The organism is Borrelia hispanica CRI (assembly GCF_000500065.1).
GTDB classification, from domain to species: Bacteria; Spirochaetota; Spirochaetia; order Borreliales; family Borreliaceae; genus Borrelia; species Borrelia hispanica.
The window spans coordinates 1-44,559 of the sequence record NZ_AYOU01000079.1 but is presented as its reverse complement, the minus strand read 5'-3'; the positions used below and the strand labels follow the sequence as shown (position 1 = coordinate 44,559).

The window sequence follows — 44,559 nt, the reverse complement described above, 5'->3', positions numbered from 1 at the left end:
AAAGTTTTTTATTTCTTGAAAATCTCTTTCTAATTCTGATAAAATTTTTCATTATATTGATATGAATTTCTCATAATATTTTTTATTTTGTTCTCAAAATCTTCTAAAAATCCTTTTACTTTATCAAAATATTTTTCTTGTTTATATTTTGTAAAATATTTATTTTTAAAGTAATAATATCCTCTACTATCTCTAAAGTCATATTTATTATATTTAATTAATTCTTTTCTTTTATTATTTTGATCCAATAAAGTGCATCATCCACATCATAATCGGCTAAAAAGGTTTACCTTCTACTCTTCATCTTCATTCATTCTCGTATGCCATTACTTTAGCTGTTATAATACCATTATTGAAAAAATTTTCGATAAGCTTTGATCACACAACAGCAACACTTCTAACAGCAATACTTTCTTCATCAGAAAATCTTCTCTTGATTATTATTCTAGCCTCATATATTGTAAGATCAACGTACTGTGAAGATTCACTAAATTCATCAAAATTATCTTAATAGTCCCTCATTAGAACACAATATAGATTATTCCTCTATATATGCATCATCATACAATTCTAAAGTTTCTTTATCAATACTATAGAACATCTTACAACTAATAAAAATTAAAAGCAAACTTAAAATTAAAAATTTGTTTCTGAATTTCATTATTATACCTCCTTTATGAAAATTTCACTTAGATCTTTCAATCTAACACAATTTTTATAAAATTGTACACACAAATATAAAGAACAACAATTAACCAAAATTATTGTCATCAAATTATCTAAAATTTAAAAATAATCAATCATACTCAATTAAATAACTTTACCAGTAACATACAATACGGATTAAAATTTTATTTTCAAAATAAACCAAATTCCAATAATTATTAATGATATATTTGACAAATAAAGATTTTTTCCTAGCTAATAAACAATAAAAATATATCCGAAGACAATTATTGACAAAATTTAATTGTAACTAAACCTATATTAATTATAAACACTTAGCATATGTTTCATTACATCATAAACTTGTTACCAAATTTTCATTATCCAAACTATTTTTAACAAAAAAATAATTCTAAGTCTTAATCGTATATTGTTCAAAATTAATACTCAAAATATCATTTATATTAAGAATTCATATCTTTGGTGTCTCTTACCTTCATAGTTTTATAAGAAATACTAACTAAAACGTATTTCTTAATTAAATCTTTAATATTGAGTAAATATTAATTAGAATACCTATTTGAATACAAAATATATTCTCATCAGCACCACAACTTTATATTTTTTCTTTTTTTTATACATCACCATACAAATTAATAATATAAACTTCGTAAAATTAATATCATTAGTACACTAAATATAGGACTACAAGTCCCTTTGATTTTACATGTAAATATAAAGTACTTCATCAATATCTTGGACATATTATCCCTCTCCTATAATTAATAATTTAATATAAGTAATGGTATCTGGACCTAAATTATTCATTCCTAACCAAATAGTAACTTATTAATACCTTCTAATTTTTTGTCATAAATCTAAGAAAATAATAATTATTTAAATAATCTAATCAATAGATTTATTAAAACAAAAGCATTGAGGAAACTTAAAAACATATTAATCTTATTAAGAAATTTAGGAAAAAAAGAATTACAAAATAAATTCGATTTTACTAAACACTAATATAGATATTAATTAAAAATTATCGTTAGAGATAATCCTTTATCAAGCTCTATTTTATGATATGAGATAAAATAGAGTTAAGTTTGTTGATAACTTAATAGTCTATTGGCATTTTCTCACAATTTTTATGAATCTTAGACTATTAATAATAATAAAATAAAAATCAACTAAAACCTAATTCAGCCTAGCTATATGATAAACAACATAAAGTTCATCAATAGAATTTGATAATTCCTTTCCTCTCCTATAAAAAAATAACTTTCTGGCATTTCCTTTAACATCCCTAATATCTCCCTGATTTAAAAAAATAGATTCAAAAACAGAAATCATAATTTGAACCAATAAAATATTACTACTATCATTTTTTTTCATACACAATTTGATACTTCGAACAAAATTTTTAGAAATTTCCGCTAATTTTTTTGAAGAACATTGAGACACTATAAAAGAAAACATATCAGCATACATACTTACAGCAGTATCAATAACATTTTCATAAGCATTAATTATCAATTGAACAACATTAACAACTTGCTCCATTTTTACTTCGTTACTATCAAAGACAGAATTAACTTTATACTCAAAAATTTTCTTAAGTTGTTCAATTGCATCTATCCTCATCTGAGGATTATGTATTTTAAAATAATTTAAAATATTCTCAAGTTTATCAACAATATTATCAACCTTCATTCTGATTATAACATCTCTAGATTCCTTGGTTAATTTTGCACTATCACAATTACCAGGACCATTTACACAATACACATAATTTTTAAGAAAACTATAAATTGTATGATACTCCTGCACAAGAAGACATAATGATCTTGCATATTTAACAGACTTCGTAATAAAAGTCTTAAGTTTAATAATATCATCTTTACTTAACCTATCAACATCATTTCTAATATTAGCATTATCAATACCAGAACTACCCTCTATAGCAGGACCATTCCTCACATCAAAACCATTAGCTACAATAAAATCATTCTTAGCTCTAGAACCATTTCTTGCATTACCATTTACATCCTTGACAGTTTTAGTTCCGTCAACTGCATTTTTACATGATACTATAGATATTAACATCAATAATATAAATACATCATTATACCTGGTCATTTTTCTCCTCCTTTTTAAAATCAAAAGCTTGTGTACAACATTTTACTTCCAAATTAGCAATAATCAAGAATATACTACTAATTAAAACCCATAAAAAAAATAAATACCGAAATTATATACAAATAGAACATCAACTATATAGACATATTTATCTTGAAATTAAATTTAATCATAATACACTAAGACTTGTGTTCTAAATTCAAGACAAATGCAAAATAAATAACTATAAAACAATAATTTAAAAAATTCAAAATTATAAATAATATAAAACTTAGTTACAAAATTAAACTATCAATTTTTCAATTCTCCAAAACATCATGAATATGAGATTCTCTTAATGACGCAGAACTTATTTTTACAAATTTAGCATCTCTCTTTAATTCTAATATTGTCTCAACTCCCAAATATCCCATCCCAGACATTAAACCCCCCTTTAATTGAAAGATAATGTCTTTTACCTTACCAACATAAGGAACCATCCCCTCAATACCTTCAGGAACCAATTTCCCAGGCGAATCTTTACTTTCAAATTGAAAATACCTAGATTTAGAACCCCTAGCCATAGCAGCAAGAGATCCCATACCAACATAAATCTTAAATTTCTTGCCATTATACATTATTTCCTCTGAGGGAGATTCATGAGCTCCAGCAAAAAGATTCCCTATCATCACACTATCAGCTCCCGCAGCAATTGCTTTAACTATATCTCCTGAAAATCTAATACCACCATCTGCTATGATGCAAATATTTGTATCTTTACAAGCCTCAAAAACATCATTAATTGCCGTCAACTGTGGAACACCAACCCCTGCAACTATTCTTGTTGTACATATACTCCCCGGACCTATTCCCACTTTTAAACAATCTGCACCTGCATCAATTAAATCAAGAGCTGCTTCCTTAGTCACTATATTACCTGCAATAACATCTAAATTTGGATATTTACTTTTAATTTTCCTTACAATCTCAATTACCCTAGTAGAATGTCCATGTGCAGAATCAACAACAATAACATCAACATCTGCCTTAACCAATTCTTCAACACGCTCTAGAGTATCAACATCAGTAGAAACAGCTGCACCAACTCTCAATCTATCATTAATATCTTTACATGCATTTGGAAAATACTCTTGATGTTCAACATGATCTATATCCTTGCAAGTTATTAATCCCCGCAAACTATTTGACTCATCAACAATAAGTAACTTTTCTATCTTATGCTTAAATAAAATCTCTTTCGCTTCTGCCAACGTAATATCTTCTTTTGCAGTAATTAATTTTTTAGTCATTGCATTAATTACAGGAGTATCATCATCTGAAATATATCTAATGTCTCTACTGGTTACTAAACCTAATATTTTACCTACATGATCTGTAACTGGCAATGCAGAAATATTATGTTTACCAATCAACCTTTTGGCCTCTTTAATACTAGTATCCTCATTAATTGTAATAAGATTCCTTATAATTCCATTACGATGATAAGATTTTACTATTTCCACCTCTTTCCTTTGAATTTCAATAGTAATATTCTTATGTATAATACCCATCCCACCTTCCTTCGCCACTGCTATTGCCATTCTACTTTCTGTAACTGTATCCATAGCTGAGCTTAAAAAAGGTATATTTAAATATATATTTCTTGTCAATCTTGTCTTCAAATTAACATCACTAGGTAATATAGATGATTTCCTAGGAATTAAAGAAACATCATCAAAAGTTAAAGCTTCTTTTACTATTTTATCCATCAATTATTTCTCCCTCATTTATTAATTCACTTATTATTCCCATTCTATCGTCGCTGGGGGCTTAGAAGAAATATCATAACACACTCTATTTATACCTCTAATTTCATTAATTATTCTTGATGAAACTTTTCTTAAAAAACTATAAGGTAATTCAACCCAACTAGCTGTCATAAAATCTAGAGTATTAACACATCGAATGACAGCTGTATATTCATATGTTCTGTTATCTCCCATAACACCTACAGATCTTACAGGCAATAACACCACAAATGCTTGTCTTACTTTATAATATAAATTATTTACCAAAAGCTCTTCTATCAAGATATGATCAGCTCCCTGCAAAATATCTATCTTATCTTTTGTTACTTTCCCTATTATTCTTATTGCCAATCCTGGCCCTGGAAACGGATGCCTATAGAGAACTTTCTCTTCAAGACCCAATTGCACTCCCAATTGAATTACCTCATCTTTAAAAAAATTTCTCAATGGTTCTAACAAACTTAGGTTAATTTTATCCGGAAGTCCTCCTACATTATGATGTGACTTAATATTTGAAGAGCAAACATTATTCTTAACTTCAGATTCAATAACATCGGAATAAATAGTTCCTTGGGCTAAATATTTTATATCATCCTCTTCTAATGCCACCTTTTCAAAAATTTCTACAAATGTCTTCCCTATAATTTTTCTCTTCTCTTCAGGATCATCTACATCCCTTAAATTATTTAAAAACAACAAAGAAGAATCAATATGTTTTATATTCAAACTGTACTTCTTATTAAATTCCAATATTTCATTAACTTCATTCTTCCTTAAAAAGCCAGTATCAACAAATACACATATCAAATTATCCTTTATTGCCTTATTAATCAGTAAGGCACATACCAAAGAATCTATTCCACCTGAAAGTCCTAAAATTACCTTACGATCACCTACCTCACATCTTATATCTTTTACTAAATCTTCTATACTATTACTTAAATCCCAATTTGTCTCTGCTTTACAAATTTTAAAAACAAAATTTATAAATATTTGATTACCAACATCACAACTACTTACTTCTGGATGAAACTGTACACCATAAATTCTCCTCTCCAAATTAAATACAGCTCCAACACAAATATTAGTATAAGCAATTTGTTTAAAACCCTCCGGTATTTCTTCTATATTATCTCCATGACTCATCATCACTTCAAATTTACTTGGAAGCTCCAAAAATAAATCAGCTTTATTATCCTCAACAAATAATTCAGTATGTCCAAATTCCTGCTTATCACACTTAGAAATTACACCTCCAAATAACTTAATAATTAATTGCATCCCATAACATATCCCCAAAATAGGAATACCCAAATCAAAAATCCCAATATCAACACTAGGTGCTTCATCCAAATATACAGAAGCAGGACCTCCACTTAAAATTAAACCTACAGGATTCATATCCTTAATTTCTTTTGCAGAAAGGGAATATGTAACTATTACTGTATATACACCCATCTCTCTAATTTTTCTTGCAATAAGTTGGCTATACTGAGAGCCAAAATCCAAGATAATTACTGCATTATTACCCAATATAAATTCCTTTAATAATCATTTTGCATACAATTTTCATAAAAATAATTTTATTACATTAACAAAAAATCAAGTATTACTATTTATGCTACTTTTAACAAAAAAATAAATATTTATCATTGTAGGCAACAATTCTGCAGAATTGTTGCCTACAATTTTACACACATCAAAACATATATCAAACCTCAAGCGAAAATATTTTCTCATTTAGTAAAAAATTTATTGCAATCCTGTCTTAATTTTTTGAACAGCATTATCTAATAAATTTGAAAAACTTCCTATATTACCTTTAACTTCAAAATAAAACTCATTATTATCTTTATGCTTATTCTTATCAGTAAATTTCTTTAAAGAACTGTCATATTGGTTATATGTTCTAGGATATATCTTATGAATACTGTCCTTAAGACCCTTATAAACATAATTTACGGTTAAATTTAAATTATCGTTACTGGTAGTAGTATTAGTATTTTTTATGCTATCTTTGAAAGCAACAAGTCCTTTATAATCAAAAATAAAAAGTTTATCACCAACCAAACTCTTTTTTAACAATGATTTAGTAAGATCAATCACAAAAGCAAATTTAATATCCAAAGAGTCCAAATTATCTTTCTTTAAAGATTCATTAAGTTCTTTTAAAGATTTAATACCCAATTTTTCTACATCTCTTGAATTCACTAATACACTAATTTTTCCAATATGTGAAGATTCACTTTTCTGTGAACTAGTGTTAGAAAAATGACTTCTCTCTTCAAAACCCCCTGGAATTGACCTACTATAAGAATTGGATGTAGATTTATGCTCATTATCCACAAACTTAAATACCAAATCAAAATTAATAGGAAATTCTTCCATATAATAATACTTTTTATCACCCACCATCACTGAAGCATAATCTTGCACAAGCCCAGATTTTGGCTTTATAAATAAATTATGACCGCAACTAAATATAACAAATAAACAAATCAAAATAACATTTTTTATAATAATTCTCACAATAAACCTCCCATCTGAATTAAAAAACTAAGAACATATCATCAATAATAATACAAACTAACAAAAATTTCATAATCAAATGCAAAACTTACTCCCTTAATTTAAATAAGGTATAAAATAGCTTACTAAATTATCTTTACTGCTGGAATATTGCAAATCGTATCTTAATATAATTTACAACACTCCAACATTAAATTACTTAATATCACAAATTCAAGTCAAATTCACAAAATTCGTATGGGACTTAAAAAAAATCTAAATAGATTAGATAAATCTAAAGCAAATTCCTAATCTTTACCAACAACACCACTAAGTTTTTTTGCAAAACATGAACTTAAAGTCTCGGCTTTTACTTGAATTTTTTGATTTTTAATCTGATTTTCCTGCTCCATATGCACCATCCAATCATCAAGACTTTTATCTGAACCATATTGTCTTTGAAATTCTCGAAACTCCCTATCTAACTGTATAGTAGTATAGTCAACTTGAGCAATAAATTCTTCAATATCCATCTCTTCGGCCTTTAAGTTTTTCTTTTTAGGAAATTTAATTCCTTTAACTTCTTTCATATAATCAAACCTTCAACACGTAAGAATAAAACAAATGATTAATTTACTAAAACATCATACATAAATATTATACATCTTAATACAAAATATATAAATCATAAAACTAATTTGCTTTCACACTAAAAATTTCAAAATACATATACAAATATTTTTAACATAAAAACAAAACTAAGGTGATAAAATTTTAATAGAATTGATATTATCTACAATAACTTTAATATCATCATAATCATTAAAATAAGCACTTATAACAAATAAATAATCATCCAGTGAAGGCTCAATTTCTCCTTTCAAATCACTCTTTACTTCCGCATACTCTACCCTTACATCATCACTCTTAAATTCTACTACTTCTACAACATCTAAAACATCAGAATCAAAGATAAACTCATTGGAAGATTCAAATTTCCTTATGCTATTTAAATTATTACTTATTATATCAAGCATATTTTTAATTTCATCTTCATCTAAAACAAAAATTTTATCTAACTTATCAACCTTACTATCTAAAGCTTTTTCCAAAAATTCTAATGCCTCTTTTTGTCCCTCATTTAAATTGGTTTTAAATATCACTTTATAAACTTTTAATAGATCTTTTTGAGACATTGTTGACAATATATCACCATGATCAGACATTTTCTCAACAACAATTTTCTCAGTTATACGATCTACAATGCCTTGCATAGAAGAAAATGTATTATTGTCCAATAAATAATCATCTAATTTCTCAACTTCCAAAACATTTTCTATTACAAATTGTTGTCCATTTGCAGATCCCTCTAAAACCTCTTCTTTAATTATTTCATAATCATTTTCTTGAGCAACATTCCCTTTCTGCATTTGTTCCTGAGAATCATTAAAATGTTTCCAAATATCACCGTCTTGCTGAATTTTATTTTGCTCAGAATTATCATCATGAAGCACCTCATCCAAACCATCCTCAGAAAATCGGATATTCAGATTATTTTTCTCGTCTACACTACAACTAGTAAAAGCAATGACCGAGCAAATAATAATACTCATAAGATTTATCATCACACTCATAAATAACAGCTTTCTATTTTACTACAAAATTCTAATTTTTAAAACCTCAACACTAATCAACTTTTATAATCACTAGTATTAATGATATAGCATTTAGCATATAAAACTCAAAATAAAAATCTGTCACCCATAATTGAATTTATAAGATTACAAAAAACCACATTTAAACATAAAAATAAAATGTAAAAATGCTATTTCTCTAAAATCATCATAAATCACAATTAATTAAAATATCTTTTGCAAAACAGGTCAATATTCCAAGCTTCTTAAGCTCTATAATTATCAATTCAGGAAAATCAGAAATGCTTTTTGTACCATCAATTATCAAATAAGTTTTAAATCCCAAATTATGAGCGTCAATAAGGGTTTCCTTTACACAAAAATCCAATGCCAAGCCAACTATAAACACCACACAAATTTTATTGTTCTTAAGATGTTTTAAAAGCCCCGTAGGATTCTTTTTATTACAATCATCATAAAATCCACTATAACTATCATAATTTTGATCCTGTCCTTTTAAAAAAACAGCTTTGATTTTTTCAACGTCTAAATCTTCTGGAAATGCTGCTCCCCATGTATTTTGAACACAATGTTTAGGCCAACCATCAACATTAGTCTCACTTAAAAAACTTATATGATTCTCAGGATGCCAATCCTTAGTTGCAACAACATGCTTAAAACAATTTTGAAGTTTATTTACTAAAGGAATAATATCCCTACCATCAGGAACAGGAAGTGCTCCTGATTGCAAAAAATCATTCTGAATATCTACAAGTATTAATGCAGAATTATTCAAAACTAAATGAAAGAATGTGCTTTTCATTAAATAAGTATATCATATAATTAAAATTTAAATTTTGTTATCAAAGTTAATTATTTAAATATCGTAAAATATATTTATAATAAAATTTTTTATTTACTAATTAAGCCCAACTCTATTAACTATTTCCTTAAATATTGCCATCATTTTCTCTTTATCTTCTATAACAATATCTATTCCCTTTTGAATATCTGCATCATTATTCATTTTATCAAAAATCTTATAAAAATCTTTTGCTGTAATTTCATCTCCATTAAGTATACTCTGCATTACCTCATACACATTATACATCACAACAATTACAACCTCCCTCATTTTGTTCATATATTGCACAATCTGCTTATTTAATTCGCTCAAATCCTCAAGTGTTGCTTTAGTTTCAAAATTTTCTTTATCTTTCTTCACACCCTTGCCATAAGGCAAACTATGATTAAAATTTAAATAATAATAACTACCGCGGCTGTCATATCCGATAATCTATCTACAAATCGTTTATAAGCTTCTTTATATTTATGATGTTCATTATAATCATAAGATTCAGTATACCTTAATCCTTTATAAACATAATATATTTGATGTGTCGCAAATGCCAACCAATATATCCAAATACTATTATAACTAAAAGCTAAATAAACATATCTAATTGGATAACTAAGATTAAATGGATTAGAGTGATAAGGAAAAATCTCAGAAAAAACTAAATTGGGAAAATACTTACTATCACCAAAGTCATTATAAGGTTTAGAATCAAAATCGTCCTTACCATAATATGCAAAAAAAAGCGATCTTAGGCTTTTAAATTGTTCCCAAGCCTCGTTCCGTGTTTTTGACTCTTCATATGCACATGCCAACGGATCATCCATATAAAAATTAAATTTATTCTTATATTTCCCGTCTTGTTCATAATATTTTTTTACACGTTTTTTTACACCTGTCTCTTTTGGTTGAACAACTTCTTCTGCTGCAGGAACTTCTGGTTCAATAACACTGTCTACTGCTGCAGGAGCTGCTGGTTGAAGAACACCCACCCCAAATCTTCTGGTTCATTTCTTGTATCTAAAACACCTTCTTCTAAACTACCCGACGGTCTAGAGACTACCTCAGAAGAGCCACCTAATGGTAAAGTAGTAGTACCCGATAAAGATGATGATGTTTCACCTATAATAACTTTTGGTTTTGGATTATATTTTAATTTTGATAATGTCCGAATATCACTTTCTGTAAAACGTGATTGCCTGCAACCAAAAAATAATACACTCAATACAAAATATATTGCACATAGCCCCATACCTACTTTCATCATAAATTCTCCCTTTTTATGCATCATATAATCAATATCATTAAATATCAAATATTAAACTCAAATATCAATTGTACTTCTCTTATATTTGACATATCACTTGGATTAAAAATCACAATACATAAATAGAGAAAATCCAAAACTTATCAAGAAACAAATTCATTTAATGATAGTTATGATATATAACAAGGTATAATAACTGTTTTTAAACATTTTAAAACAGTTATTATTATTATTACATTACTCACTACAATAATACATAATGCTAAAGATAAAGCCTAAATATAACCTGAAGTGTTTTTATAACTGTGATATACATTTAAAATCATCAAACCTCTTTAAAACTTACTTTACTTCAAAGGATCCCTTAACAAAATTAGCAAACATCTCCAAAATATCCTTCCGTTTTTCCTTAATACTAAAATAATTTTCTAACACATCAAAAAATTTTCTATCCTGTAAAAACATAATATAAAAGTAAAAATCAAATAACTCCACAGCATCCTCACTAACAAAAATAGCAGCATCAAACAATATATATCTTGCATCTTCAATCATTTCTTTTTGCATAGCACTAAAACTATTATATAGACTGGGAAAACTCTGAACATCACGATCACACAAAATAAAGACAGAAAGTTTAAGTTGAAAATCCTTATACATATCAAAGTTAAAAGATTGACCAAATACTTTTTTCAAAAATACTGGATAACTATTTCTCAATTTTAAAAAATTATCTTCCAATACCTTTTTAACTATTCTTAAAGATTCTGTTATCCTATTTTTTGTCTCTATTGAAGCTTCTATCTCTCCTATATTTTCAATGAGACTGATTCTCTTCATAATATAGTTCATACTTTCAAGATATCCCAAATGCATTTTTACAAGGTTTTTAACTTCTGCAATAGACCAATCATTTAATAAAGCATCAAATTCATCATCACTATATGTCTTATAACCTTGAATCTTAGCAATTTCAGGATCAGTTACTACGGATTTTATATAATCAAACCCTTTCTGCATATCATCAGAAAGGGTTAAATAATGACTCTTTGGATGCTCAGTTTCTAAAATACTTGATGCATCAATTTTAATATTAATAAAATCATCAATATAAGAACTATTATAACTGACAATCTTATTATATAGCTCATCAAAAACAGACGCACTAAATACTTTTTTTAGAGCTAATTTATAAGCCTTATTTTTAAGATCAAATCTAATTTGCACGCTTCTTTTTAAATCCCCATCACTAACCTTACTAATAGCAAGTTCGGCTTCTCGCAAGGCATTAAAAGTTGCAAGCAAATGGTTCACAATTGCAATAATTTTATCTGCTCCAAAATTATTTAATAACTCATAAAACTCAACATAGTCATATGTCTTACACTTACCCTGCGCATCTACAATATCAGAATCACACAATACTTCTTTTATATAAGAAATCAACATTTTGCCATCTTCTGACACCCCAAATAAATCAAGGAACTCATGAAGTTCAGTATCTATAGCATCAATACCACCCTCTTCATACTTCTCTAACAATCTATTTCCTTTGTCTAATGTTTGATCAATCAAAGAATTTATAACAAGTGAAGCACCATCAAAATCAGAAACATCTTCAGATGTTAAGTTACAATTCATTATCAATACTAATAATAACAATAAAGCATAACATACTCGCCTAATCACTAAATATCTCCTCTTACAATTTAAATATATTTTTTTATATTTTTTACTTAATAGTTGTTACCTATACCTAAATTCTTGTTAAATTAACAATATTATAAATATGGTACAAACCATATTATAACAGAAATTATATTAATAACCACTATTAATATCTATAAATTAACAAAATAGTTTAATAATAATTAAACTATTTACTTATAAAGTAAGTACATTTTTTGACAAATTACAAATAATGTATAATATAAAAATAAAGCCTCAAGAATACCTTGAAAGCTTTATTTAATCATTCTGATTTATTAAATGGAACTATTAAAGCTCTCAATTAAAAAAATTCACTATTAATATTGTCATAAAAGTCTCTAAACTCATATTCAAAGTCATATACGTCATCATAATTTTTCTCTAAAGGATCATCAAATTCAAAAGTAGCCTCATTAACACCATGAAAGAATTTTTTCAAACTAACATGATATTCTTCTACTAGCTCATCTCTCTCTTTTGAAATTTCGTTTTTTCTATCAAGGTCTTTCTTAATGTTATTAATATACTCTTCAATATCATTTTTCAACTTATCAATTCGCAATTTATGCCATACTATATTTAAAAAATAATTATCATCTCTTCCAAAGATAAGATAAAATTTATAATCATCTGTATATGTTTTATAACCCTTATCTGCAGCAATATTAGCATTAAATACTATGTTTCTTATAAATTCAACTGCTACTTTTTCTGCATAAGACAATTTATTATACTTAGAAACAAATTTGTTAAGAGTAGAATAATATTCATTAACATCCAAAAAATATGTATCATTCAAAGGAAAATGAAACTTAGGACCATTAACATCATCATCTGAAGGAAATGGAATATTGTTATAAATTTCAACAGCAGTAGGCTTGTTAAATATTTGTTTTAAATACTCTGGATAACCGCTGTTTTTTTGAGAAAATGTATCTTTCAATTTTTGCTTCCATGTTCTCAAACTTGTAACTAGTCTATCTTTTAAGTCTGTACTAGCATCCATACTTTCTATATTATCAAGATAATCAATTTGAAATTCAGCATCTTTTGCCTTTCTCAGGTATCCCGAATGCATTCTCACAACTCTTTTAACTTGATTATTACTCCAACTACTAAATAAAATATCAAACTCATCATTACTATATGTCTTAAAATTTTGACCTCTAGCAATATCAGAAGAAGTTAATATGTCTCTTATCTCTTGAATTCCTTTTTGGTCATCATCAATAAATGTAGAATAACGCTCTCTCAAATCTGTAAAATCTTTAAAATCTAATGCATCGACTTCAATCAGTTCAAATTCTTCATAATAAAAATTGTTATACTCAAGAGAAACTCTAATACTCGAAAAATCAGGACTAGCAAATACTTTCTTAAGATAACTTTCATAATCTCTCTTTATAAACATAAATCTACTCAATAAACCTTGCTTAAGAATATCGTTCCTAAAACCATCAATCAATATCCGTGATGCTTTTAATGGAGTAAAAATTTTCATTAAGATTGATCTAATAATTGCAACTCGTTCTGCTCCCCAACGATCCAACAAATCATGAAACTCAGAAATTGCATATGTCTTATAAACACCTTGGTCATGCGTAATAGTAGGATCACATAATACTTTTTTTAGATAAACAAATACATCTCTATCTTTTTTTGGTACGCTAAGTCTAGCAAGCAAACTATCAAGCTCAACATCCATATCACCAATATCTACACCCATACCCATTTCTTCAACATCCTCTCTTACAGCTGGTGTATCATATTCCACAACTGGAATAAAAGGCTTATTTAAAAACCTATCAACTTCATGCAACGAACCACCAACAACAGATTTACCAAAAGAACTTCTCAATCCCTTGTCATCTTTAGCAATATGCGAAGATTTTAAATTACAACTTATTATTAATACCAATGATACTAATAAAATATAAATCTTTTCCCTAAACACAAATATCTCCTTTTACATTTATATCAATATTAATTAATTTTTATTACTAACTATAAATAATTATCCAGACTTTTTCAATTCACAAGACTTTTTCAATTCACAAGCCTTTTTCAATTCTTCAGCCTTTTTAAGATTATAAATTTCCCCAACTTTATTCATAATTTTCTCAAATTCATTCTTATAATCATGTTGATACAAATTACTATCAATAAAGTTAAAAAAATTTTTACTATCTTTTGTTAATCTCAAAAACAATTGTTTTAAATATGTAGGATAATTAAGTACAAACTTATCAAAATCATCACTTATTATTGATAACTTATCAGAATCTTTAAGATCAATATGAATCATACCTAAAAAATCATTATGAATCATATCTAAAAAATCATTTTTCCCTTCAATGATCTTCATAATTTTAATATGAGCATAAAGTGCTGGAAGAAAAAATCTACCATCACCTAATAAAGAATAAAATTCATAATCAGCAATAGTATCTGTAGATAACAAACTATTAACAGAAGAATCAACTACTTTTAATCTCATATCCTCAACTTCTTTTTTTTCTAGATCAGACAACTTATTATATATAACTGGAAAGTTATGCATAGCACTATAATAATAATTAATTACATAACAAAAAATCAAAAAACTTTTAGCAAACTCAGGATCAAAAAGAAAATCGAGAGATGAAATACTCTCATAAACTTCAGCAGCAGTAGACTTATTAAATAAACTTTGTAAATATCGTGGATACTCATTCTTAAAAGTAGAAAAAGAAAACATAAAATCATCCTTTAATAAAGTTAAAACCGATTTTATTCTATTTTGCACCTCTTCCGTAGCTTCTATTTCTCCTATCTTATCAAGATTATTAATCTTATATTCAATATAATCTCTAATTTCAAGATATTTTAAAAACATTCTTGCAAGTCTCTGAATTTGACTGAAAGTCCAATTACTTAGTAAATCATCAAAATCATAATCACTATATTTAATACACGATTGACATACACTAGTATTAGGATCAACTATTATCTGTTTGATATACTTAATTGCCCTCTGTTCATCATCAGAAAGCCCCATTGTAAGTATTACAAAAGATTTTTCATAAAAATTGAGTTCAGAATTTTGGGAATCAATCCTTCCCAATGCATATTGTTGAATAGCAACAAAACTCTTAGCAAAAAGATTTTTATAATTGACAATGTTGTCATATATAGCGCCAATATTTGATTCACTAAATATTTTTCCTAAACTTAAATGATAAGCATTTTTGTTATAATTTAATTTCGATCGTAATACTGCCCTTTTTACATCGCTATCAAGACCATCAACAGCTGCCTCTGTTTCTTTTAATAAACTATAAGACCACCATAAATACTTCCTTAATGCATAAAGCCCATCAGGCCCCAAATTATTTAACAAATCATAAAATTCAGATTTTGTATATATCTTATAATCACTTTTATTATCTACAACATCAGGATCACACAATAATTTTTTTATATACAAAACTAATTCTTTTCCTTCATTTGAAATTTTAAATTTATCAAGTAACTTATTAATATCACTATCTCTAATCTCAACACTATTTTTCAAAAAGTCTTCAAACGTATTAAATAAACTATCTTCTTCCAATGATTTTCTAGACACAAAGCCCATATTTGATGTTATCTCAGATTGCAAAACTTCTGGGGATTTTAAATTACAATCCACTATTAATACCATTAATACTAGTAATAACAATAAAAAACAATCTTTTCCCATAACCATTAAACATCTCCAAGTTAAATTAACACATCATTATATCATTATACAATGATGTGTCATAAATATTCTAATTCATGCTATGCATCATAATCATAAATATCATCTTATCATTTTTTGCCACCATTCATATAATCAAAATACCTTAAAAGAGAAACAAACTCAACACGATAAGGATTATCATATTGCAAAGAACTATTATATATATTTACAAAACAAGACTTATTAAACATACTCTTCAAATCCCTCGCAAATCCATTATAAGCCATATTAAAAGTCATTTGAAAATGCTTTTTATGACTCTCTTTAAGCTTATCAAAAGCAATCTGAGCATTATTTAATGCAATAAAAGTTGGTTTTAAGGATTTAACAATCCTTTTAACAAAATTTGCACCCAGCTTTTCTAACAAATTATAAAATTCATTATTACTATATGTCTTATAACCCCTATTTAATCCAACATTAACATCAGTCACAATTTTTTTTATAATTCCAATAAATATTTTCTCATCATAAGACAAACCAAATTTATTGCTCAAAGCAAAAAACCTTGCTTCCTCTTTTTCTGGAGATGATTCAACTTCCACCACTTCATCTTTTAATGTAGAAATTGAACTATCGTCACATGTTATTCCAGAAGCCTCCGAATCATCAGGTTTCAAATCTCCTTCTCTTCCTTCATAATTCACAGGTTTTTGCTCTCCATTTTCTGTTGTCGGTGACACCACTGATTGCCCAAATCTAGTTACGGATGTAAAATTCGTATCCGGTTGTTTTGCAACAACAACTTTACTAAAATTATATACCCCACTATCAGTTGCCAAACCTTTCTTTTTTTGAGTGTCTACCCCACAACTCCCAAACATTACAAAAAATAATAATAAAAACAATAAATCACGGCCTTTCTTCTCATTCATTATTCAAATCTCCTTTTTCTTAAAAATTAAATTAATAAAAAAATATCAAATAATAAATAATATTAATTAACCAATATAAATCATTTATAGCCAAAACAAAATTTATAAACTCTTATAACTAAATTTTTTTAAGAAATTAATTAAAAAAAAGCCTTGGATTATGTTAATCCAAGGCTTAATACCATCTAAAAATGAATAACTTTATATTAATTTTGGGGAAACATCCTTTTAATTTGATCTAGCATATTATTAAGTCTATTTACAAATGAAGTATCAATTTTAAGTACAGGAGGTATATTATCAGCAGTAATCATATGAAACAACCCCTTTAAATGAACTTGATACCCTAAGACAAGCTTATTAAACTGATTTTTAAAATTCTCCTTTTGTTCTACATCAGCAATTCCATTAATCGCTTTATTAACTTCTTGTTGTAAATCACTAACCTTCAAATGCATACCTATAGATTTAACAATATCAAAACGATCATCACCAAATAAACCATCAACCTCATAATCCTTATATGTTTTATAACCTTCAGCAACAGCAATATTAGGATTAGTCACTATACTTAAAATTTCCATCAACATTTCATGTTCCTTTACTGATAATTTTTCTTGCGTTTTTCTTACAAATTCCAAATGCGTAATATTAGATTTCAAATTGACAAAACGTTCTGCATAGTCATGATTTATATTATTAACAAGAATATAAATGGGATCAAAGTTATGAAATAACTCTCGCAAGTATTTTGGATAATTTCTCATAAGAACATTCAACTCTTTCTCTTGTTCCTCTTTTTTAGATGCATCTCTAATACCCTCAACAAATTCCCTAACTTCATCTCTCTTTTTCAAAGTATCTATATGATCATCTAAAATTGATTTAAAATCAAAGTTTGCATTACCAAATAAAGCCTCAAACTCATAAACTTCATATCTTTTATAACTATCAATACCATCTGACTGAGTTAATATACCTTTCAGATAATCAATGGCCCTACTATGATGAGGTGCACACATTCTATACACAACACTATAGGAAGAAATATAAAGAGCACAGTTACCAAGTGAATAAAACAAATCATATACTCCAACAGTAAAATTAGAATCAGGATCAGTAATAGACATAGATTTAAATTTGGCATAAATATCATCAACAATATCTGAATTAAATACCTTTTTAATAGTTAAATGATAACTAGCTTCATAAGCATCCAACTTTCGTTTTAAAATGTCTTTTCTATCTGACATATAAATATTATCAATTTGAATTCGAGCAGTTTCAATTGCTTGCAAATTTTTTAAAAATATTTCTACAATATCTTTAATTTCACTGCTACCCAATTTTCCAAATAAAACATCAAATTCATAATTATCATATGTCCTATAACCCTCAGCACGACCAATATCAGTATCAGTTAGTATTTTACGCATCTTACCAATTATTATTTGCCTCTCACTAGGCAATTCCTCATAACAAGACTCAAAAATTACAATATATCTAGCCTCCTTACCAAGATTATCAAAATCAAAAGTATAATCACCAACTATACTATTATCGTATCTTTTATTATCATCATTAACAAATGCATTAAAAGCTTTCCTTAAATCAATAAAATAGGCACGCTCATAATTACCCAACTGAGATCGTAATTTTTCTAAAGCATAAACACTCTTTATAGACTTAATAGTTGCCCTAACTCTAGATAAAGCATTAAAATTTGACTTGGGTCCTATTAATTTTCGAACATCTACTACTCCCAAATTTTTTAAAATATCACGAAAATCATCTTGACTCCATGTCTTGTCAGTTTCAGAAGTTATATCAGAATTAGTTACAGCTTCTTTTATATAAAAAACAAATTCCTTCTCCGATTCGTCCATTTCAAAAGTATCTAAGAGTTCATTGAGTTGCTTATCATGCAAAGCAAAATCAACATCTCTTTGCAAAGGAATGTTTACTTCTTCTAACTCTCTGCCCAAAAATACTTTTTCAAATGATTTTTTATAAAGCACAACATCATGTCGTGGGGATTTTAAATTGCAACCTATTGTTAATACCAATATGATCATGGCATTAACAAATAACAGCAATAATAAATTAAATTTCGTTCCTTTAACCATCAAAATATCTCCTCTAAATATATTTCTTTCAAATTAGTACAATTACTATTTAACTTATGACTAATTATTATATAATTTTAATTATTGTATTAAATTTAAAATTGTATAATAACAATATTATTATTATACAATTTTAAATTTAATACAACTTAATATCTATTTAGATTGAAATTATTTATTATATTTTAAGGTAAATAACTAATGAAATATCAAGAAAATAAAGTATAATAAAAAAGCACTAGTGAATTATTATTATATTGTATTATATTGAATATAATGATAATTCATTAGAATTTATACATAATTAGCAACAACTATTCTAATCAAACAATATAATCTACAATTATTTATTACAAATAATTTATCGATAAATAAAAATTAAGCCTTAATCATAATAACTTAAGGCTTAATTATCATTTTTATTAACTAAAACCTATTTTACTTAACTAAAAAATTAATTATTATAATATTACTTATATAATACCCTTTGCCTTAAGAAAATCCGATATATCTTGTTTAATTTTACTAATATGATCATTATAAATATCATAAAATTCCATAACATTAGAATATATAATATCAGAATCATTGTAATCATTAAATGCACGCTTAAGATCGTTAAAAAACGAATAACCTATATTAGAAGAAGATACATTATTCAAAAAACTATTTTTATCGATAAGTTCACGTCTTTTAATATAATCTTTCTCTGCAGCTATATAACCATCAAAAGCATTAATTGAATCAAGCAGCAACGCCCTTTCCTGTTTTAAATTTGACAAAATTTTTACCATTTCTATTATTTTCTCAGAACCAAGCTTACCTAGTAATAAATAAAATTCACCAGAATTATATGTCTTATAACCTTTAGCAAAACCAATATTAGAATTTGTCAATATATTTCTAACAAAAAGAATCACATTTTTATAATCTTGTGAAAGATTTGTATAACAATCATCAAAAACATAAAGATACTCAGCCTTCCTTTTAAAACTATCTAATTCCAAAATAGAAACTTGACTTAAAGCATAATTATCTGGGGCTTCAATAAAAGCATTAAAATTTTCTTTTACTAAATCAACATAATAATTTTGCTTCATCAAAAAATCAGATTTCAACTCTTCTATTACATCATTATACTTAACCCTTGCAATAACATTTTCAAAATAAGTTACAACTTCTTTGTATTTTTCCCAAACTTTAATAAACACTAAAAATTTGCGAACATTATCAGCACCTAAATTTTTTAAGAGATTACAAAATTCATCTTTTGTATATATTTTATTACTCCCAAAAGTTAATAAATCAGGATCGGTTATAATTTTTTCTAAATGCAAAATAAAATTTTTTTCATCCGAAGACATTCCAAATTTGTCTAAAAACTCAACAAGTGTCAAGTTCAAATCTAAATCATCATCAACTTGTCTATCAACAGAAAATATTACAGTAGATAATACAGGGGATGGCCTTCTACTCACATGCTTATTTAGTACCGAATCACTACCTTTATCTTTAGCAGATTTTAAATTACACCCTATGACAACTACAAACAAAAAAAAATAAAAAACATATTTACCCAATCTAACCATTAAATATCTCCTCTCATAAATTATGATAGCATTAACTAACTATAAATAATACTATTATCAATTAACAACCTAATATATAGCAATTCATATTTATTATCAATGTTAAAACCAGAGCAAGTTTTTGCAAAATCTAAAATATAATTTTTCCTATCCTTAACTTATTAATAAATCCTAATAATAACTCAAATTTTAATAAAAATAAGACTTAATCTAGCTTGAATAACAACTTAAATCCAAATTAAATTAAGTCAAATATAAATACTTTCTTTATAACATCCATGTCCATAAGAAAATACCATACTCTATCTTCAAGTCCTCCCATATAAGGGTTAAAAGAAGTAAAAAGTTTCATAATATTAGAATATATATCATCAGTATCATCAGAATTAAACGCACGTTTAATATTAATAAAATATATTAATTTTACATTATGATGAAATGAATATAAAAACTCATTCTTAGCATTTCGAAAATTATCTTTCCTCTTATCATCTTTCTCTGCAGCTATATAACCATCAAAAGCATTAATTGAATCAAATAGCAAGTCCATTCTTTTATTTAAATCTACAAAAATCCTTGCCACCTCCACCATCTTATCAGCACCAAGTTTACCTAACACACGATAAAATTCATAATCATCATATATCTTACAACCTTCAAAATTAAAAACACTAGGAACAATTAGCATATCTTGTACTAGTAAATCTTTAACAAAAAGAATTGCATCTCTATCATCTTCAGACAGTTTGTCATAACAACCATCAAAAACTATCATATACAAAATCTCTACTGCAACACTACTAAGTTCATAAATACAAGCTATAATTAAATTAGGACTAAAAACCTTATCTTTATCTTTAACAACAACAAACTCATTGAAATTTTTCTTTAAAAATTGAAAATAACTAAAAATCGCAACACAAAAATTGGATTTTAACTTAAACAGTACATCATCCGACTTAATCTTTGGCTTAATAACTCTAAAATAAGATATCACTTTTTTGTAAGCTTTCCAAGCTTCAACAAATACTGACAATTTGCGAACATTATCAGCACCCAAATCTTTTAAGAGATTATAAAATTCATCTTTTGTATATGTCTCATTATACTCAGGAATCTCCACATAAGAAGCAGTCATAATACTTTCTAGATGCAAAATACACTTTATAAACTCTTTATCACCTGAAGACATTCCAAATTCACTTAAAAGCTTAACAAGTGGCAAATTACAATCTAAATCATCAACTTTGCCATTAGTAGAAAGTTCTATAAAAGACACACTTGACTCAAGATCTTGTTCTACTGCATCAAAACGTTCTACTGCATCAAAACGTTCCACTTTATCAAAATGTTCTACTTTATCAAAATGTTCTACTTTATCAAAATGTTCTACTTTATCAAAATGTTCTACTTTATCAAAATGTTCTACTTTATCAAAATGTTCTACTTTATCAAAATGTTCTACTTTATCAAAATGTTCTACTTTAGAAATGGTTTCCACTACTTTAACACTTTTCATTTTGCCAAAATGTTTTGGTTTATCAACACTTTCTGTGGATTCTAAATTACAACTTATAACAACGATAAATAAAAAAAATAACAAGAAACCTTTTCTTACCCTAAACAATAAATATCCCCCTTTTATAAATAACATTATACTAACTTAATAACCTATTAATACAATAATATTAATATATTTATGATCAATGCTGCAAAATAAATAAATAGCTTAGATAAAAATCTGCAGCCCAAAATTGAATCCTCAAATTACCTTTAGTCTATTTTACAGCAAATTGTAATTTAAAATTATCAATAAAAACAACAATATCAGCTTTAAGTTGATCTAAACAACTAAAATCAACAATATTAAAATTTACAAGACTATTATATATGGTGTTAATATCTTTATTATCAAAAATACCCTTTAAACACACACCATATGCAGTTTTTATGGTACTAAATGTTCTACGCAAAGAATATTTTTTATTTCGAAAAGCAAATGTCTCCTTTTGATCCATAATGTTATCATAAAGATAATCAGAATATAATTTTTCAATTTCACATATCTTGCCAATAATATCTAAATGGATTTTTATTATACTTTGAATCCCATTACTACCAAACTTTCCTAACATTGAATAAAACTCATAACCACAATGTGAAACAGACTTACCAAAAGCAACACTCATATTGCTTATAACATTACACATATAATAAATAACTCTTTTCTCATTATCACACAAGTCTACAAAACAAGAATCAAAAATTCTAATATTCTCTAAATCTTTAACAAATTTATTTAAAATAAAAGAATGATGCTCAACTGTATCATTAGGATGAATCACATTTTTACCAGCAATAAACATACCAAAGATTCTCTTTAAAGATAGAAAATAAATATTTTTATAATCTTGAAAATAAAAATCCAAAATATCTCTTAACTTATGCCATTTAAGATCAAAAATAATTTTTTCAACTCTCTTTAAATCCTTATAAATCACATTAAATGCCATAATTTTGTCAATATCTTCTGTATTCATCTTTTTTAATAAATTATAAAATTCATTTCTTTTATATGTTTTATCTGTCTTAGAAACCATTATATCAGGATCCCCTACAATTCTCTCTAAACACATAACAAATTCCTGATTTTCACTAGATATTTTAAATTCATCTAAATCATCAAAAACAAAATCTACCAAACCTATTCTATCTTTAAAAGAAATCTTCTCGGACAAGCCCTTTTTATACATTTCACCATTTTTGATAGATTTAAAATTACAACCTATTATCAATATTAAAAACAATAATAAAATACAAACTTTGCCTTTAACCACCAAATATCCTCTTTAATATTAAATTAAACATACATTATAACCTATACCATAATGTATATGCTATACTAGCTAAATCATCATAAACTGTATAAAAACATCAATTACAAATTATCACTTGTAAAGCACTAATTTTACATTAATGATAATCAATACAAAAAATAAATTATATAGCCTTAAAGTTTCACTTTAAAGCTAATGCTTTTATTTTAATTAAGAATAATACTGAAAAAATTATAACTACTTAATCATTCTAATAAATCAAACAATCTTCAAACTTTCTTATTGAATATTTTAAACTATCTTTTACTACATGATAATTTAAATATCCAAAATCCATTAATATCTGGATATTAGTTTTTTACAACAAATATTACATCACCCTTGCTTTCAAATTTTCAAAATCGGTTTCATAACTATTCAAACCTTCAAAAAACGTATCATCAGAAATAACACTGGGAAACACTTCTTTTAAATACAATTTAAACCTATTGCCAAGCTCATTCAAAACTTCAAGCAATTGACTTACTACAGAATCATCCTCAATCTCAAACTCAATTTTTTCTTTAAGTGACGACATTAATTCAAGAATCGGCTCACATTTTTCAACAAATTGTAAATAACGATTATTACCATTCCCATCACTACCAGTACCATTTCCAAACAAAACACAAAAGTCATAATAAACATACATCTTAGATTGTGACTCATCTTCAACATTAAAGTCAGTTAACAGATCCCTTACATAATTAAAAGATGAACGTAATTTTACGGAAAAACCAGATTGTATACGTCTAAAAATTTTAAGACATTCATAATCACTCTCAAAAATACTTAAATTATTCTCATAAGCCTTCATCACAGAAACAATGCCATCATAAATTGTATTAAAATCATCTTTTTGAAAAGCGTCTTTAAATCCTAATGCATAATTACGATCGCACTCATTTAACTTATTATTAAACTGTTCTTTTATCTTTTTAACACCAAAATCCATCATCTTCCATTGAACATCACTTCTTTTCTTATTAAGACGAAAATATTCTGACATAATATGTGAAAGTTTATTAATACCCAAATTGTCCCATACACGATAAAACCTAGGTTGATCATCTTTATATGCCTCACTATCACTATAACCCTCAAAACCACTGGCCATTTTTTGTACAGAATTAAATACTTTCTTATCATCATACATAAGACCTGAATAAAAATTTTTAATTGACACAATATTTTCTTGTGTCCCTTCTTGTGTCCCTTCTAGTGTCCCTTCTAGTGTCCCTTCTAGTGTCCCTTCTAGTGTCCCTTCTAGTGTCCCTTCTTGTGTCCCTTCTAGTGTCCCTTCTTGTGTCCCTTCTAGTGTCCCTTCTAGTGTCCCTTCTAGTTCCCCTCCTAGTGTCCCTTCTAGTGTCCCTTCTTGTGTCCCTTCTAGTGTCCCTTCTTGTTCCCCCTCTTGTGTCCCTTCTTGTCCCTCTCCTTGTCTTCCCATTGCTTTCACTGTGCCTTCTTTTAAATCAAATTCTAACTCTAAGTCTTGACTCTTAAAATCTGTTTTCTCAGCATCTACATTCTTACCAGTAAATTTTTTTAAAGGCAATTTTTCATCAGGAAATTTAGAACTACTTGTAGAGGTACTTAAACCACAACTCATATCTGTAAGTAACAATAAAAACAAAAACGAATTATAAAAATCCTTTTCCATAAATATATCTCCTTCTAGATTAAAATTAATCTACTATCACATGCCAATATTACCATACAATAGAGAGTATAATTAAAATAATTTATCAAAAATAATTTAACCCACAAATCATTTACTCTAAAGTATTAAATATATCAACACTAATTAATATTGACTTTCTAATCATAGAATACTTGTATTTTACAAGTTTAACTCCCTTTAAAATTTATTTTTTTTCATTGTATATCTATCTTTCAAAGATTACAATTGCCTTTTTAAATTAATATTATTAAATTGATGCACATATAAACTAAACTTAAACTTTGATCTTATCTTTAGAGAAATTACTTTTAACAACTAACATAACAAATTACCAGAAAATAAACATTTCCTGGTAATTCATTTATAAAATTTACAATGAATAGCAATAAATAATCTAATAGATAACCTATACAGGTTATCATTCCCAAAAATCAACCATCAAATCTAAACAACTGCTAACTTTCAAACTGATCTTCAGTCAAATCTTCACTTTGCTCACTTTGAAGTTCTGATGAATCATCTTGAGGTTCCTGTTCTTCAGGCATAAAAGGCGACATTAAAACCTCTATGGTTGCTTCCAATTTTAAACAATAAGCATTGGCTTTCTTTACATCTTCACAAGCCCTCTTTTGCTCTGCAACAGCCTTTTGATAATCATCCAATTTCCTATCAGAGTCCTTTGCAAGTTCAAAATACTCATCATCGGCATAATTAATGCTATTTGCACCACCTTTAGCCTTAACAAACTCATGCAATTTAACAAGAGCCTCATCACAAAGATCAGAAGCAATATTTTCTGCAGAACAAGCTTTACCCCAAATATCATATGCATGCTGAACTCTTTGCCGTGCTTTTTCTAATTTTTTAAGCAAAATACGAAAAGATTTAGGACTACTATCCCAAGGGTAAGTATAATCATTAATTTTATCAACATCAATATTATCAATATCATTAATATCAATATCACCTGGCTCTAAATATTGTTTTTCAGCAACATTAGGCAAAAGCCCTTCAACATTAGGTACAAGCCCTTCTCTTTTTCCTAAATTTCCTTTATCTTTTCCATTAATCCCATTAACATCATCATTCTTAAAACCAATCATTCCATCACTACTTATAGACTTTTCATCAAATTTATCAAGCACACCTCTTAACAAACCAATACCAGAATCTAAATCACAACCTATAAATAGCATTAAAATAACAGCTAATAATATATTATTTCTCTGCATTCTTCACCTCGCGTTTTTTCCAAAAAGAATACTACAAACATACCACTAATTTTATTATTTACAATATTAATTTATAATTTCTGCCTTAAAACCACAATGTCAATAAAATCTAAATATGCATTAGGCAATAAATAATAAAATAGAAAATGCTTTTTAATACTGCTTATTATCTCAGCATATAAAAAATATTGGGCATAAATCTTAAACAAAAAACTTTAAACCCTAGACTTTCATAATATATTTTGATAACATCTAAATTGTACTAAATATATCTTGATATTTGGTATAAATTCAAGATAGAGGATAAAAGATGAAAAAATATTTATTTGTGTTGTTACTCACTATGCTTTCATGTTCATCTTTAGATGAAGAAGATTCCAGCAACAATGAATATTACCAAGATGAGTACAACAGAGAAGAAGAATGGTAAGCTTTATAATCGATATTTAAAAGCAATAAAAACATTAAAAAATATAATCATTAGCAACTTTTTTAAAGTTTTTGCAACTTCTTTTTAGAACTTATATATTGACAATATCACTAGCTATTTGCTAGTGATTATATTTGGAACATGTGTTTTTTTCTATATTTATAAAAGAAATTATAATTTTATTTACCTATAAATACCCAAAATTACGATTATGAAAATTAAAGTGCCAATGATATGCAGAAATAATTTTTAAAAATTATGACAAATAAATCTCACTATCAATCATTATAATTATCTTAAAATAATTAATTTTGTTTAATATAAAAATTAAAGGGTTTTTAATTAAAAAAATTTATACTTTATAAGTATAGTCAAATAATAAAAAATGTAAAAAAACTGTCAATTTTTATACTTTTTTATTGAAGATCATTAATTAAAAATGTATAATACAAGGTATATAATAAAAAGCAATTATATAAGGTTAAAGTGTTATAAAGTGTATGAAATAGTATTATCTTCGTTTATTCTCTTAAGATTTTTTTGTGATTCACTTGCAAAAGACAAGTACTACAGAAAATCTAAATTAAGAAATATCAACAACTCTAGATGTCAATCTACATCACAAGAAAAAGAATTATTTCTTATTTAAAGATTGTTTGCTCTAAATGAAGAAATTAAAGCAAGAAAATTAAATTTTATTTAAAATATCAACGAATCTCATTTTTATATTCTTCTCACCTTGGAGACTCTTTAGTTTAAAGAGTCTCTTTTTTATATCAAATCTAAATTAATGTTTAAATTAATCTAAATATTTTTTAAATAAATTAATTTTTTTGGCAAAATAATATATTATTTTTGCCAAAAATGTTATAATTATTACCTAGGCAGCAACCTAAGGTAATTAAAAATGGATATTAAAATAGATAATGAATTTAAAATAATTTTTGACAATGATTTAAAAATAGTAGATGGCCTTGATGAGCGAAAACAAAGACTGCTTTTATATTTAAAAACACCTATTGGCAGTCTTTATGACAAAAATTATGGTCTTGATTTTAATTTCTTCATAAAACTTTTAAAGACACAAAAAGAAGAAGAAATTAAAATCTTTTTTGCAAATGCATTAAAAATGCTAGACATAGACATATTAAATATCAAAATAAAAAAAAAGAACAAAAAAATAACATTACAATTTTTTTTAGCTGGAGATACTTTAAATATGGATTATAATTTATGAAAATAGTCTTTGACAAAGAAATTGGAATTATTACAAAATCAATAGAAGACATACAAAATATAAAAAAAGAAATACTGAAGAGAGAATACAATATTCTTATAAAAGACAATTCCATTTTTGACATAATCAATTACCCAAGTTCTGCCATTGACATGGAAATAATTCAAGTGTTAAATGAATTATTTGAAACACTCAAAGAAGGAGGAAAATATTTCAAAAAACTACAACATTCCCTAAGTATACACAAAAGCTCAACTTATGAGGCAATCAAACAAGCATTATTAGAAATTCCACAAATAGAATATGCAAACATTATAAGTTCTGCAGGAACAATGCAAATTCACATAATACCTACTAAAGAATATAGAACACAATCAGACATTACGCAAGATACAAAAATACAAATTTGGCAAGCAATATATAATACTGCTCCATGCGGAACAGCATTTAAAGGAAAAATAAAACTTGAATTTTTAAATAAAAATGGACAACAAAAAACATACAAGTTTAGCTTGGGAATAATTAAATATGCATACTTAAAAGTATTATATAAAACCGAAACAGAATCCATCCACAAAGAAATAGATGAAAATATAAGAGAAATCTATAAAAAAATATTTCAAAATAAATATAAAGATATGGGTATCTCCTTTCGTTATCAAGACTTGTTAGGACCTGTAAGTTTACTACAAGGAATTAAAAAAATGAGAATTGGTATTCATACAAAAGAAAATTTAAATACCAAAATAACAGAAATCACAGAAAGTGAATTTCAATTCAATAATGACATTGAAATTAAAGCAAACGAACTTATATCTTTTGATGAAAATTCAAGGCTCATAATAGAAAGAGAATAAGAAATGAAAACAATTCCACACTTTTTACAAAATACACAGATTGCAAAAATTATACAAAGCGAACTTGATTTTAAAAAACAATTATTAAAAGAGCTTAATCAATTACTTGAAAATTTTGCTTCTATTAACGTAGATGAAAGTATCAATTCAAGATACATTGCATTACTAATGCTATCACTATTTAATGCATCTCACTTAAAAAAAGGACTTAAAAAAGATTTAATAAATTATATCAAAGCATTAATATTTGCAATAAAATCAATAGGAACAGACGAAAGTTTTCATTTAATATTTAAAGCATTTTTACATGCAAGAATTGAGATTAATGTTAATCCAAATATACCTGGCGAGATTATCATAACATTACTTGAACATATAAGATCACCAATTAAATTTAAAATAGCTGGTAAAATAAAAGGAAAATTAAAAACTATTATAGTTAAACATCAAGGCAAACTTAAAAAACTTGTATCCAACTACATTCCAAAGGATTTTCAAAATTCAACTTATGGATTTATAAAATCTCTAATTCCTGCAGGGAGAACCATTAAAATTTTTGATATTAATAACAAAGAAATAAAATAAATTCATGTCATAAAAAACAAAATAATAAGGAGGGTATATGGAAAATGAACAAGACAATACAGAAGAAAGTATACAAATAAAAGATTTTAACAGAAAAATCACAGTAAATGAAAATGATTTAATTCCCATTGACGATATTGTTGAAGAGACTTATGCAATTACATATAAAAATTTACTTACACAAATTAAAAAAGATACCTTTTATAAAGGTATTGAAGATTTTAAACAAGTAATTAGAGAAATAATATCTAAAGAATTACTTGAATATGAATCTCATGTAGAAAAAATGTATATAAAGACAATATCTAAACTAATAGGTCTTAAGAACGAAACAAACAAAATTACACTTGATGATGTTTTAAAAAAAATCAAGGAAATATTGATTCAAAATATAAATCAAGCTGGAGATAACATAAGTTCAAGCAAAATATCAATCTACAATCCACAAAGACGAGATTTTGAACTAATTGGATTTCAAACATTTATAGACAAATTAAAACAAATTTTTACAGAAATCACTAATTTAAACAACCTAAAAACCCAGACAGAAAAAATTCTTGAACAACTAAAACAAATTACAAGCATTGCTAACAATATCAATATCTCTTATCTCAAAAGCTATGAATTAGAGTCAAAATTACAATCTATAATACCAGAAATGCCAGAATACAAATATCCTAACATGGAATTAGAATTTCTTGCTTTCAATCCTACAAACAAACAACTATATAGATTAGCACTAGAATATAGTTATTTAAAAGGGATTCCTGATGATTTTCAATATTGGGGCATAAAACCTACACCCGATGTTTATTACTCTTATAATGAATTTCACAACAAATTATTAAAGATAGAGATAACAGGTGAAAAAGTAGAATTAAGGTTTCCAAGAAATTTTAAAGAACAAAATATATATCTTCAAATAATGCTTGCTCTTAAAGGAGATAAATATCCAAATAGTACCATGACTAAAATAATTTACTTGAGATTTTCAGAGAATAGTAATGCATCACAATACAATATTATATATTCCTACAGCGGGAAACAACACAATACAACTATCAATCTTCTTGATGGATGGTACAGATTAAGGAGTTATATATATAACAACGATGAAAATCAAGATGTTCCTCATCTTCTTAAATTATAATTGTTGCATATATTTAATTTTTGTTAAAAATATGTTAACATATAAACATAACAAAATTGATGGTTTATTCTTTCTACAAAAAATACATCTAACTTAAATTTAAAATGGAGGAAAATATGAATACAGTATTTGAATTTTTATCAAATATTGCCGAGACAAAACTCATAATTATTGGAATCATTACATTATTTATACTAATTCCTTTGGCTTTATTCTTAAAACCTGTATTAGCTGAAATAGTTAAAATGATTAAGCATTTACTCAAGCATTTAATTGATAAACAAAATAAAAAGTAAAAAATTTATTTAAATAAGGAGATTTAAGGAATAAATTATGTTAAATAAAACTAATACCGAAATTGGACTAATTGTCTTAAAAAATCTAATAGAATTTTTTGTATACAGCGATTCACAAGACGACGAACTTTTTCAAACTGGTATCAAGAAAGTAATCGATATTTACAAATATATGAATAATATTTACACAAGAGCACTACAAAAAATGGAAACAAAAGAATGTAAACAAATTGTACTAGAGCTTGAAACTATATTAAACAAAATATCAAAACTCATCGATGCAATTAACACTGATGCTGATACAGCTTTAATTGAAGAATTGCGATCTGAACGCAATAATCTTATTGAAATCAAAACAAAATTACTACAAGAAGAATTGGATAAGATAAACAGTAAGGATAAAAAAGGAGGGAAAAAATGAATAAAAAATCAATAGTAATCTTAATTATTTTATTGCTGCAATTTATCACATTTAGTTGCAAATCAATAGCATTGCTTACAAATGAACCTGAGCCACCTACTGAGCCTACACTTAAAAATTTAAGCATATATGAAACACAACTCACAAGTTATGTATTATATCTTGAAACCTTTTTAATTAGAGCTAGACAAAAATTTTCAAATTATAATTTCCCACCATTTACATTATTTGATCCAAAAAATTTAAAAGAAGAACATACATTACAAACAATACAAGAAAATATAAAACATTTAAAGCATTATATCAACAAAACAAAACCCATAGCTATTGATGTATATAAAAAATGTAGCAAGTTAAAAAAGTAAATTTAAAAATACACTAATATCCTTCTTACTCTTTTTTTAAAGTCCCACATTGGGACTTTAATTATATAAATTATATCTCTAAGTTTTATTTCAGGCAATATAATTAATCTAAATATTAAAGTTAATTCAAAATTAATCAAACACAAAATTCATGATTTAATACCATCCATAAAATTTTACATGACTTGCCTTAACAAGGCTCGTCCATTTCTCATTAATTTTAAATAAAAATTATTAGTACTTATTTGCTCTTAATACAAGTGTTTAATTCTATAATATAGCAAAAACACAAGTTTGTAAAGCCTTTTTAAAAGAAATAAAGCACAATTAAAAAAATATAAACAATATTTAATCTTATAAAAAAATAAATATTAATTTATTTTCATATTTGCTAAAACAAGTATTTACTTTTAAGATAAATTGTACTATTAATTAACTTAAGACTTATAAATACTTATATTAGGAGTAAACAATGGAAATCAAAAAAATAAAAGGCAAAACCAATAGATACCAATACAACTTGATTGTACTTATATCAACACTTAATTTTATGAATTTAAAATTAAAACAATATACACAAACAAACATTTTATATTTTTTTAATGGAAACTTAACTAGAAACAAACAACAAACAGTCAAAATAAAAACACTACAAAATTATCTATATGAACTTGAAAAAAAATTCAAAATCACACTAAATTATTGTAAACATCTAGGCAAGCAATGCGGCAGCGAAATTTACTATAAGCTAAAATATCCAAAAAAAGCATGTCATACTAAGATAAATCAATATTTCCAAAACGTAAAAAAAGAAAAGATAGATAAATTTACAAAGAGAATAGAAACTTATATTCAAGAAAATGGGAGTCCAAAATGGGAGTGTATTAATAATATAAATAATAATAAAAAGATAGAAGAGAGGATAATAAAAAAATACATAAGCAAATGTCACTTTAAAATTGATCTTCCTCTTGTTTTATTAAATTCAAAAATAGAAAAAGATTTAAAGATAGAACTTATAAAGGAAATCAAAAGGCATGAGAAAGCCATAGAAGCCCTATCTTTAGACGAAATAAATTTACTTAAAGGAAAGTTAATAGAGGGCACTCCCAATTGCGTCAAGGGCTTTCTAGAGGAGACGGGATATTTGAAAAATACTGAAGGTAAAATTGGAAAGCAAGAAATTAAGCTGCAGAAACTCAAAGAAATATTGGACTTAAAACGAAAGGAACTGGAGAGTCAAAATTATAAAGAAGATGTCTTAAGTCAAGAAATGAACAAAATATATGAAAGATACAAAAATAAGCCCCATTTTATTATAGAACAAGATAAGTATAAGGACTTAGATTTGTTAATTCAAAAAATAAAAAGGAATACTGAGAGGTGCAAATCAAAAACAAAAGAAAGAGATGATATAAAAAACAATATTTTTAGTATATTATTAGAACAGTTGAGGCATAAATTGGATATTGGCATATTAATACCAGCTTTAAAGAAATTTATTAATACTCAAGATGAATTGAAATATAGTAAAGTAGTTGATAATACGTATTATTACGAACTGCTTGATACAATAAAGTAAAATTTATTATACCAAGGAAAAGGAAGGATGGTGGCTTTACTAGAGTTATTGAAGCAGAAGAAAAAGGAAATAGATCCCAAGAATCAGAAAAAGGGTAAAAATATCTTTTCTAAAGTAGAAGAGATTAATAACCGTAAGATATATCATACTAAAATATTTAATGATTTTTATGCGTTTGGAATAAGCAAGAATGAACCTACTAAATTTTTTATATCCCTTAGGGGAATTTTTAACATAGAAGATATCAGTATGTTTCATTTATTTTCCATACGAAATGATGATAATTTTTTGGGTATTTATTATGGGATTAAAAAATTAGACAAAGCATTTTTGGTAAAAAACTTCAATAAAAGAGAGACTTATACTTTAAGAAAATGTGAATATATTGAATTCAGATTTAAGAAAGGTGGTGTTTTTTGTTATCTAAGTGGGCTGCATAATTTATTAAAAAAAGGTAAGATTGGAAGTTCCTATTATCAAACTTTGCTAAGTATACTCCTAGAATTAGAGAGGGAACTTTATGCGTTTTATGGGAAAAAATTACCGGAAGGGGGTATTGTTCCAAGATGGATAGAAAAGAGACAAAAGTAATTACAGTGGCATCAATTAAGGGTGGAGTAGGCAAAAGTACAACCAGTTTAATATTTGCTACTCTCCTATCTCAATCTTTTAAGGTGTTAATTATCGATATAGATACCCAAGCATCTACCACTAGTTATTATTTTAAGATAATAAAGGAAAGAGGAGTAGATTTATTTAATCGAAATATATATGAGGTTTTAATATCTAATTTGCATATTGATAATGCTGTTGTAAATGTTAATAGCAATTTAGATTTAATACCAAGTTATTTAACTTTGCATAAATTTAATTCTGAATCTATTCCATATAAAGAATTTAGATTAAAAGAACAATTAAAATTATTAAAATTTGAATACGATTATATAATACTTGATACTAATCCTAGTTTAGATTTTACTCTAACTAATGCTTTAGTATGTAGCAGTTACATTGTAGTGCCAATTACAGCAGAAAAGTGGGCAGTTGAAAGTTTAGATTTGTTTAATTTTTTTATAGAAAAATTATCTATAAAGGCTCCTATTTATTTGGTTAATACTAAATTCAAAAGAAATAATACACATAAAGAGTTATTAAACATTTTAAAGGAAAATGACAATTTTTTGGGTACCATATCAGAGAGGGAAGATTTAAATAGAAAAATAGCTAGAAATGATGTTTTTGATTTAAATAAAGATTATATAAGAGAGTATCAAAACACACTCTCAGTTTTGATGGACAAGATTAAGAATTTTGTTGTTTAAGCTTACATTATAACTTACGTACACTTAGTGTACGTAAAAGCAAAGGAGGGTTAGAAATGGGAATAGAGGTTAATAAGAGGAATTTAACTCAAAATATTTCGCCAGAAGAACAAGTATCTATTCACTATAATAAGCTTAAAGAGAGATTGAAAATTAATTTTCAAAAAGAAATTTTTTGTAAAATTGAAGCGATGAAAGTGTTAAAAGAAATTAAAGATAATGAATATTATAAACTTGATAATTATGCCAGTTTTGATGATTTTGCAAAAGATTATAGACTTGCTAGAACTCAGACATATAAATATTTAAAAATAGCCACTGCTATTGAGGAAGGAATTGTTGAAGAGAAGTATGTTATTAACAATGGTATTAATGGGACTATGTTTTTGCTAAGAAATAAAGAGGGTGTTACTATAAAAAGATCTAAGCAGAATCCATTGCGACCTTTAAGATTTCAGCTTAAATGTCCTGATGCTTATGCATTTTATAAAAAAAATGCCAAACTTACAAGTTTTCTTTTAGAGCGAGTTTTCTCAGATGAAAAAGAATTTTTAGCAAAAATAGTGGCTCAATTTGAATCTTTAAAAAGAGTGAAAAATTAATTGATTGTATTTTAGTGGGATGATTGTATTTTAATGGGATTGGATTTAGATTTATTTCTAAAAGTCTTTGAATTTTGTATAAATAAATTTATTGCATATTTATTATATGTATAGAGCAGAGATTTTAGAAATAAATCTAGTAAATTATGCAAATTATTAAGATAAAATTTATGTTTTTTGTAATGAATTTGATTTTTTTGTATTATGATTTTTATCAATAAATGAGATTATTTTACTGTATAATTGTCAAAAATGATAAATTTTTTATCTTTTTTGATAATTTTTTAAAAAAAATTGAAAAAATTTTAAAAAATGTTTGCAAAATGTTTTAAATTGTTATATATTATAGTTAGTACAGATTGACATGCAATGTGTCACTCTTAATATAAGGACCTGTTACCTTAAAGGGTTTATTGGGGTACTTTGAGGCCAGAGTTTCCAATAAACCCTTTAATATTTAAGAGTTGTTAGGAGTGTTTTATGAGTTCTCTCATGTCAGGAATTTTGTCTTGACATGAGAGGATTATAGTTAATATTTTATAATATTTGCATGTTTTTTTTAATATTTTTCTATTTAAATTAGAATTTTAATATTATTTTGTTAATTTTTTGACTTTATAATTGTTATGGTTTAATACATTATTACATTAATATATAATATATCAAAAAATATCAAATTTTGTTTATTTAAATTGTTTTTTATGTTAAACTGTATTTAAAGTTGAGTTGTTTGTTAATGATGAAGCTTGGCATTAGAATGATTTTTAACTATGCTTTTCTCCTTTTCTTAAGATATTGGATTAGTCCAATATCTATTTTGTGGTTTTGTTTTTTTTAATGATAAATAAATTTGTTTACTAATATTTAATTATTTGTTAAATTTTTTAATAGCATATTATTTTTTTGTTGTATTAAAATTCAATTGCTCTTGTCTTTTTGTAAAAACTTGTTTACAATTTATTTAAATGGTATTTAAAAATAAAGAATTAAAATATAGTATTTTGTTTAAATCAAATTTAAGTATATCTGATATAGCAAAGGTTTTAGGGGTTAGAGAATCTACTGTTTTAAAAGCTAAGATTAATATTTTGGGTGAAGTTGTAAGTGATTCAAATAATTTTGATACTAATGCTTGCTTGAATGTTGATTTAGATTCTCTTGCTCGTGATGCAACATGTCAAGCTTATATGCTTGAGAGAGAACGTGATAGTTTTTATAAATCATTTTATAAAGTTGCAAATTCTTATATAAATTCTCATTTAAAATATAAGCAAATTATTATTAATTCTGATTTAAAAAGGCTCATTAGTCTTAATGAAGAGATTTTAAATTTAACCAAAGATATCAATAATAATGATGATGAAAATTTATGTAAAAAATTGAAGTTAGATTTAAGATATAAAATTTATAAAAAAAATCGACTATCTAAAAAGATTATTTTAAATGAAATGAAAGAAGATTATGGATGTTTGCTTAAATTAAAGAAAATTTTTAATTCCAAGGGATTAAAGTTGGAGTAGTTGTGCAATTAAATAATTTTCCTGTTTTTCTTAAATTACAAAAAAAATTTAAGAAAAAATTTAATGTTGATATTAGTTCTTTTTTACAAAATAAAGATAATAAAATTGATTTTAAGTTGTTTGAAGATAAATATTTAACCTTAAAACAAAAAGAAGTGCTTAAAGATATTGATAATAATTTTTGTTCTAAGATAATCTTTAATGGAGGAATATCTAGTGGTAAGACGTTCTTGGCATCATATTTGCTTATTAAACTTTTAATTGTTAATAGAGAGTATTATCATAAAGATACTAATAATTTTATTGTGGGAAGTTCCATTGGTACTTTGCTTGCAAATACATTAAAACAGATAGAAAAAATATGTGGTCTTTTAAATATAGAATATCTTTTGAAAGATTCAAGACAAGTTACATGTACTATTGCAGGTCTTACACTTAATATTTATGGTGGTAAAAATATTGATTCTTTTACAAAAATTAGAGGTGGTAATTCTGCTTTGGTTTATGTTAATGAGGCAACTTTGATGCATAAAGAAACTTTGCTTGAGATTATGAAAAGACTCAGACAAAAACCAGGCATAATTATTTTTGACACAAATCCAGATCATCCTGCGCATTACTTTAAGATCGATTATATTGATAATAGGGATGTGTATAGAACATATAATTTTAGTATTTATGATAATCCTTTAAATTCAGAAGATTTTGTTAAAACACAAGAGGCAATTTATAAGAATTTGTCTGCATATAAGGCTCGTGTACTTCTTGGGGAATGGACTACTAGTGTTGATTCATGTTTTAATGAAGTGGTTTTAAATTGTGAATATACATTTAAAAGTCCAATTATGTATATTGATCCTGCATTTTCTGTTGGTATGGATAATACTGCTATTTGTGTGTTTGAGAAGATGGGTGATAAATATTATGCTTATATTTATCAAGATAGAAAGCCAATAAGTGATGAATCAATTCTTCATGCAATTAGTGTATTTGCAGAAGATTTTAATATCAATACCCTTTATATTGAAGATAGGGATAATACTGATGGGTATGGATTTTTAACAAAAATTATGACATCTTTAAGACAAAATATGAATCATTATTTTAAAATATCAGCTGTTAAACCTTTAAGTAATAAATTTGTAAGAATATGTACTCTTATACCCTTATTTAATGCTCGTAGTATCGAGTTTTTAAAGATAACAGATAAAAATGTGATTAATGATATTTATAGTTATAATGGGCTCTCTAGATGCAGGGATGATGCTCTTGATGCTCTTAGTGCTTGCTATTTGCTCTTAAGTCTTAAATATCATGATAAAATTAAGCATTTTAGTATGAGTAGATATATTTAATATTTATATTACAGATGATATGCAATAAGTATTATGTGAAGTAATGTAAAAATATAAATAAAAGCTAGAGTCATTATACTCTAGCTTTTATTTTTTAAAGTAATTTAATGGAATAACCATTGTGAACACAACTTATGACATTATAGTTCAGTTTTTTAAGATTTCTATATTTTTATTATATTTTTTTGGTTGTTGATATGATTTTTAGTTGTGTATTGTGATAATTGCTTAAGTTTGATGGATATTATTAATATAATATATTTAAGTGTGTCAATAGATGTTTAAAATAAATCAGATGTACTACCAGTAGTACATCTGTTATTAATCTATCTGAAATTTTATAGATCATATTTTGTTACAAATAAATTATTAATTTATTTGTAAAGCAAGAGCTTTGCTTATAATTTTATTTTGTTAATTCATCTATAAATGTTTTCATTATAAATGCGTAACTTCCATTTACAGTATCACCACCCTTAACAAACTTTAAATTTTCTGTTAAGAATGTTTCAAATTCTTTGTCTATTTCTGTTGCGTTTGCATCTGCATTTTGTTTTGCATTTTTTCTTGCGCTTTCTAGAGCTAATGCTTTTAAGAATGCAGTTTCATGCGCAGAAATAGCATTAAATGCTGCAGTTAAGTTTGCTTCTTTGTAAGCTTTTCCTGCAGGTAATAGTTCTTTAATATCATTAAAGTTTTTGGCAAGAGCTGTTACTTTGTCTGGATCTTGAATAAATTTAATATAATTAGTTCCTGTCCCTGTTCCATATTTTGATGGGTCTACTTTTTTATCACCACAACTTATTAAAGTGAATAATACCACAAAGGCGCTTAAAATAATTTTTTTCATTAAACATTCTCCTTTTACCGATTTTGACGGTAATGTTATTTTATAATTCATGTTATCATTTTTGACTAAAAAGTACAAGCTGTTAATATTTGATATATTAGGTTAGATATATTTGGTTAAGTTTTGTTTTTTATTTTTGATAATACTTGTTTTATTTGAATATTGCTATATATTTTTTTAGAGAAAATAAGATAATGCATATGTTAAGAAATGTGTAGGTATAATCTAATCTTTTATTTCCTTTTCACATTATGTGAAAAAAACCTAAGTACTTAAGGGAGTAGGGAGTGTGGTATTAATCTTGGACATTTTAGACATTGACTTCTTGACTTATGTTGGGATAGGTGCATATATCTTATTTAAGATTTTTATTATTGTATCTTATTATAATTATAAGCTTATAAATTAATTAAAGATGTTTAGAGGGTTTTAAAGATTTTGCTTTGTTCTTTAATTATAAGGATGTAAGCGAATGATAACTTTGTTTTATGATTAAGTTAATGCTATAACGTTATTATGATACAAGATCCTACACTATTGTTTGCTTAAGCTGTAGTGTAGAATCTTTTTTTTAATAATTAATTTAATGATTGGTTTTTTTAATTTACTTAAGCCTAAAACTAGGCGCTACGTTGTTTAGTCCTGGATTCTTTTTTAGTACGTCTGTTATTAGTAATATCAGATATTGTGTATCTAGTTCTATATCGTATTCCTCAGCAAATCTAGTTTTAGGATTTTTAACTTTTATTTTAGCTCTGATTAATCTATTTTGTGTTAAGGCTTTTATTACTTCATCATTTTTATTTGCTATCCAGAATGGATATGCATTAACATATCCATTTTCTTGTGATTTTTCACTTTTTGGTGGCGTGTAGAAAATAGAAGTTAGTGCTGAATATTCTCTTTTATTAAAATTTAACTTTGGTGCATCTGTTAAAGTGAAGCTTGTAACCTCAAAATCCTGTCCATTTTGTGTTGTTTCAAATAGAACAATAGGCATAATTTTCTTACTTAATGCTCTATTTTCGTAAATAGGTGATATTGAATAAGAATATCTTATTTTATTTTGAAGTTCGCTTATAGGTTTGCTGTCTAATCCATTAATAGTTAATGCTTTGTTTTTAATCCATGTTACATTTGTTTTTGTATTCATGACTAAAGCAAAAACCGTAATTGTTTTATTTCCCTCAATTGTTTCATATGGTTCTTTGAGACTTTTATTTAATTCTTCTGTGGGGTTTATTGTTCTACTTTGAAGGTCTTCAAATTTTTCAATATATTCTTTACGTTTACTAATAATTTCTTTTGCTAAATTCTCCTCGTATTGTAACTTTTCATTTGTTGTGTTATTGCATTGAGTGCAAATTACAACTGTAGGTATTGATAATAGAATTTTTGTGTTCATAAGGCGTTTCTCCTTAATTTTATTTATAAATTACTTCATGCCATCTATCAAACGAATTGATTTTTCATGAGTTTTCATTATCGCATAAGTTTAAAATTTTATCACCTTAGTGATTATGAATGTTGTAATTTGTTATAATATTGGTTGTTATGTGATAACTTAAAAAATTAACACGTATAAATAATATTGTTATTTATACGTGTAATATTATTTATATAATTATTTTATATAATGTTTGTTTTTTATAATTTTTTGAAACTTTATAAAAGTTTAAATTCCGGAGCAACCGTATTTATTTGTGGATATTTTTGAAGTATTTCTTTTATTAAGTGAGATAGATAATGAGTTTCTAGAATTATACTGTATTCTGTAGTGATTTTACTATTTTTATTGCAAACTTTTATTTTAGCTTTGATTGATTGATTTTTTGTTAGTGCTTTTATTACCTCATTATTTTTATTTGCTATCCAGAATGGATGTGCATTAATGTATCCATTCTCTTGTGATGTTTCAGTTTTTGGTGGTGTGTAGAAAAGAGAAGATACCGATGAATATTGTCTTTTATTAAAATCTAAATCTGGTTCATCTGTTAAAGTAAAGCTTGTAACTTCAAGATCCTGTCCATTTTGTGTTGTTTCAAATAGAACGATAGGCATAATTTTATTACTAAAATTTCCATTTTCTTTAATAGGTGATATTGAATAAGAATATCTTATTTTATTGATAAGTTCATTTAAAGGTTTCCCATCTTCTCCTTTAATACTTATGGCTTTGTTTTTAATCCATGTTACTGTGAGTGTTGTTGTAGTTATTAAGAAAAGAGAAATTTTAATTAATTTATTTCCTTCAATTGTTTCATATGGTTCTTTAATAAGTTGTGTTAATATTGATTTAGAGTTTATTTGTTTATTGATTGTGTTTTGAGTAAGATTGTTAATCTTTCTTAAAGATTCATCATGTATGGTATTAGACTTTTTTGGTATTTTTGTTTTATATTGTATCTGTTCATCTGTTGCGTTATTGCATTGAATGAAGAACATAGTTGTAATTATTGGTAATAATGTTTTTGTATTCATAAAGTATTTCCTTTATTAAATTGATTTGTTTTTCATAAGTGTTCATTATCGCATAAGTTTAAAATTTTATCATCTTGATTGTTATAATGTTAATTGTGACGTACTATTAGTCATAGTATAATAAGTTAATACGTATAATAATCCTATCTATTTTATATATTATCTATTTATTTTTTAGGATTTAAAAATATTGTAAAAGTTTAACCGCTATTTTATAATGGAGGGCAGGGAATTTATGATATTAAATATTATTTTGATGTTAACAACATTCATTTTTAGTTATTCAGGTTTATCCGCTTCAGAGAAAATTACTATTCATCATAATGCTGATAATAGCACTGTTAAGGTAGAGATGGTTTTAAAAAATGATTTGGGTGGTGTTCGTGTTGTATATCCTTATAATAGTAATAAATATAAGGGTAATTATATTCTTTTTAATTTCGACATTAAGACCGAAAAAGCCCTTAACCTTTTAAGGGTTTCTTTTAATGGCATTGAAGTTGCTCATAAAAATTTGTGGAGATTTTATGATGCTCCATTAGAATTAAACGGTAAAGAGTATTTGTTGCCTTTTGATGATTCAATAGAGCTTACAGGATTTTATATTTATTTTGATCCTGCATTGGAAGAGCATTTAAAACTTAGGGAAATGTCAAGAACCCAAGGTCTTAAATTTGATGTTGAGTGTGTTGAACGTGGTAGTCATGGTAAGAGTAAGGTTAATTTTAGTTTTAATTTTAGTGTTGATAGTTCTAAGCAATTTTTTGATCTTTTTGATGAATTTTTAGTCAATTAGAAATTTTGTTTTATATTTTTAGGTAAATATTTAGTGAGGAAATATAATGAGTAAGGTTAAGGTAATTATATTTAAAGTATATGTTGTTATAGTTATATGTTTTTTTATAGCATTTTTGTTTTTTTTTGGACTTTTTGTTAGAAGTAAAATGTTAAATGAAGTTTTGAAAAAAAAGAGCGTACGTTATTATCATAGTGGTTCTGATAGGGAGATGTATAGAAGTATCACTTATCGTGAAAATCTTAATGTAAATAGAGTACAAGATTTTTCGTTTATTGCTTATTATATTAATGAAGATTCTGATGATTTTAAGTCTTTGCAAAAGGAAGAGAGAGAAAAAATAGTAGCTTCCTATCCATATTTTGAGTTTCGTTTTGCTGTAGCTGATAATGGATATTTGATGAATTTTAAAGGTGTTTTTTTTGGTTGGCTTGATGGTGAGAGAGTTTTTATGTATGACAACAAATTAGATATAGATTTTAAATCATCTGATGTTCCGTATTTTAAGTTTAATAAAAGTAATTACTTAGATAGTAAAATGGTGGGAGAGTATCCTGTTAATGTAATTAATTATTTTTCTATTTCAATTAATGAGGCTTTATTTAAATTGTTACTTAAGCAAAAAACATTAACAATTACTTTGGTATCTACTGATGATGCAAAATATAACATTTCAGTTACTAACTTTTTATCTTCTGATAATTTTAGTGTATTCAATAAAGCTAAAAGTAAAGATGAAGATAAGATTGGAGATATAGGTATAGGTACGTTTTAAGTTTATTTTAGTTTATCAAAAAATTAAAAAGAATACTCCACCTATAATTTCTATGAAATTTAGGTGGAGATGAATTTGCAACGCAAGTTAAATATTATAAAATAACAAAACATATGGGTGCTAATAAAGCTTATAAGTACAGAATATATCCTAACACTAATCAAAAGAAATACTTTTCAAAAGTATTTGGATGCGTAAGATTTTTGTATAACAAAATGTTAAGTGATAAGAAAGATTATTATGAAAAAAATAAACAAAGTCTTATTACTTATCCAAGCAAATATAAAGAAGAATTTCCATTTTTAAAGGAAGTTGATAGTTTAGCTCTTTGCAATGCCCAACTTGATTTAAATTCTGCGTATAGTAATTTTTTTAGAGAAATTAAAAAAGGAAATAGAACACAAGGATTTCCTAAATATAAAAGTAAGAAAAATAGACAAACCTTTAGAACTAATAATCAAAAAAATTCAATAAGAATAGAAAATGATTATATAAAGCTACCTAAAATAGGATTTGTAAAGTTGGCTCTACATAGGAATATTAAAAGCAATGAAGTTATTAAAAATGTAGTAGTAGAAAAAGATACTGATGATAAATATTATATTTCAGTAGCAGTTGAGTGCTTAGATGTTAAAAATAACGATAAAACTAAATGCAATAAAAAAGAGATAGTTGGTATTGATATGAGCATGAGGCATTTTTTAGTAAGTAGTGGGGGTGAGAAAATCAATCATCCCAAATGTTTACTAAAAAATGAACGTAAACTCAAGAAATGCCAAAGAAAACTATCAAAAAAACAAAAGGGCTCTAGGAATAGAGCTAAATCTAGATTAAGAGTTGCCAAGTTGCATAGGAAAATTTCAAATCAAAGAAAAGATTTTTTACATAAATTATCTTATTATTTTGTAGCTAATTATAAAAATATAGTAATAGAAAGCCTATCAATTAAAAGTATGCAAAAAGGAATGTTTGGCAAAAGTGTTAATGATTTAGGATGGCATGAGTTTGTAAGACAATTATCGTATAAATCAGAGTGGTACGGAGCCTATTTACATAAAGTTGATAGATATTTTCCATCAAGCAAGCTATGCAACAATTGCGGTATTAAAAATACAACTCTAAAATTAAGTGATATTAGGTGGAGTTGTAGGAGTTGTAACACTTTGCACGATAGAGATATAAATGCAGCTCTAAATCTTAAAGCTTATTATTATAAGGAAATAAAA

General features: G+C 26.0%; 42 protein-coding genes. 17 read left to right on the top strand and 25 right to left on the bottom strand.

The genetic code is table 11. From position 1 onward, the window contains the following. Positions 1-29: 29 nt before the first annotated feature. The 22 genes from U880_RS0102195 to U880_RS0102100 all read right to left on the bottom strand — a co-directional run bounded on the left by U880_RS0102195 (position 30) and on the right by U880_RS0102100 (position 26,709). Positions 30-248, bottom strand: coding sequence for a hypothetical protein (locus U880_RS0102195; RefSeq protein WP_024654459.1), 219 nt, complete (start codon positions 246-248; stop codon positions 30-32). Between the two features lie 290 nt (positions 249-538). After that, positions 539-661, bottom strand: coding sequence for a hypothetical protein (locus tag U880_RS11945; RefSeq protein WP_268744602.1), 123 nt, complete (start codon positions 659-661; stop codon positions 539-541). A gap of 1,202 nt (positions 662-1,863) precedes the next feature. After that, entirely contained in the window at positions 1,864-2,805 is a 942-nt protein-coding gene (locus tag U880_RS0102185) for a hypothetical protein (protein ID WP_235047974.1), read from the bottom strand. 299 nt (positions 2,806-3,104) lie between these two features. Then, entirely contained in the window at positions 3,105-4,556 is a 1,452-nt protein-coding gene (gene guaB, locus U880_RS0102180) for an IMP dehydrogenase (RefSeq protein ID WP_024654461.1), read from the bottom strand. 30 nt (positions 4,557-4,586) lie between these two features. Then, positions 4,587-6,125 (bottom strand): glutamine-hydrolyzing GMP synthase, encoded by a 1,539-nt coding sequence (gene guaA / locus U880_RS0102175; protein ID WP_024654593.1) that lies wholly within the window; start codon positions 6,123-6,125, stop codon positions 4,587-4,589. Between the two features lie 219 nt (positions 6,126-6,344). Then, positions 6,345-7,121, bottom strand: coding sequence for a hypothetical protein (locus tag U880_RS0102170; protein ID WP_024654592.1), 777 nt, complete (start codon positions 7,119-7,121; stop codon positions 6,345-6,347). A 287-nt stretch (positions 7,122-7,408) separates the two neighbouring features. Continuing rightward, positions 7,409-7,690: a hypothetical protein gene (locus U880_RS0102165; protein ID WP_024654591.1), complete on the bottom strand. Its 282-nt coding sequence runs from the start codon at positions 7,688-7,690 to the stop codon at positions 7,409-7,411. A 168-nt stretch (positions 7,691-7,858) separates the two neighbouring features. Further along, positions 7,859-8,734, bottom strand: coding sequence for a hypothetical protein (locus tag U880_RS0102160; RefSeq protein WP_024654590.1), 876 nt, complete (start codon positions 8,732-8,734; stop codon positions 7,859-7,861). A 208-nt stretch (positions 8,735-8,942) separates the two neighbouring features. Beyond that, entirely contained in the window at positions 8,943-9,557 is a 615-nt protein-coding gene (locus U880_RS0102155; protein ID WP_024654589.1) for a nicotinamidase, read from the bottom strand. 96 nt (positions 9,558-9,653) lie between these two features. Beyond that, entirely contained in the window at positions 9,654-9,959 is a 306-nt protein-coding gene (locus U880_RS11730; RefSeq protein ID WP_235047989.1) for a hypothetical protein, read from the bottom strand. 32 nt (positions 9,960-9,991) lie between these two features. Further along, on the bottom strand, positions 9,992-10,582 hold the full coding sequence (locus U880_RS11725; protein ID WP_235047988.1) for a hypothetical protein: 591 nt from the start codon (positions 10,580-10,582) through the stop codon (positions 9,992-9,994). Further along, the gene (locus U880_RS11720; protein ID WP_235047987.1) at positions 10,546-10,842 is read right to left on the bottom strand and encodes a hypothetical protein; all 297 of its coding nucleotides are present in this window, start codon (positions 10,840-10,842) and stop codon (positions 10,546-10,548) included. The genes U880_RS11725 and U880_RS11720 overlap by 37 nt, the downstream gene beginning before the upstream one ends. Before the next feature lie 357 nt (positions 10,843-11,199). Continuing rightward, entirely contained in the window at positions 11,200-12,546 is a 1,347-nt protein-coding gene (locus U880_RS11715; protein ID WP_024654588.1) for a BTA121 domain-containing protein surface lipoprotein, read from the bottom strand. Positions 12,547-12,868: 322 nt separating this feature from the next. Then, positions 12,869-14,521, bottom strand: coding sequence for a BTA121 domain-containing protein surface lipoprotein (locus U880_RS0102140; protein WP_024654587.1), 1,653 nt, complete (start codon positions 14,519-14,521; stop codon positions 12,869-12,871). Between the two features lie 60 nt (positions 14,522-14,581). Beyond that, positions 14,582-16,294 carry a BTA121 domain-containing protein surface lipoprotein gene (locus U880_RS0102135; RefSeq protein ID WP_024654586.1) on the bottom strand — a complete coding sequence of 571 codons (1,713 nt, stop codon included), beginning with the start codon at positions 16,292-16,294 and terminating at the stop codon, positions 14,582-14,584. Positions 16,295-16,398: 104 nt separating this feature from the next. Next, a complete protein-coding gene (locus U880_RS0102130) occupies positions 16,399-17,205 on the bottom strand; it encodes a BTA121 domain-containing protein surface lipoprotein (RefSeq protein ID WP_024654585.1) in 807 nt (268 codons plus the stop codon). A 206-nt stretch (positions 17,206-17,411) separates the two neighbouring features. Continuing rightward, a complete protein-coding gene (locus U880_RS0102125) occupies positions 17,412-19,331 on the bottom strand; it encodes a BTA121 domain-containing protein surface lipoprotein (RefSeq protein WP_024654584.1) in 1,920 nt (639 codons plus the stop codon). 473 nt (positions 19,332-19,804) lie between these two features. Next, positions 19,805-20,920, bottom strand: coding sequence for a BTA121 domain-containing protein surface lipoprotein (locus U880_RS11560; protein WP_024654583.1), 1,116 nt, complete (start codon positions 20,918-20,920; stop codon positions 19,805-19,807). A gap of 238 nt (positions 20,921-21,158) precedes the next feature. Next, complete coding sequence (locus U880_RS0102115) at positions 21,159-22,547, bottom strand: BTA121 domain-containing protein surface lipoprotein (RefSeq protein ID WP_024654582.1); 1,389 nt, start codon at positions 22,545-22,547, stop codon at positions 21,159-21,161. 151 nt (positions 22,548-22,698) lie between these two features. Continuing rightward, complete coding sequence (locus U880_RS0102110) at positions 22,699-23,757, bottom strand: BTA121 domain-containing protein surface lipoprotein (protein ID WP_024654581.1); 1,059 nt, start codon at positions 23,755-23,757, stop codon at positions 22,699-22,701. Between the two features lie 370 nt (positions 23,758-24,127). After that, positions 24,128-25,456 (bottom strand): BTA121 domain-containing protein surface lipoprotein, encoded by a 1,329-nt coding sequence (locus U880_RS11710; RefSeq protein WP_235047986.1) that lies wholly within the window; start codon positions 25,454-25,456, stop codon positions 24,128-24,130. Positions 25,457-25,932: 476 nt separating this feature from the next. Further along, positions 25,933-26,709, bottom strand: coding sequence for a hypothetical protein (locus U880_RS0102100; protein ID WP_024654580.1), 777 nt, complete (start codon positions 26,707-26,709; stop codon positions 25,933-25,935). A gap of 386 nt (positions 26,710-27,095) precedes the next feature. Here U880_RS0102100 and U880_RS11940 point away from each other — a divergent pair, with 386 nt between their 5' ends. The 14 genes from U880_RS11940 (at position 27,096) to U880_RS0102030 (ending at position 38,431) form a co-directional block, all read left to right on the top strand. Continuing rightward, positions 27,096-27,227 carry a hypothetical protein gene (locus tag U880_RS11940; RefSeq protein WP_268744603.1) on the top strand — a complete coding sequence of 44 codons (132 nt, stop codon included), beginning with the start codon at positions 27,096-27,098 and terminating at the stop codon, positions 27,225-27,227. Between the two features lie 819 nt (positions 27,228-28,046). Beyond that, positions 28,047-28,376: a contractile injection system sheath initiator gene (locus U880_RS0102090; protein WP_024654579.1), complete on the top strand. Its 330-nt coding sequence runs from the start codon at positions 28,047-28,049 to the stop codon at positions 28,374-28,376. Further along, entirely contained in the window at positions 28,373-29,233 is an 861-nt protein-coding gene (locus U880_RS0102085) for a DUF276 domain-containing protein (protein ID WP_024654578.1), read from the top strand. The genes U880_RS0102090 and U880_RS0102085 overlap by 4 nt, the downstream gene beginning before the upstream one ends. A 3-nt stretch (positions 29,234-29,236) precedes the next feature. Further along, positions 29,237-29,818: a DUF735 family protein gene (locus U880_RS0102080; RefSeq protein ID WP_024654577.1), complete on the top strand. Its 582-nt coding sequence runs from the start codon at positions 29,237-29,239 to the stop codon at positions 29,816-29,818. A gap of 37 nt (positions 29,819-29,855) precedes the next feature. Continuing rightward, positions 29,856-30,968, top strand: coding sequence for a DUF685 domain-containing protein (locus U880_RS0102075; RefSeq protein ID WP_024654576.1), 1,113 nt, complete (start codon positions 29,856-29,858; stop codon positions 30,966-30,968). A 116-nt stretch (positions 30,969-31,084) separates the two neighbouring features. After that, positions 31,085-31,264, top strand: coding sequence for a BlyA family holin (locus tag U880_RS0102070; protein WP_024654575.1), 180 nt, complete (start codon positions 31,085-31,087; stop codon positions 31,262-31,264). A 37-nt stretch (positions 31,265-31,301) separates the two neighbouring features. Further along, a complete protein-coding gene (locus U880_RS0102065; RefSeq protein WP_024654574.1) occupies positions 31,302-31,685 on the top strand; it encodes a BlyB family putative holin accessory protein in 384 nt (127 codons plus the stop codon). Continuing rightward, positions 31,682-32,050, top strand: coding sequence for a BBA14 family lipoprotein (locus U880_RS0102060; RefSeq protein WP_024654573.1), 369 nt, complete (start codon positions 31,682-31,684; stop codon positions 32,048-32,050). The genes U880_RS0102065 and U880_RS0102060 overlap by 4 nt, the downstream gene beginning before the upstream one ends. 472 nt (positions 32,051-32,522) lie before the next feature. Continuing rightward, positions 32,523-33,632, top strand: a complete 1,110-nt coding sequence (locus U880_RS0102055; RefSeq protein ID WP_024654572.1) for a plasmid maintenance protein — start codon at positions 32,523-32,525, stop codon at positions 33,630-33,632. Between the two features lie 27 nt (positions 33,633-33,659). Next, on the top strand, positions 33,660-34,223 hold the full coding sequence (locus U880_RS0102050) for a DUF226 domain-containing protein (RefSeq protein ID WP_024654571.1): 564 nt from the start codon (positions 33,660-33,662) through the stop codon (positions 34,221-34,223). Then, the gene (locus tag U880_RS0102045) at positions 34,199-34,954 is read left to right on the top strand and encodes a ParA family protein (protein WP_024654570.1); all 756 of its coding nucleotides are present in this window, start codon (positions 34,199-34,201) and stop codon (positions 34,952-34,954) included. The genes U880_RS0102050 and U880_RS0102045 overlap by 25 nt, the downstream gene beginning before the upstream one ends. Positions 34,955-35,010: 56 nt before the next feature. Beyond that, complete coding sequence (locus U880_RS0102040; protein ID WP_024654569.1) at positions 35,011-35,556, top strand: chromosome replication/partitioning protein; 546 nt, start codon at positions 35,011-35,013, stop codon at positions 35,554-35,556. A 1,001-nt stretch (positions 35,557-36,557) separates the two neighbouring features. After that, on the top strand, positions 36,558-37,076 hold the full coding sequence (locus U880_RS0102035; protein ID WP_235047985.1) for a hypothetical protein: 519 nt from the start codon (positions 36,558-36,560) through the stop codon (positions 37,074-37,076). Between the two features lie 2 nt (positions 37,077-37,078). Continuing rightward, positions 37,079-38,431 carry a PBSX family phage terminase large subunit gene (locus U880_RS0102030; RefSeq protein ID WP_024654567.1) on the top strand — a complete coding sequence of 451 codons (1,353 nt, stop codon included), beginning with the start codon at positions 37,079-37,081 and terminating at the stop codon, positions 38,429-38,431. A gap of 406 nt (positions 38,432-38,837) precedes the next feature. On the opposite strand, the gene U880_RS0102025 is transcribed toward U880_RS0102030, so the two are convergent. The 3 genes from U880_RS0102025 to U880_RS0102015 form a co-directional block, all read right to left on the bottom strand. Further along, entirely contained in the window at positions 38,838-39,281 is a 444-nt protein-coding gene (locus U880_RS0102025) for a hypothetical protein (RefSeq protein WP_235047984.1), read from the bottom strand. A 604-nt stretch (positions 39,282-39,885) separates the two neighbouring features. Further along, the gene (locus tag U880_RS0102020) at positions 39,886-40,686 is read right to left on the bottom strand and encodes a S2/P23 family protein (RefSeq protein WP_024654565.1); all 801 of its coding nucleotides are present in this window, start codon (positions 40,684-40,686) and stop codon (positions 39,886-39,888) included. Positions 40,687-40,946: 260 nt separating this feature from the next. Continuing rightward, the gene (locus tag U880_RS0102015; protein ID WP_024654564.1) at positions 40,947-41,762 is read right to left on the bottom strand and encodes a S2/P23 family protein; all 816 of its coding nucleotides are present in this window, start codon (positions 41,760-41,762) and stop codon (positions 40,947-40,949) included. Between the two features lie 235 nt (positions 41,763-41,997). On the opposite strand from U880_RS0102015, the gene U880_RS0102010 reads away from it, so the two are divergent. From U880_RS0102010 to U880_RS0102000, 3 genes are all read left to right on the top strand, one after another. Then, positions 41,998-42,558, top strand: coding sequence for a hypothetical protein (locus tag U880_RS0102010; protein WP_024654563.1), 561 nt, complete (start codon positions 41,998-42,000; stop codon positions 42,556-42,558). Positions 42,559-42,604: 46 nt separating this feature from the next. After that, the gene (locus U880_RS0102005) at positions 42,605-43,333 is read left to right on the top strand and encodes a hypothetical protein (protein WP_024654562.1); all 729 of its coding nucleotides are present in this window, start codon (positions 42,605-42,607) and stop codon (positions 43,331-43,333) included. A gap of 113 nt (positions 43,334-43,446) precedes the next feature. After that, on the top strand, positions 43,447-44,559 hold a 1,113-nt coding region (locus U880_RS0102000; RefSeq protein WP_024654561.1), incomplete at its 3' end, for an RNA-guided endonuclease TnpB family protein.

Bases quoted from the DNA above. Each gene is read 5' to 3' on its own strand.
- U880_RS0102040 (WP_024654569.1), top strand. From the start codon at position 35,011: ATGGGAATAGAGGTTAATAAGAGGAATTTAACTCAAAATATTTCGCCA.
- U880_RS11560 (WP_024654583.1), bottom strand. From the start codon at position 20,920: ATGGTTAGATTGGGTAAATATGTTTTTTATTTTTTTTTGTTTGTAGTT.
- U880_RS0102060 (WP_024654573.1), top strand. From the start codon at position 31,682: ATGAATAAAAAATCAATAGTAATCTTAATTATTTTATTGCTGCAATTT.
- U880_RS0102135 (WP_024654586.1), bottom strand. From the start codon at position 16,294: ATGGTTATGGGAAAAGATTGTTTTTTATTGTTATTACTAGTATTAATG.
- U880_RS11720 (WP_235047987.1), bottom strand. From the start codon at position 10,842: ATGGGGCTATGTGCAATATATTTTGTATTGAGTGTATTATTTTTTGGT.
- U880_RS0102005 (WP_024654562.1), top strand. From the start codon at position 42,605: ATGAGTAAGGTTAAGGTAATTATATTTAAAGTATATGTTGTTATAGTT.
- U880_RS0102085 (WP_024654578.1), top strand. From the start codon at position 28,373: ATGAAAATAGTCTTTGACAAAGAAATTGGAATTATTACAAAATCAATA.
- U880_RS0102025 (WP_235047984.1), bottom strand. From the start codon at position 39,281: ATGAAAAAAATTATTTTAAGCGCCTTTGTGGTATTATTCACTTTAATA.
- U880_RS0102165 (WP_024654591.1), bottom strand. From the start codon at position 7,690: ATGAAAGAAGTTAAAGGAATTAAATTTCCTAAAAAGAAAAACTTAAAG.
- U880_RS11710 (WP_235047986.1), bottom strand. From the start codon at position 25,456: ATGGAAAAGGATTTTTATAATTCGTTTTTGTTTTTATTGTTACTTACA.
- U880_RS0102160 (WP_024654590.1), bottom strand. From the start codon at position 8,734: ATGAGTGTGATGATAAATCTTATGAGTATTATTATTTGCTCGGTCATT.
- U880_RS0102065 (WP_024654574.1), top strand. From the start codon at position 31,302: ATGTTAAATAAAACTAATACCGAAATTGGACTAATTGTCTTAAAAAAT.
- U880_RS0102020 (WP_024654565.1), bottom strand. From the start codon at position 40,686: ATGAACACAAAAATTCTATTATCAATACCTACAGTTGTAATTTGCACT.
- U880_RS0102080 (WP_024654577.1), top strand. From the start codon at position 29,237: ATGAAAACAATTCCACACTTTTTACAAAATACACAGATTGCAAAAATT.
- U880_RS0102185 (WP_235047974.1), bottom strand. From the start codon at position 2,805: ATGACCAGGTATAATGATGTATTTATATTATTGATGTTAATATCTATA.
- U880_RS0102125 (WP_024654584.1), bottom strand. From the start codon at position 19,331: ATGGTTAAAGGAACGAAATTTAATTTATTATTGCTGTTATTTGTTAAT.
- U880_RS0102050 (WP_024654571.1), top strand. From the start codon at position 33,660: ATGGTGGCTTTACTAGAGTTATTGAAGCAGAAGAAAAAGGAAATAGAT.
- U880_RS11945 (WP_268744602.1), bottom strand. From the start codon at position 661: ATGAAATTCAGAAACAAATTTTTAATTTTAAGTTTGCTTTTAATTTTT.
- U880_RS11940 (WP_268744603.1), top strand. From the start codon at position 27,096: ATGAATATTACCAAGATGAGTACAACAGAGAAGAAGAATGGTAAGCTT.
- U880_RS0102075 (WP_024654576.1), top strand. From the start codon at position 29,856: ATGGAAAATGAACAAGACAATACAGAAGAAAGTATACAAATAAAAGAT.
- U880_RS0102130 (WP_024654585.1), bottom strand. From the start codon at position 17,205: ATGAATGAGAAGAAAGGCCGTGATTTATTGTTTTTATTATTATTTTTT.
- U880_RS0102155 (WP_024654589.1), bottom strand. From the start codon at position 9,557: ATGAAAAGCACATTCTTTCATTTAGTTTTGAATAATTCTGCATTAATA.
- U880_RS0102010 (WP_024654563.1), top strand. From the start codon at position 41,998: ATGATATTAAATATTATTTTGATGTTAACAACATTCATTTTTAGTTAT.
- U880_RS0102055 (WP_024654572.1), top strand. From the start codon at position 32,523: ATGGAAATCAAAAAAATAAAAGGCAAAACCAATAGATACCAATACAAC.
- U880_RS0102015 (WP_024654564.1), bottom strand. From the start codon at position 41,762: ATGAATACAAAAACATTATTACCAATAATTACAACTATGTTCTTCATT.
- U880_RS0102045 (WP_024654570.1), top strand. From the start codon at position 34,199: ATGGATAGAAAAGAGACAAAAGTAATTACAGTGGCATCAATTAAGGGT.
- U880_RS0102100 (WP_024654580.1), bottom strand. From the start codon at position 26,709: ATGCAGAGAAATAATATATTATTAGCTGTTATTTTAATGCTATTTATA.
- U880_RS0102090 (WP_024654579.1), top strand. From the start codon at position 28,047: ATGGATATTAAAATAGATAATGAATTTAAAATAATTTTTGACAATGAT.
- U880_RS0102070 (WP_024654575.1), top strand. From the start codon at position 31,085: ATGAATACAGTATTTGAATTTTTATCAAATATTGCCGAGACAAAACTC.